The sequence below is a fragment of the Chelativorans alearensis genome (assembly GCF_010993735.1).
GTDB lineage: Bacteria > Pseudomonadota > Alphaproteobacteria > Rhizobiales > Rhizobiaceae > Chelativorans > Chelativorans alearense.
On sequence record NZ_WQNI01000021.1, the window covers coordinates 1 to 57,671 of the forward strand.

The 57,671-nt window shown below is 61.3% G+C and carries 49 protein-coding genes and 2 pseudogenes (1 of these 51 running past the window's edge); 27 read left to right on the forward strand and 24 right to left on the reverse strand.

The annotated features are described in order from the left end of the window. The first annotated feature begins 390 nt into the window (after positions 1–390). On the forward strand, positions 391–1,659 hold the full coding sequence (glyA, locus tag GPJ75_RS24875) for a serine hydroxymethyltransferase (RefSeq protein WP_163272586.1): 1,269 nt from the start codon (positions 391–393) through the stop codon (positions 1,657–1,659). Positions 1,660–1,664: 5 nt separating this feature from the next. Beyond that, the gene (locus GPJ75_RS24880; protein WP_163272488.1) at positions 1,665–3,074 is read left to right on the forward strand and encodes an L-serine ammonia-lyase; all 1,410 of its coding nucleotides are present in this window, start codon (positions 1,665–1,667) and stop codon (positions 3,072–3,074) included. 102 nt (positions 3,075–3,176) lie between these two features. Here GPJ75_RS24880 and GPJ75_RS24885 read toward each other — a convergent pair whose 3' ends face one another. The 6 genes from GPJ75_RS24885 to GPJ75_RS24910 form a co-directional block, all read right to left on the reverse strand. Then, a complete protein-coding gene (locus GPJ75_RS24885) occupies positions 3,177–4,235 on the reverse strand; it encodes a quaternary amine ABC transporter ATP-binding protein (protein ID WP_163272490.1) in 1,059 nt (352 codons plus the stop codon). Next, positions 4,228–6,210 (reverse strand): ABC transporter permease, encoded by a 1,983-nt coding sequence (locus GPJ75_RS24890; protein ID WP_163272492.1) that lies wholly within the window; start codon positions 6,208–6,210, stop codon positions 4,228–4,230. Before GPJ75_RS24890 ends, GPJ75_RS24885 begins: the two co-directional genes overlap by 8 nt. A gap of 48 nt (positions 6,211–6,258) precedes the next feature. Next, positions 6,259–7,215 carry an ABC transporter substrate-binding protein gene (locus GPJ75_RS24895; RefSeq protein WP_163272494.1) on the reverse strand — a complete coding sequence of 319 codons (957 nt, stop codon included), beginning with the start codon at positions 7,213–7,215 and terminating at the stop codon, positions 6,259–6,261. A 56-nt stretch (positions 7,216–7,271) separates the two neighbouring features. Then, positions 7,272–8,078, reverse strand: a complete 807-nt coding sequence (locus GPJ75_RS24900) for an SDR family NAD(P)-dependent oxidoreductase (protein ID WP_163272588.1) — start codon at positions 8,076–8,078, stop codon at positions 7,272–7,274. Positions 8,079–8,183: 105 nt separating this feature from the next. Beyond that, the gene (locus GPJ75_RS24905; RefSeq protein WP_163272496.1) at positions 8,184–8,888 is read right to left on the reverse strand and encodes a FadR/GntR family transcriptional regulator; all 705 of its coding nucleotides are present in this window, start codon (positions 8,886–8,888) and stop codon (positions 8,184–8,186) included. A gap of 3 nt (positions 8,889–8,891) precedes the next feature. Next, positions 8,892–9,656 carry an SDR family NAD(P)-dependent oxidoreductase gene (locus GPJ75_RS24910; RefSeq protein ID WP_163272498.1) on the reverse strand — a complete coding sequence of 255 codons (765 nt, stop codon included), beginning with the start codon at positions 9,654–9,656 and terminating at the stop codon, positions 8,892–8,894. Between the two features lie 74 nt (positions 9,657–9,730). Between GPJ75_RS24910 and GPJ75_RS24915 the strand changes: the two genes are divergently transcribed. The 9 genes from GPJ75_RS24915 to GPJ75_RS24955 all read left to right on the forward strand — a co-directional run bounded on the left by GPJ75_RS24915 (position 9,731) and on the right by GPJ75_RS24955 (position 19,122). Further along, positions 9,731–9,949 carry a hypothetical protein gene (locus tag GPJ75_RS24915; RefSeq protein WP_163272500.1) on the forward strand — a complete coding sequence of 73 codons (219 nt, stop codon included), beginning with the start codon at positions 9,731–9,733 and terminating at the stop codon, positions 9,947–9,949. Positions 9,950–10,347: 398 nt separating this feature from the next. Beyond that, positions 10,348–11,358 (forward strand): TRAP transporter substrate-binding protein DctP, encoded by a 1,011-nt coding sequence (gene dctP, locus GPJ75_RS24920; RefSeq protein ID WP_205602638.1) that lies wholly within the window; start codon positions 10,348–10,350, stop codon positions 11,356–11,358. Between the two features lie 235 nt (positions 11,359–11,593). Continuing rightward, positions 11,594–12,103 carry a TRAP transporter small permease gene (locus tag GPJ75_RS24925; protein ID WP_163272502.1) on the forward strand — a complete coding sequence of 170 codons (510 nt, stop codon included), beginning with the start codon at positions 11,594–11,596 and terminating at the stop codon, positions 12,101–12,103. Between the two features lie 6 nt (positions 12,104–12,109). Beyond that, positions 12,110–13,408 (forward strand): TRAP transporter large permease, encoded by a 1,299-nt coding sequence (locus tag GPJ75_RS24930; protein ID WP_163272503.1) that lies wholly within the window; start codon positions 12,110–12,112, stop codon positions 13,406–13,408. A gap of 108 nt (positions 13,409–13,516) precedes the next feature. Continuing rightward, entirely contained in the window at positions 13,517–14,434 is a 918-nt protein-coding gene (locus GPJ75_RS24935) for a dihydrodipicolinate synthase family protein (protein WP_163272505.1), read from the forward strand. 3 nt (positions 14,435–14,437) lie between these two features. Then, positions 14,438–15,946, forward strand: coding sequence for an aldehyde dehydrogenase (locus tag GPJ75_RS24940; RefSeq protein ID WP_163272507.1), 1,509 nt, complete (start codon positions 14,438–14,440; stop codon positions 15,944–15,946). Next, positions 15,946–16,719, forward strand: a complete 774-nt coding sequence (locus GPJ75_RS24945) for an NAD(P)-binding domain-containing protein (RefSeq protein ID WP_163272509.1) — start codon at positions 15,946–15,948, stop codon at positions 16,717–16,719. Before GPJ75_RS24940 ends, GPJ75_RS24945 begins: the two co-directional genes overlap by 1 nt. Further along, complete coding sequence (locus tag GPJ75_RS24950) at positions 16,719–18,065, forward strand: NAD(P)/FAD-dependent oxidoreductase (protein ID WP_163272510.1); 1,347 nt, start codon at positions 16,719–16,721, stop codon at positions 18,063–18,065. Before GPJ75_RS24945 ends, GPJ75_RS24950 begins: the two co-directional genes overlap by 1 nt. A 79-nt stretch (positions 18,066–18,144) precedes the next feature. Next, complete coding sequence (locus GPJ75_RS24955; RefSeq protein WP_163272513.1) at positions 18,145–19,122, forward strand: LysR family transcriptional regulator; 978 nt, start codon at positions 18,145–18,147, stop codon at positions 19,120–19,122. Between the two features lie 215 nt (positions 19,123–19,337). Here GPJ75_RS24955 and GPJ75_RS24960 read toward each other — a convergent pair whose 3' ends face one another. Then, positions 19,338–20,378 carry a trans-3-hydroxy-L-proline dehydratase gene (locus GPJ75_RS24960; RefSeq protein WP_163272515.1) on the reverse strand — a complete coding sequence of 347 codons (1,041 nt, stop codon included), beginning with the start codon at positions 20,376–20,378 and terminating at the stop codon, positions 19,338–19,340. A 537-nt stretch (positions 20,379–20,915) separates the two neighbouring features. On the opposite strand from GPJ75_RS24960, the gene GPJ75_RS27490 reads away from it, so the two are divergent. The 7 genes from GPJ75_RS27490 to GPJ75_RS25005 all read left to right on the forward strand — a co-directional run bounded on the left by GPJ75_RS27490 (position 20,916) and on the right by GPJ75_RS25005 (position 29,894). Next, the gene (locus GPJ75_RS27490) at positions 20,916–21,986 is read left to right on the forward strand and encodes an alpha/beta fold hydrolase (RefSeq protein WP_246249259.1); all 1,071 of its coding nucleotides are present in this window, start codon (positions 20,916–20,918) and stop codon (positions 21,984–21,986) included. Between the two features lie 3 nt (positions 21,987–21,989). After that, positions 21,990–22,832 (forward strand): class III extradiol dioxygenase family protein, encoded by an 843-nt coding sequence (locus GPJ75_RS24975; RefSeq protein WP_163272517.1) that lies wholly within the window; start codon positions 21,990–21,992, stop codon positions 22,830–22,832. 429 nt (positions 22,833–23,261) lie between these two features. Beyond that, complete coding sequence (locus GPJ75_RS24985; protein ID WP_163272521.1) at positions 23,262–24,167, forward strand: LysR substrate-binding domain-containing protein; 906 nt, start codon at positions 23,262–23,264, stop codon at positions 24,165–24,167. Between the two features lie 151 nt (positions 24,168–24,318). Next, on the forward strand, positions 24,319–25,260 hold the full coding sequence (locus GPJ75_RS24990; RefSeq protein WP_163272523.1) for a TAXI family TRAP transporter solute-binding subunit: 942 nt from the start codon (positions 24,319–24,321) through the stop codon (positions 25,258–25,260). Beyond that, a complete protein-coding gene (locus GPJ75_RS24995; protein WP_205602639.1) occupies positions 25,202–27,367 on the forward strand; it encodes a TRAP transporter permease in 2,166 nt (721 codons plus the stop codon). The genes GPJ75_RS24990 and GPJ75_RS24995 overlap by 59 nt, the downstream gene beginning before the upstream one ends. Continuing rightward, the gene (locus tag GPJ75_RS25000) at positions 27,360–28,940 is read left to right on the forward strand and encodes a sulfatase family protein (RefSeq protein WP_163272527.1); all 1,581 of its coding nucleotides are present in this window, start codon (positions 27,360–27,362) and stop codon (positions 28,938–28,940) included. The genes GPJ75_RS24995 and GPJ75_RS25000 overlap by 8 nt, the downstream gene beginning before the upstream one ends. A 72-nt stretch (positions 28,941–29,012) precedes the next feature. Then, entirely contained in the window at positions 29,013–29,894 is an 882-nt protein-coding gene (locus GPJ75_RS25005) for an alpha/beta fold hydrolase (RefSeq protein ID WP_163272529.1), read from the forward strand. A 25-nt stretch (positions 29,895–29,919) separates the two neighbouring features. On the opposite strand, the gene GPJ75_RS25010 is transcribed toward GPJ75_RS25005, so the two are convergent. The 3 genes and pseudogenes from GPJ75_RS25010 to GPJ75_RS25020 all read right to left on the reverse strand — a co-directional run bounded on the left by GPJ75_RS25010 (position 29,920) and on the right by GPJ75_RS25020 (position 33,070). Then, entirely contained in the window at positions 29,920–30,726 is an 807-nt protein-coding gene (locus GPJ75_RS25010) for a methylenetetrahydrofolate reductase (RefSeq protein WP_343036394.1), read from the reverse strand. Positions 30,727–30,824: 98 nt separating this feature from the next. Next, positions 30,825–31,669: pseudogene (purU, locus tag GPJ75_RS25015) on the reverse strand (formyltetrahydrofolate deformylase). 195 nt (positions 31,670–31,864) lie between these two features. Continuing rightward, positions 31,865–33,070, reverse strand: a complete 1,206-nt coding sequence (locus GPJ75_RS25020; protein ID WP_205602640.1) for a LysR family transcriptional regulator — start codon at positions 33,068–33,070, stop codon at positions 31,865–31,867. A gap of 114 nt (positions 33,071–33,184) precedes the next feature. Between GPJ75_RS25020 and GPJ75_RS25025 the strand changes: the two genes are divergently transcribed. Next, positions 33,185–34,558, forward strand: coding sequence for an aminomethyl transferase family protein (locus GPJ75_RS25025; protein WP_163272535.1), 1,374 nt, complete (start codon positions 33,185–33,187; stop codon positions 34,556–34,558). A gap of 334 nt (positions 34,559–34,892) precedes the next feature. Here the strand turns inward: GPJ75_RS25025 and GPJ75_RS25030 are convergent, their stop codons facing one another. Genes GPJ75_RS25030 through GPJ75_RS25040 form a run of 3 tightly spaced genes read right to left on the reverse strand, consistent with a single transcriptional unit; the run spans position 34,893 to position 37,923 of the window. Further along, positions 34,893–37,454, reverse strand: coding sequence for a heavy metal translocating P-type ATPase (locus GPJ75_RS25030; protein ID WP_163272537.1), 2,562 nt, complete (start codon positions 37,452–37,454; stop codon positions 34,893–34,895). Further along, complete coding sequence (locus GPJ75_RS25035; protein WP_163272539.1) at positions 37,451–37,684, reverse strand: hypothetical protein; 234 nt, start codon at positions 37,682–37,684, stop codon at positions 37,451–37,453. Before GPJ75_RS25035 ends, GPJ75_RS25030 begins: the two co-directional genes overlap by 4 nt. A 14-nt stretch (positions 37,685–37,698) precedes the next feature. After that, entirely contained in the window at positions 37,699–37,923 is a 225-nt protein-coding gene (locus tag GPJ75_RS25040) for a hypothetical protein (protein WP_246249260.1), read from the reverse strand. A gap of 249 nt (positions 37,924–38,172) precedes the next feature. Between GPJ75_RS25040 and ftsH the strand changes: the two genes are divergently transcribed. From ftsH to GPJ75_RS25065, 5 genes are all read left to right on the forward strand, one after another. Beyond that, positions 38,173–40,032 (forward strand): ATP-dependent zinc metalloprotease FtsH, encoded by a 1,860-nt coding sequence (gene ftsH / locus GPJ75_RS25045; RefSeq protein ID WP_163272543.1) that lies wholly within the window; start codon positions 38,173–38,175, stop codon positions 40,030–40,032. Positions 40,033–40,142: 110 nt separating this feature from the next. Then, positions 40,143–42,506 carry an ABC transporter permease gene (locus tag GPJ75_RS25050; protein ID WP_163272545.1) on the forward strand — a complete coding sequence of 788 codons (2,364 nt, stop codon included), beginning with the start codon at positions 40,143–40,145 and terminating at the stop codon, positions 42,504–42,506. Between the two features lie 228 nt (positions 42,507–42,734). Then, on the forward strand, positions 42,735–43,721 hold the full coding sequence (locus tag GPJ75_RS25055) for an efflux RND transporter periplasmic adaptor subunit (protein ID WP_246249262.1): 987 nt from the start codon (positions 42,735–42,737) through the stop codon (positions 43,719–43,721). 229 nt (positions 43,722–43,950) lie between these two features. Then, positions 43,951–44,412: a CBS domain-containing protein gene (locus tag GPJ75_RS25060; RefSeq protein WP_246249263.1), complete on the forward strand. Its 462-nt coding sequence runs from the start codon at positions 43,951–43,953 to the stop codon at positions 44,410–44,412. 234 nt (positions 44,413–44,646) lie between these two features. Continuing rightward, positions 44,647–45,069: a cytochrome b gene (locus tag GPJ75_RS25065; RefSeq protein ID WP_246249265.1), complete on the forward strand. Its 423-nt coding sequence runs from the start codon at positions 44,647–44,649 to the stop codon at positions 45,067–45,069. A gap of 55 nt (positions 45,070–45,124) precedes the next feature. Here the strand turns inward: GPJ75_RS25065 and GPJ75_RS25070 are convergent, their stop codons facing one another. The 7 genes from GPJ75_RS25070 to GPJ75_RS25100 all read right to left on the reverse strand — a co-directional run bounded on the left by GPJ75_RS25070 (position 45,125) and on the right by GPJ75_RS25100 (position 53,470). Then, positions 45,125–46,009: a ribose-phosphate pyrophosphokinase gene (locus tag GPJ75_RS25070; protein WP_246249266.1), complete on the reverse strand. Its 885-nt coding sequence runs from the start codon at positions 46,007–46,009 to the stop codon at positions 45,125–45,127. 81 nt (positions 46,010–46,090) lie between these two features. Continuing rightward, on the reverse strand, positions 46,091–47,626 hold the full coding sequence (locus GPJ75_RS25075) for a thymidine phosphorylase family protein (protein WP_163272548.1): 1,536 nt from the start codon (positions 47,624–47,626) through the stop codon (positions 46,091–46,093). Continuing rightward, positions 47,623–48,987, reverse strand: coding sequence for an MBL fold metallo-hydrolase RNA specificity domain-containing protein (locus GPJ75_RS25080; protein WP_163272550.1), 1,365 nt, complete (start codon positions 48,985–48,987; stop codon positions 47,623–47,625). Before GPJ75_RS25080 ends, GPJ75_RS25075 begins: the two co-directional genes overlap by 4 nt. An 87-nt stretch (positions 48,988–49,074) precedes the next feature. Continuing rightward, positions 49,075–49,668, reverse strand: a complete 594-nt coding sequence (locus GPJ75_RS25085; protein WP_163272552.1) for a Spy/CpxP family protein refolding chaperone — start codon at positions 49,666–49,668, stop codon at positions 49,075–49,077. 62 nt (positions 49,669–49,730) lie between these two features. After that, positions 49,731–51,149, reverse strand: a complete 1,419-nt coding sequence (locus GPJ75_RS25090) for a multicopper oxidase domain-containing protein (RefSeq protein WP_163272554.1) — start codon at positions 51,147–51,149, stop codon at positions 49,731–49,733. Positions 51,150–51,989: 840 nt separating this feature from the next. Beyond that, entirely contained in the window at positions 51,990–52,175 is a 186-nt protein-coding gene (locus GPJ75_RS25095; protein WP_163272556.1) for a hypothetical protein, read from the reverse strand. A 305-nt stretch (positions 52,176–52,480) separates the two neighbouring features. Further along, the gene (locus GPJ75_RS25100) at positions 52,481–53,470 is read right to left on the reverse strand and encodes an alpha/beta fold hydrolase (protein ID WP_163272558.1); all 990 of its coding nucleotides are present in this window, start codon (positions 53,468–53,470) and stop codon (positions 52,481–52,483) included. Positions 53,471–53,705: 235 nt separating this feature from the next. On the opposite strand from GPJ75_RS25100, the gene GPJ75_RS25105 reads away from it, so the two are divergent. The 3 genes from GPJ75_RS25105 to GPJ75_RS25115 are packed head-to-tail and all read left to right on the forward strand — an operon-like array spanning position 53,706 to position 55,987. Continuing rightward, positions 53,706–54,500, forward strand: coding sequence for a CPBP family glutamic-type intramembrane protease (locus GPJ75_RS25105; RefSeq protein ID WP_163272560.1), 795 nt, complete (start codon positions 53,706–53,708; stop codon positions 54,498–54,500). A 33-nt stretch (positions 54,501–54,533) separates the two neighbouring features. Further along, positions 54,534–55,613, forward strand: coding sequence for an Acg family FMN-binding oxidoreductase (locus GPJ75_RS25110; protein ID WP_246249267.1), 1,080 nt, complete (start codon positions 54,534–54,536; stop codon positions 55,611–55,613). Beyond that, the gene (locus GPJ75_RS25115; protein ID WP_163272562.1) at positions 55,610–55,987 is read left to right on the forward strand and encodes a hypothetical protein; all 378 of its coding nucleotides are present in this window, start codon (positions 55,610–55,612) and stop codon (positions 55,985–55,987) included. Before GPJ75_RS25110 ends, GPJ75_RS25115 begins: the two co-directional genes overlap by 4 nt. A 59-nt stretch (positions 55,988–56,046) precedes the next feature. Here the strand turns inward: GPJ75_RS25115 and GPJ75_RS25120 are convergent, their stop codons facing one another. From GPJ75_RS25120 to napA, 4 genes and pseudogenes are all read right to left on the reverse strand, one after another. Beyond that, positions 56,047–56,256 (reverse strand): nitrate reductase, encoded by a 210-nt coding sequence (locus GPJ75_RS25120; protein WP_163272564.1) that lies wholly within the window; start codon positions 56,254–56,256, stop codon positions 56,047–56,049. Between the two features lie 37 nt (positions 56,257–56,293). Continuing rightward, positions 56,294–56,998 (reverse strand): cytochrome c3 family protein, encoded by a 705-nt coding sequence (locus GPJ75_RS25125; protein ID WP_163272566.1) that lies wholly within the window; start codon positions 56,996–56,998, stop codon positions 56,294–56,296. Positions 56,999–57,001: 3 nt separating this feature from the next. After that, entirely contained in the window at positions 57,002–57,493 is a 492-nt protein-coding gene (locus GPJ75_RS25130) for a nitrate reductase cytochrome c-type subunit (protein WP_163272568.1), read from the reverse strand. Further along, a pseudogene (gene napA / locus GPJ75_RS25135) lies at positions 57,463–57,671 on the reverse strand (periplasmic nitrate reductase subunit alpha); it runs 2,296 nt beyond the window's last position. The gene GPJ75_RS25130 and the pseudogene napA overlap by 31 nt, the downstream one beginning before the upstream one ends.

Consider the following 57,671-nt stretch of genomic DNA (forward strand, 5'->3'; position numbering starts at 1 on the left):
CTCTTGAAAAACGCCCTCACGGGCCACAGGAGCTGGACGCCGCAATGGCCCGAAAGTCAACCGAAAGCCGAATACGACGTCGTCATCGCCGGCGCCGGCGAGCTCGGCTTCGAGGTGAATGTGCCGGTCCGCCATGGCCGCACGCTGTGGGAAAGCTCTGGGCGGCCGGGCAGCAATATGACTTGCGCCTACGGCACCGAGACCATGCACGTGCTCAGGGTCCGGCGACCCTCACTTCGCCCAGGCGGTCGATATCGCGCGGGCGGCCGAGCGTCAGCAGTTCGGCCTCGATATGTGGCGCTCCTTCACGCCGCATATGATCGCGCTCCTTAAAACCGGCTGCGCCGAACTGGCCGCAGAATGAACCGACCACGCGAACAGGAACTCAAGATGCTCAACACTATGGCCAGTGCTCCGATCTCCGACACCGCCATCGCCGAAGCGATGGCTCACGAACTCGATCGCCAGCGGAACCAGATCGAGCTGATCGCCTCGGAGAACATCGTTTCGAGCGATGTTCTGGCGGCACAGGGTTCGGTTCTGACCAACAAATATGCCGAAGGGTACCCCGGTCGCCGTTACTATGGCGGCTGCGAGCATGTGGATGTTGTCGAAGCGATCGCGATTGACCGGCTCAAACAACTCTTCGGCGCCGAATATGCCAACGTTCAGCCGCATTCGGGTGCGCAGGCTAATCAGGCCGTCTTTCTGGCACTGCTGCAGCCGGGCGACCGGATCATGGGCATGTCGCTTGCCCATGGCGGGCACCTGACCCATGGATCTCCGGTCACAATGTCGGGCAAGTGGTTCGATGTGGTCTCATACGAAGTAGACGAGAAAACCCACCTCATCGACATGGAACAGGTGCGCAAGGTTGCAGTGGAGAACAAGCCGAAGCTGATCGTCGCCGGAGCCTCGGCCTATCCGCGCCGGATCGACTTTGCGGCCTTCCGCGCGATCGCCGACGAGGTCGGGGCGTATCTGATGGTCGATATGGCGCATTATGCCGGGCTGGTCGCGGCCGGCGAATATCCCAACCCGGTGCCACACGCCCATGTCGTGACCTCGACCACGCACAAGACCCTGCGCGGACCCCGTGGCGGATTCATCCTGACCAATGACGAGGCGCTGGCGAAGAAGCTCAACTCTGCGGTGTTCCCGGGCAACCAGGGTGGCCCGCTCATGCACGTGATCGCAGCCAAGGCGGTGGCCTTCGGCGAGGCGCTTCAGCCCGCGTTCAAGGACTATGCGAAGCAGGTCGTGGAGAATGCGCGTGCGCTTTCGGAGGCCCTCCAGAAAGGGGGTGTCGGTATCGTCTCTGGTGGAACCGACTGCCACATGGTTCTGGTCGACCTGCGACCCAAGGGCGTGACCGGCAAGGCCGCCGAAGCAGCATTGGAGCGGGTGGGCCTGACCTGCAACAAGAATGCGATTCCCTTTGACCCGGAAAAGCCCTTTATCACCTCGGGCATCCGTCTCGGCACCTCTGCGGGCACGACACGCGGCTTCGGGCAGGCCGAATTCCGCAGGATCGGTGAGCTGATCCTGAAAGTGATCGACGCGCTTGCGGCAGATGCCGGCGACAATACCTGGATAGAGGCCGAAGTCCGGGCAGAGGTGCGCGCGCTCTGTGCCGCGCATCCCATCTACGCTTCCTGATATCCATGTTCCTGTCGGTCTTCGACATCTTCAAAATCGGCATCGGGCCCTCGTCGTCACATACGATGGGCCCGATGACGGCGGCGGCGCGCTTTCTCGACGATCTGCGCGGCGCGGCCGACAAGAGTCCCGGTGCAGGGAGGTTGGCCCGCGTGACGGCAACGCTCCACGGTTCATTAGCGTTCACCGGCAAGGGGCATGCCACCGACCGCGCAGTGATCCTCGGGCTTTGTGGGCTGCTGCCCGACACACTCGACCCCGACAGGGCAGAGTCGCTGGAGGCCGAGGTTCGGCGAACACGCCAGATCACGCCCGAGGGGCTGGGCGTCTTGAAGTTCGATCCCGAAACCGATCTCGTTTTCGACTACGGTCCACCACTCGAAGGCCATGCGAACGGGCTTGTGTTGCGAGCGTTCGATACCAGGGACAATCCCTATCACACCGAGACCTACTATTCGGTCGGGGGTGGCTTCGTGCTGACCGAAGGCGAACTGCGCCGCAAGAACGAGAACGCGGCTTCGCTTCACGACGAAAAGCAGGGGCGCGATTATCCCTATCCGTTCGGGACGGCCAGGGAGATGCTGGCCATGGGCGCTACTTCGGGCAAGACGATCGCCCAAATGAAACGCGCCAACGAGATGATCGCGCATGGCGCCGATCTCGATGCGAAGATCGACCGCATTTGGCAGGCGATGGACGACTGCATCGAGCGCGGCCTGGCGCAGGAGGGTATCCTGCCGGGTGGGCTCAAGGTGCGACGCCGGGCAAAGGCGATTCATGAAAAACTGTTGGCTGAGCGGGGCCATAACTCGGCCCAGCCGCATCAGGCGAACGATTGGCTGAGTGTCTATGCCATGGCTGTGAACGAGGAAAATGCGGCCGGCGGGCGTGTCGTGACCTCGCCGACGAATGGCGCTGCCGGGGTTGTGCCGGCGGTGCTGCGCTACTACCGGGATCACTGTGTCGGGGGCGGGGCGCATGGCATCGGCGACTTCCTTTTGGTTGCAGCCGCCATTGGCGGTCTCATCAAGCATAACGCGTCCATTTCGGGCGCGGAGGTGGGATGTCAGGGCGAGGTTGGTTCCGCCTCAGCGATGGCGGCTGCGGGGCTGTGCGCGGCGCTTGGCGGCAGCAACGAACAGGTCGAAAACGCGGCCGAAATCGCGTTGGAACATCACCTGGGCATGACCTGCGATCCGGCGGCAGGCCTGGTACAGGTTCCCTGTATCGAACGAAACGCCCTTGGTGCGATCAAGGCCGTCTCGGCAGCCAGCCTGGCGCTGCGCGGCGACGGCCAGCACTTCATGCCGCTCGACAACTGCGTGCGCGTGATGCTTGAGACCGGGCGCGACATGAGCCTGAAATACAAGGAAACCTCGACCGGGGGGATTGCAGTCAATCTGCCCGAGTGCTGATCGCTCTAGTCGAATTTTGAACCGCCTCGACCGGCGGCGTATGAGGAAGACAGCACTTCGGTTATGGGACAGGCAAGTGGGCGCCTTGAAGGCGAAGCCCGTTCAGGCGCCCGCGGCAAGCGTTTCGAGTGCACGCATCCGGTTGAGCGCGCCGATGGGCCGGCCGTTCTCCGCCGAAACGGGGATCATCTCGGGGCCGGAGATGAGCAACCGCGCAATTTCGGAAATCGTTGCATTTGCCGATACGCCTGCACCGCCAGTCGCATCTACGGACGATTCCATCAAGGAGGAAACCCGCACCACCCGTGCGGGCGATACCTTGGCGACAAAGCGCTTCACATAGTCGGTGGCCGGCTGCATCACCAGTTCTTCCGGGGTGCCGATCTGGACGATGCGCCCGCCCTCCATGATCGCGATGCGATCCGCCAGGCGGATCGCTTCGTCAAGGTCATGGGTGACAAAGACCACGGTGCGAGTCTGGGTCTTCTGCAAGCGCAACACCTCTGTCTGCAGATCGGCGCGGATCAGCGGGTCCAGCGCTGAGAACGGCTCATCCAGGAACCAGAACTCCGGATCCGTGGCCAACGAGCGGGCGATGCCGACCCGCTGTTGCTGGCCGCCCGACAGCTCTGCCGGGAACCGTGCCTCGCGACCGCTCAAGCCCACGGTCTCGACGAGCTCCAATGCGCGGGCTTTGGCCTTGTCGCGTGCCACGCCCTGCACTTCCAGTGGAAAGGCAATATTGCTCAGTACCGTCCGATTCGGCAGCAGCGCGAAATGCTGGAACACCATTCCCATCCGCGTGCGCCTAAGCTTCACCAGCTCCTTGTCCGCAAGCGTCATAATATCGCGATCACCGTAGAAAACGCGGCCTTCAGTGGACTCGGTCAGTCGTGTCAGACAACGCAGAAGCGTTGACTTCCCCGATCCGGAAAGCCCCATGATTACGAAGACCTCGCCTTGAGCGATCTGAAATGTGGCGTCCTGAACGGCGCCCACGAGGCCGTCTTTGGCCAATGCCTCGGGGCTGCGTGCAGAGAGCGGTCGCCGGGCGAAAAGCGTTTTCTGTTGACCAAACACTTTCCATACGCCCTCGGCGCTGAGCGCGATTGGGCGGGTCAGCGCGCTGTCACCGGATGCCGCGGCTTTAGCGTCAAGCATGGATGTCTCCTTCGTGTCGCGCGGCGCGGGCCGCGGCGGATTTCAAGAGCGTATCGGCAATCAGCGCGATGCAGGCCACGCAAAGGCCGGCCACGATCCCCGGCCCGACCTCGCCACGGGTCAGTGAGGTATACACCTCCTGTCCCAGCTCTCGGGTGCCGACCAGCGCCGCGATCACCAACATCGACAAGGCCATCATCACCGTCTGGTTCACCCCCAGAAGCAGGGTGGGCATGGCTGACGGCAACCGGACGAAACGGAACGTTTGCCAAGGCGTGCAGCCGGACATGGCCGCCGCCTCGACCCGTTCCGAAGGAACATGCTTCATGCCGGCCATGCCGTACCGCACTGCGGGAGCAACGGCATAGGACACGACGGCGATCAGTGCCGAAAAATCCCCGTTGCGGAACAGCATGACAGCCGGCAGCAGATAGACCAGCGTTGGCAGCGTCTGCAACGTATCCAACACCAGTTGCACGGGCTGATGGAATCGCGGGCGGGACGATACCCAGATCCCGAACGGCAGCCCGATTGCCAGGGCGATCGCCACCGCCAGAGTGGTCAGATAGACCGACACCATCGCCGGCTCCCAATAGCCGGTCAGCGCGATGAACAGAAGCAGTGCCATCACTGTCAGTGCCGCGCGCTTTCCGCCAAGCGCGTAGCCCGCGAAGCAGACCAGGAGCCCGATCAAGGTCCAGGGTGTCGCCAGAAGCAGGTCGCGGAACGGGTTCATCACCTTCAGCAGCATCGCCGTGCGGATCGCGTCGAGCGGATCATAGAACTCCCGGTTGATGAAGCTTACGGCCCCGTTCCAGAACGGGGCCGTCGTCAACGTCAGGTCCTTCGGCCACAATCCCAGCGACGGGATGACGAAACTGAACAGCGTGAAGATGATCAGCAATGCGAGCGCCAGTACGGTATCCCGACGCCGCCAAAGCCCCACGGCTTGGGTCGATTGGTTGTGCGCCGCCGCCTGCGTCAGCCGATCCAGAACGACCGCCAGTGCAACGATGCCCATACCGGCCTCGAAGCCAGCGCCGAAATCCAGACGGCGCAGCGCCCGAAGGACATCGTAGCCGAGACCGCCGGCGCCGATCATCGAGGCGATGATGACCATGTTCAGCGTCATCATGACGACCTGGTTCAACCCGATGGCGAGCCGCGGAACGGCGACGGGCAACTCAACCTTCCACAGGGTTTGCGCGCGGCTGCAGCCGGTCATCCGGGCGAGTTCGAGCGTTTCCTGCGGAACAGAGCGAAGAGCGAGAACGGTCGCGTGCACCATGGGGGGCAGCGCGTAGACCACCGTGGCGAAGAGGGCGGCGCTGGGCCCGTACCCGAACAGCAGGAGCGTCGGCAGCAGGTAGGAAAAGATCGGCACGGTCTGCATGACGTTCATGACCGCCCGGACGAATGCTTCAGTCCGCGGTGAACGATAGGCCCGAATGCCGATGGCAAGCCCCAGGACGAGCGCCGTCACGACGCAGAGCAGAACCGAGGCCAAGGTGGTCATGGCTAAAACCCAAAGACCGAATAAAGCCAGATAAAGCCCCGACACCAGCGTCAGAAGCATCAGTCCGCGACCGGACAGGCGCAGGGCCACCAGCGCGACTGCAAGCGTCACCCCCAGCCAACTGAGTGGCGGTGCCGCCTGCACCTTGTTGAAACCGGCCCCCGTCACCCAGCCTTCGGCGAGCACGATCTTGAGCCAGTCGATCGGCGCCTCCGCTGCCGCGGCCAGAGCGCGCGTGACATCCGCAAATGTCACCCCGCCGACCCCGGCATCGCGCGCCAGCCAGTTCAGCCCCTCGCCAACCCAGTCCGAAACGGGCAGAATCGCCCAGTTTGGCACGCTGGTGAGGACTGCCGGGAAGAAGGGTGCAGCGAATATAACGGCAATCAGGACTGGAAGTGCGATCCAGTCGCCGATTGAACGCGCCCGCACCTGTTCCTTGAGAAAAGTATCAGCCATTGCGGCGCTCCGGCCGGGACCGTCATTGACGATCCCGGCGCGTTCAGGTCACTTTTCAGCGCAGGCCGCCCAGCCGCGCCACTTGGCTTCGTTTTCCTTTGCCCATTCCATGGCGACCTCCTCTACGCCGCGGCCTTCGACATCGACCTCGTAGACCAGCGCTCCAACCTCATCGCCATCCATGGTGAAGTTGCGCACGATGTCATAGGCACACGGCCAGATCTCTTCGCCTTCCGCCCAAGCCATTTTCTTGATCCAGCCCTCGGGCTTGCCGCAATCGTATTTGGCGTCGGGGTTCACGCCCCAGGACGCGTCCTCGTAGCAAGCGGGCTCATATTTCGGGAAATCCACGAATTTGCCGTCATAGACCGACGGAGCCCAATGCGGCTTATAGACCCACAGTATGATTGGCGCTTTGCGCTCATATGCGGCCCGAAGCTCGGCAAACATCGCCGCGTCGGTGCCCGAATGGACCACCTCGAACGGCAGACCCAACGCCTCGACCCGCTCCTCATCGAAGCCGCCCCAACTGACGGGGCCGCTCAGGTACCGCCCCTTCGGCGCGGTTTCCGGCGCGGCGAAGGCCTCGGCACACTCCCTGAGGGCCTTCCAGTCGGGCAGGCCGGGGCATTGCTCTTCCATATAGGAAGGATACCACCAGTCCTCCTTGGCCTGCGGCCCCAACTCGCCCATATCCAGCACCTTGCCGGTCGCGACCGAGGCAGTGAAGGCGGCATCCTGGGTGGTCTGCCACGTTTCCAACGCAATGGTCAGATCCCCGGATTCGAATCCGGGGTACCGGGCACTGTCATCAGCGATGACTTTCTCGACATCATACCCGTATGTGGACAGGATGATGTTCAGGATTTCGGTATTGATGAGCATCGATGACCAATCGGCCATCATCAGCTTGATCGTCTGGTCCGATTCCGGTTCGAAAGCGCTCGCGGGGGTGACTATCCCGACGCTCAGAGCGGCAACTGCGGTGATGAGTGTTTTCTTCATGTTCGCCTCTGTGTTGAAGGTTGGCCTTTTCAGCCTTTGTTATTGGGCTGGCTTTTTCAGCCTTTCGCGTACCAGCCATTGTCGACGTAGAGTGCTGCCCCGTTGACAAAGCTGGCCTCATCCGAGGCCAACCACAGTGCTGCCGCAGCGACCTCCTCCGGCTCGCAGAGCCGGCCTTGCACGGCGTTCAAATCGGCCTCGTTCCAGTTCTGGCCAAGCCCGTCCAGCTCATCGATCTCGCGCAGACCATGCGCAGTCTTGACGAAACCCGGACAAACCGCATTGGCGCGAATGCCGTGATCCCGGTATTCGATTGCGATGGAGCGGGCCAGTTGCAGCACCGCGCCCTTGGTCATGCAGTAGAGGCTTTCCAGACCGAAGCCCTTCTCCCCACCGATCGACGACGTGATGACCACCGAGCCGCCACCATGTTTCAACATATGCGAAACAACTTCACGGCAAACGACAAAGGCTGAACGCACGTTGATGTTCATCAACCGATCGTAGTCTTCGTCGCTACTTTCGTGCAGGGGTTTTACGATGATCGTGCCGGCATGGCTGAACAGCGTGTCGACGCGCCCCCAAGCGCGCACGATTTTGTCCAAGGCATCACAGACCGAACCGGTGTCAGACACGTCGGTCTCGAAGAACAGCGCCTGTCCACCCGCTGTCTCGATCTCGTCGGCCACCTCGCGGCCGCTGTCGGCCTGGATGTCGAGGACCGCGACCCGAGCGCCCGCTTCTGCGAACAGGCACGCAGCAGCACGACCGATGCCGCCTGCTCCACCGGTGATTATCGCGGTGCGGCCCTCAAGGCGCCCAGCGACAATGGGCTTTCTCGAGACACGCTGAGCAACATTCATCGGGTTCCCCAAAATCGCATTGGTATAATGGTCTAGTTTGAAGACCATTACATCGCCGCGAATTTGTCAAGGCCCATCTGCTTCAGAGCAGCAACAGCGTGCAGATCAGGCTGCGGCTTTACCCATTCGACGGACGGCGTCCCATAGAAGCCTATGCAGATCAGCCATCGCCGCCTCTGCTTCGTCCACGTCCTCGGAATTCAGCGCAGCAAGTAGACGCTCGAACTCGCCCAAAGCGACGGTCCCTGTTTTCGACGTCGACGGTGTGTCGTAGGGCAGGAAAAGCTCGGCCAACCCGTCCTCGATTGCCCGTGCAAGCAACGGGTTTTGGGTGGCATCCCCCAACGCGAGCAGGAACAGAGCTTCAGCCTGCTTCCGGTGCGGCGCGGTTCGCGCGGCGTGCATCATGGCGACGGCCTCGCGCATCCGCTTCATCTCGGCCGGACCGCGCCGCGTGCATGCAAGTCGGGCCGCCGCCATCTGGTTCACGGTCAGAAACTCGACGACCCGCATCGTCTTAGCGGGGGCCCGCAACATCCGGCGGCGCGCCAATTCGCACAGCCGGTCTTCGTCAGTGACAAAAGCCCCGCCCTGCGCGCCGCGCCGCACAGTTATATACTCATCCGTCTCAAGAACACGCAGCGCCTCGCGGAGGGTGACGCGGCTGATCCCGAACCGATCGGACAGCTGCCGTTCGGCTGGCAATTTCTCGGCGGGCAGCAGCAGACCGGCGTGGATCTGGCGGCGCAACAAGTCAACCGCAAGCCCATAAGCCGCCCGCGGCTCTACCGGGCGCAAGCCCCACAGCATTGGTCAAACCGCCGTAAAAGTGTTGTCCACGAAGATCTCGGCTCCGTTCACGAAGCTGGATGCATCGGAGGCGAGGAACAGTGCAACCTCCGCAATCTCCTCGGGCTCGCAGATCCGCCCCTGCATGACGTTGACGTCGTTTTCAGAGGCGAAGACGCCGTAGCGGCGTAGCTGCTCGATCTCATGCTCACCGTGCTGTGTCCGCACAAAGCTGGGACAGATCAGGTTCGACCGGATGCCTTGATCGCGATATTCCACCGCAAGCGCACGCGCCAGTTGATGCATCGCCGATTTCGATGCGCAATAGAGCGTCTCCAGATGGGTGGCGGCACGCACCCCGGTGGTGGAGGTGAACACCAGCACTCCTTTCCCGCGCTCCAGCATCTCTGGCAGGACGAGCCGGCACATGAGAAAGGCCGATTTGGCATTGTTGTCCATCATCTCATCCCACTCCTCCAGCGTGAATTCGAGGAATGGTTTCACGATGATGATGCCGGCATGGTTGAACAGCACATCGACCCTGCCAAAGGCATCCACCGTTGCCCTATAGGCCCTTTCTGCCTGGTCCGGTAGGGAGACATCCGAGCATACAAAACGCACGTCCAAGCTTCGCTCGGTCAGTGCCTGCACCAGCGCCTCGCCAGATTCGGGATCACGATCTGCTATCATAACTTGCGCGCCCTCTTCGGCGAAAAGAGCGGCGCTGGCGGCGCCGGCGCCTTTAGCGCCGCCAGTAACCAGAACAGTGCGTCCAAGGAGTCTCTTCATGGATCAAAATCTATACCATTGGATTCCCAAAATCCAGTGCTGCAACTGCGGAGGCATGGCCGCGACTTTGCCGCGTGTCTGCTGGCGAACGGCACAACATCCGCATCATTCCGGTGATTACCCCGGCACTGCGCGATGATGGCCGGCGGTGGGGGCAAGTGATGTCTAAAATCTGCGCCACCAACCTGAAAGACAAAGAAATATCGATCGGTGGGATCGCAATGTATCTGCCCGAATGCCGATCGCCTCAACGGCACGGCTTGGGCGGTGCGATTGACTTCGGAGCCGTCTGAGTCCTTACCCTTGCCCACAGTTTGGCTTGGTCAACAATGAGTGCGACTAGAAGGTGCTCGAATTCACTCTTCAGGGTTTCGATCCGGGGCTTTCGCGTCGAAGATTTTACTGGGAAAGTACTTGTTATGAAGTTGCTTTCTGAACCAAGTGAAATTTTTCGGTACTCGACAATCTATGACTGAACAACGCAACCGAATGCATGATCGTATGTGTTCGGGCTTCAAGGTCGACGATACGATCACTTCCGTCTCCAGCGGCGGCGCCTAGGAGCGCATAAGCTTCACCTTATGCCCGAATGATGAATATTCTCGTTTGTGTGCCAGCCGTCTTGCCCCAATGATTGCGGTATTGGGCAGCCTAGACTGCCCCAATAATATTCAGATCAAAGAGGGAACTCATGGTGAAGCTGTCCAACATTTGCGCATTCTCACTTGCTGCCGCGATGCTTGTCCCGTTGCCGGCGTATGCCAGCGATAAGGAATACAAGCTCGTACTGACCAGTGAGGCTGGTGATCGCGACTCCGTTCTTGGCAAGGCTATGCAGAACTGGGCCTCAATGATCGAGGAGAACTCTGACGGGCGCATCAAGGTCAATGTATTTTATCAGGGCGAGTTGGGTGGCCAGCAAGAGCTGTTCGACCAGCTCGTCAAGGGCAACGTCCACATGATGATCACATGGCCGCAGACGTCCTACGACCAGCGGATCGGTGTGAACTACATCCCGTATCTCGTTCTGGGATGGGAGGACGCGACGGAAGCGTTCGGCCAGGACGGCTGGGTGCGCGAGGTGCTCGATCCGATCTATCAGGATATTGGCCTCAAGTATTTCGGCCCGTTCCCGGAAGGCTTCGGTGGTATCGCCACCAAGGGCCGCTACGCCACCAGCTTTGAAGAGGCGCAGGGCCTGAAGGTGCGGTCGCAACCGATCTTCCCTCTGCCGCAGACCGTTCAGGCGATGGGTTTCCAGGCAGTGCCGATCGACTGGGCTGAAGTGTATACGTCGATCCAGACCGGCGTCGTGGATGGCGATTCATCGAACGTCATCTACTGGGACTACGAGTATTTCCGCGACCAGCTCGACTATTTCGTTCAGTCGTCGCACAATTTCTCGTCCTACTCACTTCTGATGAACAGTGCGACCTGGGAAGAGATGGACGAAGAAGACCGCGGAATCATCGAATCCGCTGCCGTCGCCGTGATGGACCAACAGTTCAAGGACGCCAAGGCGGAAGACGACAAATGGATCGCCGCGGCACAGGAAGCCGGCATGGAATACATCGTTCCGACCCCCGAGCAGAAGGCTGCCTGGGTTGAGCGTGTCCGTGCCGAAGTCTGGCCGCAGGCGGAGGAGGCCCTCGGCAAGGAAATCATGGACGTGGTGCGCGCCAACGCATCGGTCCCTGAATAAGTCCGCGAAAAACTGACTTGTCGGGCCGCGTTCTGCGCGGCTCGCCTCAGGCCGCCGGAACGACTCCGGTGGCCCCGGCGAGTGCTCGGCACTCTTGGAAAGCCCCTGATTCAAAGGCAGAAGAACCGCGATCGACCCCGGTTGATCTCACCGGCTGTCAAAAATCGAGGCGGCGATCATTCTGGGACAGGTTGTGCCTAGCGCGGCCCGTCTTTGAAGCAGGGAGGCTTCAGAAATGCTGAAAACAGTCGATGCGCTACTTGTGCGCATAATCCATCCGATCTTGATCGTGATCGGGCTGGCCGTCGCGCTTATGCTGGTCGTCGGCATCCTTACGCGGATGATCGGGGCACCTCTTTTCGGTCTCGAAGAGATCATGCTGCTAGCCGTCATGTGGTTCTACATGCTGGGCGCAGCGCTGGCATCGCGTGAACGCTCGCACCTGTCAGCCGACTTTGTGCGCGTTATTTCGAAAAACCCGAAAGTCTGGCGCGTTGCGGCCTTGTTTTCCACCGCGGTTTCGCTGGGTATCGCGGTGCTGTTCAGCACCTGGGCGTGGGCTCTGTTCTCCTTTGGTCTGGAGCGTGGCCAGTCCACGCCGGTCTTCGGGATTCCCTGGTGGATCTCGCAGTCCAGTCTCTTCTTCGCTTCGGTGCTGTTCATCATCTATCTAGTGCGGGACCTGCTCCACGAGATCCGCGGCGAAGAATGGCAGTCGGGCGATCCTGCGGCAGAAGTGGAGTAATCTGAAATGGGTGCACTTATCGCAATTGTCGCTGTCGTGGTCCTGATGATGATCGGGGTTCCGGTCGTATTTTCCTTCGCCGCCATGACGCTCATCCTGTCGATCGCCTATGACGTCGACATCTCGTCGCTGATGACCACGGGCTTCTGGTCGGTGAACTCGGTGATTCTGGTCGCACTGCCACTTTTCGTGATGACCGGCTACCTGATGCAATCCGGCGGGATCGCCCGGCGCCTGGTAGAATTCGTCGAGGCACTGGTCGGGCGTTCGCGTGTCGGCATGGGCACCTCAATGGTCGTGACCTGCGGCATATTCGGTGCCATCTCAGGTACCGCCTCGGCCGCTGTGGCTTCCGTCGGGTCCATCATGATCGGCCCGATGGAGAAACACGGCTATGCGCGGGGGTATACGAGCGCACTTTTGGGTGTTTCCTCGCTCCTGGGTCTGTTGATCCCGCCTTCGATCACCATGATCCTCTATGCGGTCGTGACCCGACAATCGGTCGCAGCCTGCTTTCTGGCGACCGTCGGTCCGGGCATCTTGCTGATGATCGCGCTTGCGTTGTTCAACCGGCTGCATGTCAACCGGAAGCTGGGTGGGGATACCAAAAAAGCTCCGTGGGGGCAGCGCCTTTCTGAAACCGCTTCGACCGGCTGGCGGGCTATACCCGCACTAATGCTGCCGGTTGTTATCCTGGGCGGGATCTATGGGGGGTATGCCACGCCGACCGAGGCGGCGGCCATTTCCGTGGCGCTCGCTATCCCGATCGGTTTGTTTATCTACCGGGAACAGACCTTGCGAGGGATCGGCGAAGCGGTGATCCATGCCGCGACCACCACCGGGGTCATCATGATCATCCTGGTCTTCTCGTTCGTCGCCAGCCGGATTCTCACCCTCGAGCGCGTACCTCAGGAACTGACCGATCTCCTGCTTAGTACCTTTTCGAGCCCGATCCTCATTCTGTTGGTGGTGAACATCTTTCTGGTCGCCATGGGCATGATCATGGACGATGTCAGCGTGATCGCCATCATCAGCCCTCTGATGGTGCCGGTCATGGCCGAGATTGGCGTCGACCCGATCCACTTTGCAGCGATCATCGGGACCAGCATTGTGATCGGGGCGAACAGCCCCCCGATGGCCCCAATCCTGTTCATGGCCTGTCGTGTCGGCAGGGTCGGGATGTCGGAAGTGATCACGCCCGCGTTCTATTTCATGGCCTTGGCGGCATTTCCCGTAATGCTTGTCACGACCTATTGGTCGCCGCTGGCGCTGTTCCTGCCGCGGCTCCTTGGGTTCATGCCGTAGAGGCAAGTTCAATAGCGCGCGCCCGCGGCGCGGGCGCGCGCAGCTATCACCGGGAGGCTCTGAGCGCGCTTCCGGGCTCCGACACAACATGGCGAATGGAAGTACGCAATGGCATTCAGGTTCACGCTTGAAGGGATCTACACACCTGTCGTAACGCCGTTCGACAACGACGGCGCCTTCGATCTCGACGCGCTGGCCGATGTGGTCGATCATCTGGTCGAGAAGGGCGTCCACGGGATAATCTCCGGCGGATCGACGGCTGAGAATTACACCCAGACCGTCGATGAACGGCTTGAACTGGCGCGGTTCATCAAGGACCGCCTGAATGGTCGCTTGCCGTTGATCGTGGGCACGGGCGCCATGCGGACGCCGGATTCCGTCGCACTGGCCAAAGGTGCGCGCGACATGGGCGCCGACGCCATCTTGCTGGGCACGCCGCCTTATTCGGTTCCGACCGAACGCGAGAATGCGCTGAATGCGCTCGCCATCGACCGCGCCGCCGACCTGCCGATCATCCTTTACAACTATCCCGGTCGCATGGGCGTGCATATGGGTGAGGAGTTTCTCGATCGCGTCTGCCGCTCGCGCAACGTCATCGGGATTAAGGAAAGCTCGGGCGATATCAACCGGGTTCACCTGCTGGCCCGCGATTATCCGCATATCCAGATGTCCTGCGGGATGGACGATCAGGCACTGGAATTCTTCGCCTGGGGCGCGCGCAGCTGGATCTGCGCAGGCTCCAACTTCCTGCCTGAGGAGCATGTCCTTCTTTACGAGACCTGTGCCGTGCATGGCGATTTCGCCAAAGGGCGCCGGATCATGTCGGCAATGATGCCGCTGATGCGCGTCCTCGAACAGGGCGGCAAGTTCATTCAGTGTGTAAAGCACGGAACGGAAATGGCAGGCTTGCGGGCCGGGCCGATGCGCCCGCCGCTGCGCGGTCTCAACAAGGATGACAAGCGGGAGCTTGAGCAGGTCGTCCGGACCCTCAAAACCACGATTGCGGCCATCAAGGCGGAGAACTGATCCATGAGCGAGCTTCTGACGCGCGAAGAATACGAGGCTATCGCAGCCAACCTGACCCTGCCGGTGAACGCGTTCATCGATGGCAGCTTCCGCCCGGCAAAATCCGGCAAGACCTTCGAGACGGTGAACCCGGCGACCGGCGTGAAGCTTGCGGATGTGGCGGCCTGCGATGCGCAGGACGTGGATTTCGCCGTTTCCAAGGCGCGCGAAGCGTTTGACGATGGCCGTTGGTCGAAACTGCATCCCGCAGAGCGCAAGGAGGTGCTGATCCGGCTTTGCAAGCTGATGACCCGCAACCGCCATGAATTGGCGGTGATGGAAAGCCTGGACAGCGGCAAGACCATCTACGACTGCGAGACCGTGGACGTGCCCGAGACGATCCACTGCATCAAGTGGCATGCGGAACTGATCGACAAGATCTATGACCAGGTGGCCCCCGCTTCGGACAATCATATCGCGATGGTCGTGCGCGAACCCGTCGGCGTCGTCGGGCTTGTCCTGCCGTGGAACTTCCCGCTTTTGATGATGGCCTGGAAGATCGGCCCTGCGCTGGCCGCGGGCTGTTCGCTGGTGATCAAGCCCGCGGGGGAAACCAGTCTGACCGCCCTGCGGATTGCCGAACTGGCCCATGAAGCGGGCGTCCCAGCGGGCGTGCTGAACATCGTGACCGGCAGCGGCTCTGCCGTGGGCGAGCCTCTGGGCAAGCACCCGGATGTGGACATGGTGTCCTTCACCGGTTCGACGGCAACGGGGCGGCGGTTCCTGCACTATTCGGCGGACAGCAATCTCAAGGAAGTCGTGCTGGAAATGGGGGGCAAGAATCCCTGCATCGTGATGGACGATGCGGAGTACCTCGACTCCGTGGCCGAGCACGTGGTCAACGGCGCCTTCTGGAACATGGGCGAAAACTGCTCTGCCGCCGCGCGCCTGATCGTTCACGAGGACATTAAGGACGATCTTCTGGAACGTGTGAAAGCCGCCGCCCGGCAATGGAATGTCGGTTCGCCGCTGGATCCCTCCGTGCGGGTCGGCGCCCTGGTTTCCAAGTCGCATTTCGACAAGGTCTGCAGCTATCTTGGGCTGGCCAAAAAAAGCCAGATCATCCTGGGTGGCAAGGATATCGACGGTGCCTTCGTCGAGCCCACGATCGTCGACGTGGGCAGCAACGACGATACGCTGGCCCGTGAAGAGATCTTCGGCCCGATCCTGTCGGTCATCACCGTGTCGAGCTTTGACGAAGCCATCGCGGTGGCCAATGACACGGAATACGGTCTGGCGGCCTCGATCTTTACCGCCAACGCGCGTCGTGCGATCCGTGGGGCACGCGCGCTTCGCGCCGGAACGGTGACGGTCAACAGCTTTGGCGAAGGTGATATCTCTACGCCCTTCGGTGGCTACAAGCAGTCCGGCTTTGGCGGGCGCGATAATTCGATCCACGCTCACGACCAATACACCCAACTCAAGACCATCTGGATCGACCTTGGCGATCCATCGGATTCCAAGGTGGAGTGATGGCGCGGATCGGTTTCCTTGGAACCGGAGAGATCGCTTCGGCGATGATTCAAACCATCGCCGGGGCAGGGCACGACATCGTCGTCTCTTTCCGCAACGAGCGTGTTTCGGCGGAACTGCAGGCGAGGTATCCCGGGCTCCGCCGGGCGGCGAACCAGACTGTCGTGGACGAAAGCGATATCGTGGTGCTCTGCCTGCTGGCCGACACCGCCCGCAAGGAACTGTCAAACCTGGCGTTCGGCGAAGGCAAGACGGTCATTTCCGTCATGGCTGGAGTGCCAATCGCCGAGCTTGAGCGGCTTTGCGCGCCGGTCACCGAAATCTGCGTTGCCATTCCGCTACCACCGATGCCCTTGGGCGGCACGCCATTGGCCGTGTTTCCGGATAATGCTCGTCTCAACGAGGTATTCGGCCCTCATGTGAGCATCCACGCTTGCGCCTCGGAAGTCGTGCTTAGTGCGCATTTTGCGGCGACGGGCGTGCTGCTGCCCTTGCTTGATCAGATGGAGGTCGCTGCAAATTGGCTGTCGGCCTTCACCGGTGATCGTGCCGAAGCCGCGAACTATTTGGCAGGGCTGATCGGCGCCTATTGCAAGTTGCTGACGCAAGGGACCGGAACCGATCTTGCACAACTGCGCGCCGGACTGGGCACCGAGGGTGGTTTGAACCAGGCCTTGAGCAGGGCACTGGCGGATAACGGGACGCTTGCCGCCCTCGAGGCTGGTCTCGACAGCCTTCGGGAAAGACTTCGACTGCCCTCGAAAGAACAATAATGCAGCGCGAATACGTGGCGAAGAGGCTGCCTAAACTTGCCGGCCGTGCTGCCTGGAGCGCAATTCTTGGCGCACTGCCCGCGGCGCGACCATTGCAAGGAAATGTAACGGCCGACTTTACGGTAATCGGAGCGGGCTTTGCAGGACTATCTGCGGCGCGGCGACTCGTTCAGTTGAACCCGGGGGCGAAGGTTGTCGTCCTCGATGCTGCTCGCGTCGGCGAGGGGGGCACCGGGCGCAATTCCGGGTTCATGATCGACCTGCCGCACAACCTGGCTTCGCAAAATTATGCCGGTGCGAATGAAGGTCTGGATAGAAGCCTTATCTCCCTGAATCGGATGGCGATCGAGTTCGCTCGTGAGGCGGTGCAGGATTATGGAATAGATGCCAATTATTTCGATCCGGCAGGCAAGATCAACGGCGCCGCGACGGAGAGCAGCCAGGCGCAGAATAAGTCTTATGGTGCTCATTTGCAGAGGCTGGGCGAGCGCTATGAGGTGCTGGACGAACAGGCGATGTTGGAGGTGACCGGCAGCCGATACTATTTGTCGGGACTCTATACGCCAGGGACCGTCATGCTCCAACCTGCCGGTTACGTTCGAGGTTGGGCCCAGGGCCTGTCCCGTGAGGTGGCTATCCATGAAGAGAGCCCGGTTACTGCCTTTTGCCGGCAGGGGGCAAGCTGGCGTGTCGAAACTTCCGGTGGAGCTGTTTCGACCGACAAGATAATCCTTGCCAACAACGGCCACATCGAGAGTTTCGGCATTTCGCGCGGCCGCCTCATGCACATTTTCCTCTTTGCCAGTATGACCGAGGAACTGAGTGAAGACGCGCTGCGCCGCCTCGGCGGGCAACCGAGATGGGGCATCACTCCGTCAGACCCGATGGGAGCTACGATCCGTCGGACCGACACGGGTCAAGGCGGCAATCGAATTGCCATCCGGACATGCGCCGAATTCCGCCCCGACATGGAAAGCACCGAGTACAAAATGCGTCGCGCCGCGAAGATCATGCGCAGAAAATTCGATGAACGTTTCCCCCAAATCCGTGACGTCAGAATGGAATACGCCTGGTCGGGTCAGTTGTGCCTGTCTCGGAACGACGTATCCGTGACGGGTGAGATCGACAGCAGCGTCTACGCTGCCTGTTGCCAGAACGGCCTGGGAACGACCCGCGGGACGCTGACTGGCATCGCCGCGGCGGAGTGCGCCAGCGGCAAAAGTTCCGTCATCACCGAGTTCTTTGCTGGACAAGCGAAACCGTCACTTCTCCCCCCTGCGCCATTGGCGAAATTGGGCGCGACGGCGTATCTCAACTGGAAGGGATGGCGGGCAAGAAGGGAATGATGCGCATAGGCGCGTTAATTTGACCAACCGCCGGTTCGGACGCGCTTGTTGCATTCAGCAAGAATGTTTAACTTGAGCCATGCTGCCCAAACGTCGATATCTTCCATCACTCGGATCGTTCGCCACTTTTGAAGTGGCGGCGAAGCATCTGAGCTTTACCATGGCGGGTGCTGAACTCAATGTCACGCAGGCGGCAATCAGCCAACAGATCCGCGGTCTTGAAAAGGCTCTTGGCGCCAGCCTGTTCGTACGGAAGCACAACAGTCTCGAACTGACGCCCGCGGGCGAAGGCCTGCTGAGAGCCGTCAGTCAGGGGCTCGACAATATCTGCGACGGCATTGAGGCGATCTTGGCGCCGTCCGATGTCGCAGTGATTACCTGCTCAGGCACCAACGCGGCCGTCGCCTGCTGGCTGAAGCCCTTTGTTGACCGGTTTCGAGTTGACAATCCAGACGTGAGGTTCGTGCTGTTGGCTTCGGACGAGGACGATGCGTTGCGGAACTTCGACGAAGTTGACGTATCCTTGATCTGCGGCAATGAGCGCTGCGATGTGGGCGAAAGGCTTTATTATCTCTTCCCGGAAACGGTCGAGCCGATGTGCAGTCCTGAATATTTGAAGAAGCATGGCCCTTTCGATGATCCGAACAGCCTTGGGTATGCACATCTTCTTGAATTGCACCGCACACATTGGACCGCCAACGCAATTGGCTGGCAAGCAGCCACCTGGGAGGACTGGTTTCGTGCGATGGGTATCGCAATTCCGCCCTTCCTGCCTTCCCTGGTCAGCAACAATTATCCGCTGCTGCTGGACGCTGCTGTAAAAGGCGAGGGGGTCATTCTCGGCTGGCATCATCTTGTCGCAGCGGAACTTGAGGCGGGGAGGCTATGCCGCCTCTTTGAAAACCCGCTTCAGGTGGATCGCGGCTATTACCTCAAGCTGAACTCTGCATCGCAGGGCAAGCCCCATGTCCTTCAGTTTATCGAATTCGTCTTGTCTGGTCTTGTGGGCGCTAGTCAAGCCCCGCCCCAGCGCTCGCTCACGGGGAAAGTGGCGTAGTCCGATAACCTACGGGTCGGATCGTGTTGCCGATCCGGTCGGATTTTGTGGAGCTCTTAATTGGCTCAAAGGTTACGACACATGCGGGGAGATTTCCGAGAACTGCACCGTGATATTCGCAGGTTTTCGAGTCTATTATGGTCGCGAAGGTGCGCATGATCTTGCGGGTAAGTTCCTTTTTTCTCTGAAGAGCTAGGAAACAACTCGATGGGCATTCAGCCCCCCTTCCGTTTCATTGGCCAGGTATCGGCCACGCGATAACCGCCCGGCCACGGGTCACTCGGGTCCAGCATATGTTGATGTGTGCCGGTGACCCAGGCACGACCGCTGATCTGCGGGCGGATGGCGGCAAGGTCGCCGACCTTCGCGGTGCCAAGGATCTTGCCGTGGAACTCCGATCCGATGATGGAGACGCCGGTGAAACGGTCGCCGACCGCCATTTCCCCTCTGGCATGGAGAAGCGCCATGCGCGCCGACACTGCCGTCCCGGTCGGGGACCGGTCGAGCTTGCCGGGCTGAATCGACACGACCGATTTCGCCTTCAGGCCATTGTCATCACGTTCGATCGCGCCGGCAAAGAGGCAGAACGAATGGTGCCGCCAGTCGGGGCGATCGGGGTGAAAGAATGCCAGTTGTTCATTGGCAGCATTGGTAATGCGTACCCCAAGCACGGCAAGCTCGCGCGCCTCGTCGGTTTGCAGCCCAAGCCCGAGGGAGGGCGCATCGACCACGACGAAGCTGTCGCCGCCGTAGGCCGTGTCCACCGTGATCGTACCTAGGCCCTCGACCTCAAGCGGAACGCTGGTCTTGCTGGCGAATGCGGGCACGTTCTCTACCGTAATACGTTCCGCTTTCCCGCCCGCACAGTCGGCTCGCACGCGCACCAGGCCACCGGGCGCCTCCAGCACCATTTCGGTCACCGGTTCCTGCATGGGTATGATGCCGGTATCGAGCAGCACCGTTGAGACGCAAATCGAATTTGAGCCGGACATCGGCGGTGTATCTTCCGGCTCCATGATGATCCAGGCGGCCTGTGCCTCTGGGTGCTTGGGCGGAACTAGGAGGTTGACGTGGCGGAAAACGCCACCGCGCGGTTCATTGAGTACGAAATTGCGAAGAGTTTGGTCCTCCGCGATCCATTTGCGCTGCTCCCAGACCGAATCGCCCGGCGGGGGCGCGACGCCACCCACGATCACATCACCGACTTCACCTTCCGCATGGCAGGAGACGACATGGATTACCTTGGTTGTGCGCATTCAGCTGCCTTGGCGTACGTTGGAGGGGTAGGGGATCGTGCCTCGCGAGATTCTGGATGCCTGCCGAAACGGTGACGCGGAACGCGCCGGGTCTATGATCATATCATGAATGCCTGTCAATCGCTGCATAAGCCCCAGCAGCGCGAACAATCGTAGATGATGGGCTTAATAAATACACAGACCCGATCTGTTCCCGATGGCGGAGTTCGAGTGATGCGCATGGCCGGCAGCCAGGCGCCATATTTTGCGGGATGCGCTGTATGACACGCAAACATGCGGACTTTGGCAAGGTCGGCCAGAACGCCTGGTTTCATTTCTGTAGTCAATCGGCTGAACTGATCATAATATAGCATTATTGCTATTAACAAGGGCGGAATTAGCAATTTACATGTTGTTTCTCTCTTGCCATTGGTCGTGCCACCGCCGATCCACGTGTGGCTTTGTCGGCTCTGCAAGAGATAGCCACGGTCCGTGAGATGGATTGCTGACAGATTCCAGGGTCATATCAGTCCTGAAACTAGCTTGGAGGCAGAGCAAATGAGCCAGCCTACGCTCGTCTTGGTTCCTGGCCTCTTGTGCGACAGCTTCGCTTGGCACAAGCAAGCCGAAGTTTTTGACAAGGACATGCCAGTCAGCATTGCCGACGTCAGCGCCGGCCTTTCCATTACGGGCATGGCCGAAGACATTTTGTTCAGGCATCCTGGTGCGCTGTGGGTGGCGGGGCATTCCATGGGTGCACGCATCGCGCTCGAAATGGTGAGATTGTCGCCTGAACGCGTTGCGAAGCTCGCCCTGATCGATACTGGCATTCATCCCCGCCGCAAGGGCGAGGAGATTAAGCGGCAGGAAATGGTCGATCTCGCCCACAGTGAGGGCATGTCGGCACTGGCGGTGCGCTGGCTCCCGCCCATGGTGGACGAGGCCCACCATGGCGACCAAGTGCTGATGGGCGGGCTGACGGAGATGGTGCTGCGCGCTAATCCCGAACAGCACGAGCGCCAGATTGAGGCATTGCTCGGGCGGCCGGACGCCGCGGCCTATCTGGGTACAATCACCTGCCCCGTGCTGCTGGCGGTGGGGCGTTACGACAAGTGGAGCCCGGTCGCGCAACACGAGGAAATGCTGGCGCTTCTGCCCGATGCGCGTCTGGTGATCATTGAAGACGCCGGCCATTTCGCGCCGCTGGAACAGCCTGAGGCGGTGACCGCGGCCATGGGCATGTGGATGGCAGGCTGGCAAAAGGAGGACAAGATGCCGGATACGTCGGAGGTCGACAAGCAGGCTCTGCCCGAGACGCCCTTGTTCGATCGCGAGGCTAACCTCAGGGGCTACCGCATGAACAAGATGGCGATGGATCTTGGCCGTGCGGAGAACCGCGAAGCCTTCAAGGCCGACGAGGACGCCTATCTCGGCCGCTATGGTCTTTCTGACGAGGAAAAGGCCGCCGTAAAGGCGCGCGACTGGCACGAAATGGTGCGCCTCGGCGGCAATCTGTTCTTCATCCTGAAAATCTCGGCCATCGACCCGACGCCCATGTCTCGTATTGGCGCGGCACAGGCCGGCATGGACCACGACGCCTTCTTGGCGCAGCGTTTGGGAAAGGTCTGACAAATGGCCAAGATCATCGGCGGCGTTGGCACGAGCCACGTCCCCTCCATCGGCGTCGCGCTCGACAGGGGCATGGCGGACACGCCGGACTGGAAGCCGTTTTTTGACGGCTATATTCCTGGCCAAGAGTGGATGAAGCAAGCCAAGCCGGACATCGCGGTGGTGGTCTTCAACGACCACGGCAATTCTTTCTTCCTCGACCGGGTTCCGACCTTTGCCGTCGGCGTGGCCGAAAGCTACAGGCCCGTCGACGAGGGGTGGGGCCCGCGTTCCATTCCCGAATTTGCGGGCGCAGCGGACCTCTCTTGGCATTTCGTTGACAAGCTGGTCGAGAGACACTTTGATCCGCTCGTTTGCCGCGAGATCGAGGTCGACCATGGCCTACAGGTCCCGATAGAGTTGTTCTTCGGCCGCCCGGACAAGTGGCCGGTCAAGGTCGTGCCGATCTGGGTGAACACCATCCAGTACCCGATCCCGACGCCGCTGCGCTGCTGGGAAATGGGCAAGGTGCTGCGCGAGGCGATCGAGTGCTTCCCGGGCGACGAGCGTGTGGTAATAATGGGTACTGGCGGTCTGTCCCACCAATTGCAGGGTAGCCGCGCGGGCTTCATCAACCGTGCAGCAGATGAGGCTTGGCTCGAAGGTATCGCCAACGACTACGAGAAATACCGCGACATGTCGCGGGAGGACTATGTCGAGCAGTTCGGCTCGGAAGGTGCGGAGTTGATCATGTGGCTCGTCATGCGCGCGGCCATGGATCCGAAGGTCGATTTGAAACACAAGCATTACTATGCGCCGGCTTCGTTGACCGGTGCCGGCATGGTGGTGCTGGAGAATCGAGCCTAGGAACGACGGTGTATTTCCTGATGATCTGCCGGCACAATCCGGGCTCCCAGGCGGAGAAGAAAGCGCAGCAAGAACACAGCACCGAGCCTATGTGGCATCGGGCGGCAACAGTGCGGCCAGGGTCCTGACCGGTAGCGCCCTGACCGAGGCGGACGGGGAAACCGATATCGGCAATTTCGGCATTTTCGAAGCGGCGGGCGAAGCCGAGCTGCGAGCCGTCCTCCATGCCGATCCGTTTACTATGGCCGACATTGTCGACAGTGTCGATATCGTCCGCTTGCCCGACCGTTTCAGGCGCACCGTATCCAGCCACTGTCAAGCTGAAGGGAGCGATACGAGCTGCTGCCCAGTCTGTGCTTATCGCAGTTTGCCCGACATGAGACGTACCCATAGAATGCACGCTCCGGAAGTGGGGCAAGCAGGGTGATTGTGAAGAACCGTGTCAGGATCAGACAGCTGCGCGTTTTCCTTGAAGTTGCGCGGCAGGGGGGCGTTGTACGAGCGGCCGAAACATTGCATTTGACGCAGTCGGCAGTCTCCAGAACAATTGGTGAACTGGAGCGAGTTGTTGGGTTGCCGCTGTTCGACCGCAGCCAACGCGGTTCCAAGCTAACGGAGGCCGGGCAGCTTCTGCAGCGGCATGTCACTTCGGGTTTGGCGCAGATTGATATGGGCGTTGCGATGGCCGGCAACCGCTCCAACTCCACCGAAATTGTGAAGGCAGGAGCTCTGCCGACTGTTGCGGGAGCGACTTTCGCCCGTGTGGTGCGCGATTTTAAACAGCGTTTCCCCCAGACCACTGTGCACGTTGCAAGTGGGACCAACGCGGAACTGCTCTCGAAACTACGGCGTGGAGATGTGCATTTCGTGTACGGCCGCCTCGCTGCGGCAGAAGCCATGAGGGGGCTGGCGTTCGAGCACTTGTATTCCGAGGAAATCGCCTTTGTTGCCGCCCCTGGCCACGCGCTTTTTGAACTGGAACATGTCGAACTGGCTGACCTGGGTGACCACAGCGTGGTCTTGCATCAGGCGGATACGATCATCCGGAATGAAATCGACCGTTTTCTACTTGAACATGGGATTACCGGGTTTGGTGATGTCGTTGAAACCAATCTTATCGAACTCGCGCGTGCTCTTGTGGTCGAAAACGGTTTTGTCTGGATCGTGCCGGTGGGTGTCATCAGATCGGATCTCGAACGCGGAGACCTGCGGCGCCTGAATATTTTTGCCCCTGAGCTTCAGGGGCCAATAGGAATCAGTACCGATCCCGCTATTCCGCGAAGCGCGGCATGCGAGACGTTGATCAACGATATCCGTGTGGCGGCAAAGGCATAGGCTAGTGCCCGTCAGCCAGTCCGGCCCCGTTCGGGCGGAGCGACGTCGGCAAAATATAGCAATTTTGCTATGTTTTGCCGCAAGTTTAGCAATTTACATATCAAGAATTCTCCTGTCAGTTTCTCGTTTAAATCATCAAAGGGAGGAGAAGATGATTTCTCGTTTTCTGGCTGTGGCGGCCATCACAGTGGGGCTGTCTGGTGCCGCTTCCGCACAGACGATCTCGATCGGGACAAACCCGCAAGGCTCTCTGGCCTATGCGACAGGCGCGGCGGTGTCCAAGGTTGCCATCGAGGAGGGCGGCATTCGGATGCGCGTTGTGCCGCAGGGCGGGCCGAACGTGGTCGTTCCGCTGGTGAACAATGGAGAACTGGAGTTCTCCATTGCCAATGGTGTTGCCGCCGCCTTTGCATACACAGGCCAGGGTGAGTTCAGCAGCCCAAACGAAAACATCCGGATGGTCGCGGTATTGTTCGATCTTTACAGCGGCTTCATCGTGCCCAAGGACAGTGACATCCACACCTTGCAGGACCTTCAGGGCAAGCGGGTTGCGTCCGATTTTCTCACGCAGGTGGCAGTTCAGATCAACGCCGAGGCTACGCTGAACACCGTCGGCATGAGTTATGACGACGTACAAAGGGTGCCTGTGCCGGACGGTGTGCGTGGCGTCGAGGACCTGGAGGCGGGCAATGTGGATGCCACGTTCTTCTCCTTGTCATCCGGACGTACCAAGCAGGCGGATGCGGCTTTGGGTGGCATTCGCATCCTGCCGGTAGAAAAGTCGGAGGAGGCAAACGCCAAGATCGAGGACATATCGCCGGGAGCATGGGTTGCCGAGGTCAAACCTGGCCCGAATTTTCCCGGCATAACTGAGCCGCAGGGTGCGTACACCACGCCTTTCGTCATTCTCGCCGGCGCAGATGTGCCGGAGGAGGTGGTCTACAATCTGGTCAAGGCGCTTCACGCCAACAAAAAAGCTCTGGTGGCCGCGAACGGGGCATTCAACGGGTTCGATCCGGGTGCGATGCACACCGATGTCGGGGTTCCTTTCCACCCCGGCGCAGAACAATTCTACACCGAAGCCGACCTGTGAAACGTTCGGCGTCTGCCGGATAAGAAAACTTCGCGCATCGGCCCGAAAACTGGCATCTGTTTTCGGAAAGCACGATGCGCAGATTCAAAAGTTTCAGCGTCCTTTGTCCGCCCTGTTGGGAAGCACGGCGCTGCAAGAATGCATTCCAGGGAGGAATGACATGTCCAGGCTCGAAGCTTCAACGGCGGACAGCACAGAACATATCGAGCAAGACAACCCAAAAATTGTTCTGGCCGGCAAGATCATCGGCTCGGCTCTGGTGCTGCTCTCGCTGGCGAATGCACTCGATCTTTATCGCGCCTTTGGGCTCGTGTTGATCAACGAGCAGTTGCTGGCCGTCATCCTTGGTCTGGGGCTTGCGACAGTCTTCATCCTGCAGCCATTCAAGCAGCACACGGCGAAGACGCGTTTGCCCTGGTATGACATCGTGGCGGCGATACTGGCGTTCGGCGCCTGCACCTATGTGGCGGTGAATTATGTCGGCATTGTCGCGACCCTGTTTGACAAGCCGTTTAGCTCCGTGGCTGCTGCCACCATCATCGTGGTTTCGGTCGCCGAATGCTTGCGGCGCACCGCGGGAACTATGCTCTTTGGCTTCGTTCTGCTCTTCCTGGTCTTCGGCCTCGTTGGGCACCTTGTCCCTGGGCACTTTCAGGGGCGCCAGGTCGCCATGGACCGGCTGCTGATCTATCTCGGCATGGACTCAAACGGGATTATCGGATTGCCGATCGGCGTAGTGGTATCGATCGTCGTGCCCTTCATCTTCTTTGGCAACCTGCTCAACGCATCGGGCGGCGCTAACTTCTTCACCGAGATTTCGGCGGCGCTGATGGGCAAATATCGCGGTGGGTCCGCCAAGATCGCTATTGTCGCGTCATCTCTGTTCGGCTCGATCTCGGGCAGCGCGGTAGCCAATGTCGTCTCGACCGGCGTGATTACCATTCCAATGATGAAAAGGAGCGGCTATCCGCCGGAGCGGGCAGCGGCTATCGAGGCTGTGGCCTCTACGGGTGGCCAACTCATGCCACCGATGATGGGCGCGGCTGCCTTCCTGATGGCCGAATTCCTGCAGGTGCCGTACACGGATATCATTCTCGCGGCTCTCATCCCGGCGATCCTTTACTACGTGTCGCTGTTTATCCAGGCGGACCTATACGCGGCCAAGGAAGACATACGTTCGGTTGACGAGATGAAATACAATGCGCTCGAGGTGCTCTCAAAGGGCTGGCTCTATATTTCGCCCTTCGTGGTGATCATTGCCGGACTGTTCACCTTGAACCTGCAGCCGCAGACCGCTGCAATGTATGCGATAGGTTTGATCATACCGATTGCGCTGGTATTCGGCTATCGCGGCGTGCGTATGCCCTGGACACGGCTTGTCGAGGCGGTTGGCGATACCGGCGTTGCCGTCACCCAGTTGCTCATGGTCTCAGCCATGGCGGGCGTGGTGATCGGCGTGCTCAATATCACTGGTCTCGGCTTTGCGTTGACCCAGGCGATCATCGAGCTCTCCGGGGGTAACCTCACGGTCATTCTGCTGCTTTCCGGTGCCATCTCGATCGTATTGGGCATGGGTATGCCCACGGTGGGTGTGTATCTGCTGCTCGCGACACTTGTTGCGCCTTCGATGGTGGAAGCAGGCGTACCCCCCATCGCAGCGCATATGTTCGCGTTCTATTTCGGCATCCTGTCGATGATTACTCCTCCCGTTGCCGCCGCGGCATTTGCCGGTGCAACGATAGCAAAGGCGGATTTCGTCAAAACCGGATTTGCTGCGGTGGTCTTCGGGTGGCCGGCCTATGTGGTGCCTTTCATCTTCGCCTTGTCGCCCGAGATGCTCTGGCAAGGTACGCCACTGGAGATCGCCAGGATTTTCGTACTCTCTGTTGCCGGCGTGTGGCTCGTTTCGGCAGGCTGGATCGGCTTCTTTGGCGGAACGCTGAGCGCCGTATGGCGCTTGGCATTCATTCTGGCGGGTGCCGGTTGCTTTGTACCAGGATCTGCCATTCCCGGCGGTCATCTCATCGACTCGGCCGGCATCGCAACCGGCATTGCGCTCGTTGCCGCGCGCCTTGTTCTCAGCCGTACAAAGGTGGTCAATGCTTAAGCGTCCGAATTTCATCCTTTTCATTACCGATCAGCACCGGGCTGATTTTCTGGGATGTTATGGCCACCCGGTGCTCAAAACCCCGAATATCGACAGGCTGGCGGACACCGGTATCAGGTTCGATAAGTTCTATGTGACGAGCCCGGTCTGCATGCCAAACAGGGCTAGCCTTATGACCTGCCGCATGCCTTCAAGCCATGGCGTAAGGGCCAACGGCATTCCTCTGGAACGGCGCAATGTAACCTTCGTCGAGGTGCTCAAGGCTGCCGGATACGAGACCGTGCTGATCGGCAAGAGCCATTTGCAGAACTTCAGCGGCAGGCCATCGATGATCGAGCCACCGGTGACACGGCCGGATCATTTCCGGGCCGACAGGCCGCTCGATCAGTCGGTGCGCACTGAGTATCAGGACCCGTTCTTTCGTGTGGAAGAGCCTGACTTTTGGGATGGACCACAGCCAAAGGTTCCAACGCCATTCTATGGTTTCGACCATGTGGAGTTGGTGACCGGTCACGGGGATGCGGCAGGCGGCGACTATGTGCAGTGGCTGGCGGAGCGCGATGCGGATGCGGCATCGAAGATCGGCGTCAAGAACCAGCTGCCGCACGACTATTCCTGCCCGCAGGCCGTGCGCACGGCGGTGGCGCCGGAGCACTACTCGACCACTTACATCGCCGAGCGGGCGGCAAAATGGATCGAAGATCGCAAGGACAGCGACAAGCCCTTCTTTCTGATGGTGTCCTGGCCAGACCCGCACCATCCGTTCAATCCGCCGGGTAAATACTGGGACATGTACAAGCCCGAGGAAATGGCGTTACCCGCGGCCTTTGCCGCCAATGATTGGACGCCGCCCTTCCACGTGGCGGCGGCGATCCGGGAGCGCGAGGAAGGGCGGGCAAACCTTGCGGGCATGAGTACGGTCGCATGCTCGGCGCGCGAGGCGTTGGAGGCCCGCGCATTGACTTGCGGCTTGATCGCAATGATTGACGACGCTCTGGGCACGGTTGTCTCCAGTCTCGACCGGACGGGCAGGGCGGACGATACGGTGAAGATATTCACCTCCGACCATGGCGATCATCTGGGCGACCACAGGCTGCTTTTCAAAGGTGCAGAGCAGTACGAACAGATCACCAGGGTTCCATTTATCTGGTCGGATCCGGAGGGGAAGGCGGGCGAGCAAACCGGTGCCATTGGCCAGACACTCGACATCGGCACGACGATACTCGAGCGCGCCATGGTTGAGGCACCGGTCGGCATGCAAGGCATCAAGCTGCCAGTTGCGGGCGGGGAGGGACGCCGGGCCGCACTTATTCAATATGACCACCAGAAGACCGACCCCGCTTTCGGACCACAGCCGAGAGTCCATACCCTCCATGACGGCCGTTGGCGGCTTTCGCTCTATCACGGATCCGATTTTGGGGAGCTCTACGACCTCGAGGCGGACCCGGAGGAGCTAAGCAATCTGTTCGATAACCCTGCCGCCACCTGCGAGAAGGTTCGGCTGATGGAAATGCTGGCGCGAGCGGAGATCGCAGTGGTTGACCGGGCGCCGGGGCCGACCGGACAGGCCTAGCAAACCGACCAGATATCGAAAGCAGGTCTTCTGTGAAGAAAGGCGCATGACAGTTCGAGGGAGGAGAGTTACATGTCTATCAATCGCAAGTCCTACGCCAAAGGCCGCGCAGGTAGCGGAGCTTCATTGAAAGCGGTCCCAAGACTGTCGCGGCGCTTGGTTTTGACCGGGGCCTCGACGATTGCGGCGGCCACCCTGACGTCCGGCCTGGCAGCTCCTGCCGTCGCCCAGACAAGCCGGAAGACGTTCGTTCTGGTGCATGGTGCCTGGCATGGGGGCTGGTGCTGGAAATACGTTCGCGACATCCTCGAGGCGAAGGGACACCGCGTGTACACGCCGACAATGACGGGCCTTGCGGAGTATTCGCATATGCTCAGTGCGGACGTCGACATGGATACGCACATCCAGGATATCACCAACCTGTTCTGGTGGGAGGACCTCAACGACGTCACCCTCGTTGCCCATTCTTATGCCGGTTGGGTCTGTTCGGGCGCCCTTGAGAACGTTGAAAAGCAGGTATCCTCGCTGGTCATGGTAGACGCATTTCTTCCGGTGGATGGGACAAGCGCCTATGACACCAACATACCCCAGCAACAAGCGAAGCTTGACGAGTTGCGTGCAGCAGGCCTCATAGCGAGGCCTCCAATTCCGGCGGAAGCCTTCAGGGTAAAAACGCAAGCGAATATCGATTGGGTCAACGCCAAGATGACTCCTCAGCCAATGAATGCTGTTTTCACAAAGATCCAACTTACCGGCGCGCGCGAGCGGATAGGTAAGAAGTTGTTTGTACGGGCTCTCGGCTTTCCGCAGCCTGCGTTCGCCAAGAACTACGAAGACACCAAGGCCGATCCGACCTGGAATACCTATGGGGTGCCGGAGGATCAGTCTGGACACGACATTATGGTTGATGCACCTGAACTGCTCTCTAAATTGGTCGAGCAGGCGGCTGCCTAATCGCGACTAAGGAGGGTGGTGCGCATCACGCACCGCCCCCACGCTTGTCATCCCACGTACCCCGCTCGATCAGCCATGCCGCCGTGCCCTTTATCCCGCCGAATGGAAAGACATGAAGCTGCTGGATCGCCGAAGCGGGATTGGAGCGCGCATAGGCCTCAATAGGCTCTACCACCTCGTCGGGCGAGAAGCCACCCATAAGCGTAGCAAGGGAGCCGCTGCGCTTTTTGAGGAAGGATACAGAGTTCCCCACGCCGCATATTGCAGCATACTTGACCATTGTCGTCAGTTTGGCCGGACCAGCGACCCCGATATGGACGGGCAAATCGATGCCATGCGCCGACAGGCCACCCGCCCATTCGGCGAACTTTCTCCCATCGAAGCCAAACTGTGTCACGATACGCATTCGCGCGCCGGTGCGCTCGCCAAAATCCCGCTTGAGTTTGAGTATATCGATGGCTTCTGCCTCGGAGAAATCCGGGCTGCCCTCTGGATGGCCTGCAATGGCGATGTCGCTGATGCCGTATTTGTCGAACATTCCCGTTTCGAGCAAATCTATCGACCCGGCAAACGGCCCGGCGGGCTTGTCAACTCCCCCGCCTACAATGAGAACGTCGCGCACACCGGCCTCCTCGGCCATTGTCCTGACGTGGTTCTCGAAGGCCACGGGATCGAAAATGCGGCGGACGGCGATGTGCGGGACAGGCTTATAGCCCAGATCGCGCACCCTTCTGGTCGCCATGACCTGCGTAAAACGCTCGTTCTTGCCAATATCGGTGACATAGACCCGGACACCTGGCGGGAACAGGCCCGGCAGGTCGGCGAACTCCACGGCTTGTCGGGGCGACATCTCAATGGAGGCTGCGAGCCTGGTCGATCCCGCGTCCCGGTCGACAGTCGGTGTGGCAGCGTTGGACAGAGAGAATAATGTCATGAGAACACCACCGTCTTGCGCCCGTTGATCAGGACGCGATCTTCAAGGTGCAGCGCCACGGCGCGCGCGAGAACGCGACGTTCGATATCCCGTCTCTTTCGGACGAGATCGTCGGCCTATCGGCGTGGGTGACGTGTTCGACGTCCTGCGCGATGATCGGTCCCTCGTCGAGGTCTGCGGTGACGTAATGTGCCGTCGCGCCGATGGTCTTGACCCCGCGTTCGTGAGCTTGGTGATAGGGCTTCGCACCCTTGAAACCGGGCAGGAACGAATGGTGGATGTTGATGCAGCGGCCTGAAAGATAGGCCGAAAACTCATCGGACAGAATTTGCATGTACCGGGCCAGAACGATCAGTTCGGCCCCGGTTTCCTCGATCACTGCTTTGACCTGACTTTCCTGCTCAAACTTCGTTTCTTTGGTGATTGCGAGGTGATGATATGGAATCGCCATATGCATGGTGACACGGAGCGCAGAACTGGGATGGTTGGAGACGATGCCGACGCATTCCATGTTCAATTCGCCAATGCGCGTCCGGTAAAGCAGATCGCCCATGCAGTGATCGAATTTGGATACAAGGATCAGAACTGCGCGCTTGCGGCGACTTGGCCGCAATGCCCACTCCAGACCGAAATTGGACACTTCGTTCAAGAAACCGGCCTGGAAGGCGTCGACGCCCTGGTTCATCGTAAAGGCGACGCGCATGAAGAAGTTTCCGGTTTCCCGGTCGTCGAATTGCTGCGCCTCGTAAATATCCCCGCCATTCTCTGCAAGGCGGCCGGCTACGGCGGCGACGATGCCCGCCCGGTTCCTGCACTTCAGGGTCAGAATATATTGCGACATGACTCCCTTCCTCCCACGAAACGTCGTGATACTTCCGTCCTCCCACCCAGATCGGTACGAGGCGCAAGAAGCTGACGCCGGCGCGGGTATTTCAGGATCGGCTGAGCATCCCGTATCACGGTGGATAAGGGTGCCGCTTATGCTTGATCCGAAAATTCTGAACTAAAATGATTATATCAATGGGGCCGAACCGGCCTATATTTTCTCCCCGGGGGCTGAGGACAGAGAATCGCGCAAAATGCCCGTAAATATTTCTAGGATCTCGCTTGAACTTTCCGTTCGCTTCAGCGTGAGCCCGATCGGGATTTCGGAGTCGGGCAGATCGACATTGATCTTCTTGAGACTTGGCGGAAGGTTCGCGATATGCTGATCACTGTAGCTCAGGAGCCCGATCGAGTTGCTGTTGATGATGACTTGCTCCGCGTTGCTGAACGACAGGATTTCACACGTCTGGGCGGGAGGGACCGCGCCCACGGACTCGAACAGCCTCCCGAAGTAGGATCGTACCGGTGTACCGTGGGGCGCCACGATCCACTTTTCATTCTGCAGGTCGGAAATTGTCAGCAGGCGCGCGTGGCAGGGGTGAGCTTGCCGAGCAACGAGCGTGAAGCGCTCGTTGTAAAGGAAGATTTCCTCGAGTTCGGGGAAGGGGGTGGGAGAGCGCAGTATCCCGATCATACAATCGAGCTCGCCCCGCCGAAGGGCCTCAGTCAGCATGTTGTAGCTTCCCGGCACCGCGATCAGGCGCAGATGCGGGTAGCGGTTGGTAAGGTAACCAAAAGCCCGTGCCACCAGATCCTGCCCCGAGAATGGCAGCATGCCGACCGCCAGCCTTCCGATCAGACCGCGCCTGGGCTCCAAATTGATAGTGTTCAGGGACAGCTCCTGCAATAACTCGCCCCGAAGTGTGGCGAGCCTCCGCGCCTGAGGGCTCGCTTGCAACCCGCTGCGCCGTCGCTCGAACAACGGCTGCCGGCAATAATCCGAGATGGCCGAGAGTGACCGACTGATGGCTGGTTGGGTCATTCCCAGATGGACTGAGGCTGCCGATGCGCTCCCGAAACGTATCACCGCCGAAACGGCGTCGAGATGATGCCAGCGCAGGAAGTGCGTCAGATTTGGCCTTGAATTGCTAATAGCCTCGATGTCCGCTTCTGCCCTCGCAATGAGCTTGAGAGCGGCAGAACATCGCGGCAGGATCGTATCGCCCCAAACGGTCGGCTCGGTACCGCTCCAGCCCCTTTGAAAGAGCGTTACGCCAAGCAGGTTCTCGGCCGATGCAACCGTCCGAGAGACCACGGGCTGACTCATGTTGAGGACGCGTGAAGCTTCATCGAACCCTTGCGCTATTGCTACCGCCTCGATCACTCTGGCTTGCTTGAGGCTAAGTCGGCCCTGCATGTTCATGTTCTTGGTATAATCAAAATGGCTTAGATTATTCAATAACTACATAAGCGATGACGGCCGCCCAATGTTAAGTGAGGAGGAACACGACCAACAGGGAGGACGGGCGGAATGGCCGACAAGAACCTGCAAGAGAAAATCGATCGGATTGGCAATCCATCACATATGTTGCAGAATTCGCCGGTGGGGCCGTACGTGTTTCCCATTGCGCCGCAATATACAAACTGGATGGAGGAGGTGCGCGCATGGCGCCATGGCGCAGTACTGCTTAATCAATCCTATCACATGACCGATTTGTACGTGCGGGGCCCAGATGCCATCAAGTTCATGTCCTATGTCGGCGTCAACAGCTTCGCTAATTTCGGCCGCGATAAAGCCAAGCAGTTGGTCTGCGTCAACCATGACGGTTACGTCATAGGCGACGGCATCATATTCGGTCTCGAAGATGATGAAATCCTCTATGTCGGGCGCCCGCCTCTCGCGCACTGGATGAAGTTTCAAGCCGAGATCGGCGACTTTGATGTCGAGACCGAGCTGGACATCCGGTCAGTCGAAAACCCCGACAAGCCCCGCAGGCTCTACCGCTACGAGGTGCAGGGGCCACTTGCGCTCGACATCCTCAACGAGGTCAATGAGGGCGGTCCGCTGACCACCAAGTTTTTCAACATGGGAGAAATCACCATAGCGGGCTGCAAGGCGCGGACACTGAGTCACGGCATGGGTGGCGCGAAAGGTCTGGAACTGTGGGGGCCATACGAAGACGGAACGAAGGTTTATGACCGCCTGCTCGAAGTCGGGGAAAAGTATGGCCTGCTTCGTGCCGGCGCGCGGTCCTATTCGTGCGCGGCCATGGAATCTGGATGGATTCCATCTCCATTGCCGGCCATCTATTCGGGCGAAAAGATGCGTCCCTACCGCGAATGGTTGCCGGCCAACGGTTTTGAAGCCACCTGCTCGGTCGGAGGAAGTTTCCAGCCCGATAATGTCGAGGACTTCTACCTCACGCCATGGGATCTCGACTACGGGCGGGTGGTGAAGTTCGACCACGACTTCATCGGGCGCGAGGCGCTTGAGAAGATGGAAGGCGAAGTGCATCGCACCAAGGTGACGCTTGTTTGGAGCAAGGAAGATGTCCTCAAGATTTTTGCCGGCATGATGGAGGAGTTTCCCGGTCCCAAGCTGATGGAACTGCCTGCTGGCCACTATGCGGCGCATCCTTATGATCAGGTCTTGTTGGACAACGAACTGGTGGGTTTGTCGACCTACCCGGTGTATTCGGCCAACGAGCGGGCGTGGATCTCCCTCGCCATGGTGCGCGGCGCTCTGGCCGAACGGGGAACGAGACTTTCCGTCCTTTGGGGTGAGGCTGATGGCGGCACGAAGAAGCCGCATGTCGAAAGGCACTGTCAGATGGAGGTGGGGGCCGAGGTATACCCGTGGCCGATTCATGAGGCTGCACGGGTCGAATATCGGGCGCAGCGCTGAGGGGCGGGCCGGTTTACCGCCTCGCTTTCGCGACTGAAGCGCCCTCGATCTGCGCCCCGCTTTCGGCGTCGAACATGGCCACTATCACATGCCGAACCGGGCGCCCGGTGGAGCGCCCTCGTGCATCTTAGCCTCCGAATGATAACGCGGATGGTCGCGCCACACCAAAGCAGCCGGCACCACTCCGAGGTAAACCTCGAGGCCCGCCGTTCTCTTATGGTTTCATGCATCCACGGCGTCAGCGCTGCCTGGGCCGAACGCGATCTCGACGGCGGCCGCCGCAAGAACGGCCAGAAGCTGTTTCGCCGAGTTTATGGCGACCTTCCCGCCTCCTTCATTGTCTCACCGTGAGCTTTGCGCGTCTGAGCAGCAGCGAGTTGCCGACGACCGACAGCGAACTGGTGGTCATGGCGATCACGCCGATCATGGGATGCAGCAGTCCAAGCGCAGCGATGGGGATGGCGGCGACGTTGTAGAACCAGGCCCAGAACAGGTTCTGCAGGATCTTGCGGAAGGTCGCCTTGGAGAGGCGGATCGCTTCCACGGCCTTGGTGAGCTCGCCGCTGACCAGCGTAACATCCGCCGCCTCGATTGCGACGTCCGCGCCGGCGCCGATGGCGATGCCCACATTCGCTTGCTTGAGTGCCGGCGCATCGTTGATGCCGTCGCCCACCATGGCGACCCGTTCGCCATACCGCGCCTGCAGGCGGCGTATCTCGTCGACCTTGCCCTCTGGCAGCACGCCGGCCAGAACCTCGTCGATGCCCACTTGGGCGGCCACGTATCTAGCGGTGCGCTCGTTGTCGCCGGTGATCATCACCGTGCGGATGCCGAGGGCGTGGAACGCGGCGATTGCGGCCTTCGAATCCTCCTTGATGGTGTCGGCCACGGCGACGATGCCGGCGGCCCGCTTGCCGATGGCGACCAGCATGGCCGTCTTGCCCTCGCTTTCGAGCGCGGTCAGCCGGGCATCCAATTCGTCAAGGGAAATGCCGTTCTCGGCAAGGAGCCGGCGGCTTCCGACCCGAATGCGCTCGCCCTCGACCATGCCTTCGACGCCGCGGGCGGTGATCGCCGTGAAGCGTTCGACCTTCGGCACCTCCTGCCCGCGATCGCCCGCGCCGGCCACGATAGCCTGTCCAAGCGGATGTTCGGAGCCGGCCTCGACCGCCGCGGCAGCCAAAAGCACGTGCTCCTCTGCAAAGCCGTCGGCCGCCACCACGTCGGTGAGCGCCGGCTTGCCGGCGGTGATGGTACCCGTCTTGTCGAGCACGACCGCTCTGATGTTCTTCAGCGTCTGGATCGCCTCGCCGGAGCGGATGAGGATGCCGTGTTCGGCGCCCAGCCCGGAACTCACCATGATTGCCGTGGGCGTAGCCAGACCAAGCGCGCAGGGGCAGGCGATGACCAGGACGGCGACGGCGGCAAGGATGCCGGCCATCAGCGGCGTCAGGTCGGGATTGACCCACGGCAGGAATGCCGCACCCCAGGACAGGATCGGCCGCAACTCTTCCCCGAACAAAAGCCACATGAGGAAGCTTGCAAGGCTGACCAGGATCACAGCGGGCACAAACTTGCCGGTCAGCCAATCGGCGAACTCCTGGATCGGCACCTTGGAGCCCTGCGCTTGTTCGACGAGGCGGATGACCTGCGAAAGAAAGGTCTCGGCGCCGACGCGGGTGGCGCGCACCCTGAGGAGACCCTCCTTGTTGATGGTGGCGCCGATGACGAATTCGCCGGGGCTGCGCTCCACCGGCATCGATTCACCGGTGGCGATCGACTCGTCAAGATGGCTTACTCCCTCGACGATCTCGCCGTCGGTCGGTACCTTGGCGCCGGGGCGCACCACCATGATATCGCCCACCTCGAGCTCTGCGACGGGCACCTCGACCTCCCGGCCGTCGCGCATCACGCTCGCCGTCTTGGCGCCCAATTTGACAAGCCGCTTGATCGCCTGGCTGGCGCGGCCTTTGGCGCGGGTCTCCAGATAGCGGCCGATCAGGTGGAAGGTCATGATGGTGGAGGCCATCTCGATGAAGGAGGTCATCGGATAGAAGAAGCCGACGAGCCCGATCAGGTAGGGCGGCAGGCTGCCCATCGAGATCAGCACGTCCATGTTGGCGGTGCGGTTGGTGAGCGAGCGCCAAGCGGACCGATGGGTCATGAAGCCGCCATAGAGGAACACCACCGGGAAGGCGAGGATCGCGACGAAGGCCAGGTAGCCCGGCACCGGCGCGAAGAACATGTGCACCGCCATCAGCACCATGATGAGCGTCGTGGGCACTGCGGCGATCCAGAGCCGTTTCCAGGCTTGGGCGAGGTAGCGGCCCTCGATGTCCTCTTCTGCCGCGCGCTCCCTGGCCGAGGGCCTTGCCTCTTCGGTTGCCGCAACGTCGTAGCCGCTGCGCGCGACCGCGCTTTTGATCTGCCCGACATCGACCGCGCGGGGGTCGAAGCGCACTGCCACGCGATGGTTGGCGATGTTCGTGTCGACCTCCACAATTCCCGGCAGGCGCTTGATGGAAGTCGAGACGATGCCGGCGCAATGGTCGCTGCCCATGCCAGGCACGACGAGCGTGGCTTCCCGTTGTGTAGCGGCTTCCGGCTCCGAAATGCCGGCCACGTCGTAGCCGGCATGCTCGATGGTGGCTTTCAGGGCGGCGATGTTCGTGGACTCGGCATCGAAATGCACCGTCACCTTATGTCCGGCCAGGTTTGTTTCCACGGACCGGACGGCCTTTATGCGCTTCAGAGATGTGGAGATGATGCCTGCGCAGTGATCGCTACTCATTCCGGGTACCGTGAACCCCACAAGCTGCTCGCCTTCCCAACTCGGCGTCGTGCCGGCAGAGTGCCGGGCTTCCTTTGTGGGGATATTCTCGATCAACGCGTTCATCGGCCAAGCCCTCCCAGCAAAGCCCAGGCCATCACCACGGGGCAGCCGATCACGAGAGCGGCGATCAAGGCCGTCCACCACGTGAGTCCGAACAGCCAGATGAGCGCGGCGATGGCGATCAGGCCCACGGCCAGACAGAGCCAGAACAAGCTGAAGCGAGGACCTTGTTCGCGACTGTACTCGTTACCGGGTAGGGTACGGGGTTCAGACGGATGTGAAACATCGAGCATGAGAGGAGCCTCCTTCAAAGATCATCCTGTCGCCTGTTCAAGCGGGCGGCGAAATAGTTGAACAGGGGAACGAAGACGAGCGCTGCGTACCAGCCGTAGAAGAAGCTCCACGCAAGACCGAGCAGGAAGCTCGGGCAGTTGAGCCACGTGAAGCCCGGCAGAAGCATCGGTAGTAACTGGTGCATGTCCGCGTCGGATACGACAACGCCGCAGAGCACGCAGAGTGTGTAGGTGGTCACGATGACGAATCCCAGACTCATCCCGAGGGCGGGCAGGGGGAGCCTGGGAGAAATTGGCCTGGCAATACTTTCCACGGTCGAGAGCAGCATCGCGAACCTCGAACTGCGCTGTGGCGAGAATTTAACTCGTGCAAGGTCGCGCGGACTTTGATCTCTCTCAATTCCACCGGGGTCCGATGCGCCTAAGCTTCCATTTGATCTTTCATTCGCAGCGGCCAGGACGGGTAACCCATCCCAGGTAGGGAACGCATGGACAAGCAGACGCGCTTCAATCTCTGGTATATTTTGGCGGCGTTCCTGATCTTTACCGTCCTTCAGCTGCTGTGGTCGCAAGCCAGCCATGTGACCACCGTTCCCTACAGCGAATTCGAGTCCCTTCTGAAGGACGGCCGGATCAGCGAGGTGGTCATCACCTCCCAGCAAGTCCAGGGCGCATTGAAGGACGCACCGGAAGGCCAGCCGCAGCACGTGGTCGCGACCCGGGTTGATCCGGCCTTGGCCTCGCGCCTTGATCAGTACGGCGTGCCGTTTTCCGCTGCTATCGAGTCAACGTTCCTGCGTGATCTCCTCTCCTGGATGATCCCTATTGCCCTGTTCTTTGGCATCTGGATGTTCGTCTTTCGCCGCATCGCCGAAAGGCAGGGGCTCGGCGGCATGATGTCGATCGGCAAGAGCAAGGCGAAGGTTTATGTCGAGACGGACATAAAGGTGAGCTTCAACGACGTCGCCGGTGTGGATGAAGCCAAGGGCGAGTTGCAGGAGATCGTCGACTTTCTGAAGGATCCCCCTCGCCACAGCCGGCTCGGCGCGCGCATGCCCAAGGGTATCCTGCTCGTCGGGCCGCCGGGAACGGGCAAAACCCTGCTTGCACGCGCCGTGGCAGGGGAGGCGGGTGTGCCGTTTTTTTCCATCGGGGGCTCGGAATTCGTCGAGTTGTTCGTCGGTGTGGGAGCCGCTCGGGTGCGCGACCTCTTCGAGCAGGCGCGCAAGGCTGCGCCGGCCATCATCTTCATCGACGAGCTTGATGCTCTCGGCAGGGCGCGTGGTGCCTTTCCATGGGGCGGCGGCCATGACGAGAAGGAGCAGACGCTCAATCAGCTGCTCTCGGAGATGGACGGCTTCGATCCACGGGAGGGCGTGATCCTGCTTGCCGCGACGAACCGCCCGGAAATCCTGGATCCCGCGCTGCTGCGTGCCGGGCGCTTCGACCGGCAGGTCCTGGTCGACCGCCCCGACAAGATCGGACGGGCGCAAATCCTGCGTGTGCACGCGAACAAGATCAGCCTGGCGCCGGACGCCGACCTCGATCAGATCGCCGCGATGACCCCAGGATTCAGCGGCGCCGACCTCGCCAATCTCGTCAACGAAGCGACGCTGCTGGCGACGCGGAGGGGAGGCGAGTCGGTCACGATGGCCGACTTTACGCGTGCGATCGAGCGCATCGTCGCTGGGCTGGAGAAGAAGAGCAGGATTCTCAATCCGCACGAACGCGAGGTCGTCGCCTATCATGAACTCGGCCATGCCTTCGTCGCCATGGCTCTGCCCGGCAGCGACGCGGTACACAAGGTGTCGATCATACCGCGCGGCGTTGGTGCGCTGGGCTACACGATCCAGAGGCCGACCGAGGATCGCTATCTGATGACGCGGAAGGAACTGGAAGACAGGATGGCGGTATTGCTCGGCGGCCGGGCCGCCGAGAACATCGTGTTCGGCGAGGTATCCACCGGTGCTGCCGATGATCTGGTAAAGGCGACGGACATCGCCCGGAGCATGGTGACCCGTTTCGGCATGGCCGAAGGTCTCGGCCCGATCGCCTATGAGGATGAGCCCAACCGTTTTCTGGGCACCGCCCCGATGCCGGGAATGCTCGAGCGGCGATACAGCGAGAGCACCACCCAGCGGATCGACGATGCCGTGCGTGACCTTGTTAACGCGGCGTTGGAAAGAGCAGCCTCGCTCCTGAAAGAGCGGCGGGAACTGCTGGACAAAGTGGCGAAGGCTCTGCTGGCCCGCGAGACGTTGACCGGTGAGGAACTGAAGGCGTTCTTCAGCGATGCGGAAGACGGTGCTGGGAGATCAGCGGTGAGCAGTACCCAAAGCGCGGCATGATCCGCATTGCCCGGGCTTTTGGCTCACCGTGTGATTTGCCGGGCGGATGGCCGCGCGTCCGGCTGCATGAAGAGATGCTACTCGCCGCAAGTGACGTGAGTTGGTGAGTCATGCGTATGCTCGACCGCAAGCTCTTGCGTGATATCAGGCGGCTGTGGGCACAGGCGCTGGCGATCTCGCTTGTCATCGCTGGCGGGGTCACTGCTGTCCTCATGGCGGTGGGCTCCTACCAATCACTCGACGAGACCCGTCGAGCCTATTACGAGCGCTATCAATTCGCCGACGTCTTCGCCTCCGTCCGCCGCGCGCCGAAGTCGCTTGTCGGACGCATTGCCGAGATTCCCGGCGTGGTCGCGGTGGAGGCGCGTATCGCCAAGCTGGCGCTGCTCGATGTTCCCGGTATGCGCGAGCCGGCCACCGGCCAGTTCATCTCCTTGCCCGAGAACCGCGAGCCGCTCCTGAACAGGCTTTACCTGCGGCTCGGCCGGATGCCGGAACCCGACAGAGCCGAGGAGGTGGTCGTCAGCGAGAGCTTCGCCAAGGCTCACGACTTTGCGCTCGGTTCGCGCTTCTCGGCAATCCTGAATGGCCGCAAGCGTCCCCTGACGGTTGTCGGCATCGCCTTGTCGCCCGAGTTCGTCTACACGATCGGGCCCGGAGACATCATGCCCGACGACCGCCGCTTCGGCATCATCTGGATGTCGGAACGGGCGCTTGCCAGCGTCTACGACCTGGAAGGTGCCTTCTCCTCGGTCACCCTCAAGCTGCTGCCGTATGCCTCGGAGCCGGAAGTCATCGACCGTCTCGACGCTATTCTTGACCGCTATGGCGGAACGGGAGCGCACGGGCGCAGGGACCAGACCTCGCACGCCTTTCTCGACCACTCGCTCGACATGCTGGGCAACATGAGCCGCACCCTGCCACCCGTGTTCCTTCTCGTCGCGGCCTTCCTCGTCAACCTCACGCTCAGCCGCCTGGTTGCGCTCGAGCGCGAGCAGGTGGGGCTCCTGAAAGCGGTGGGCTACGACAATCCGGCCATCACGGGCCACTATTTGAAGTTCGTCATCGCGATCAGCCTAGTCGGTATCGCTATCGGCAGTGCCGCCGGAACCTGGCTCGGGGGTTATGTGACGAGTCTTCTCGCGGAGTATTACCGTTTTCCGTTCCTCCTCTTCATCAGGAGTCCCGATCTCTACGCCCTGGCCGCGGGCCTGAGCTTTGTTGCGGCGATGCTTGGCGCCGTGCGCGCCCTGCGAGAGATCATCGGCTTATCGCCTGCCGTCGCCATGCAACCACCGGCTCCGCCGCGGTTCCGCCGCCTGCTGCCGCGCGGCTTTGCCCTTAAAGGCATGCTGCCTCAGCCGGTCGTGATGACGCTGCGCAACATCACTCGCCATCCGGTACGCTCCGCCATGACGACGCTCGGCATGGCGCTGGCCACGGGCATCCTCATCGTATCGCTTTTCCTCAACGGTGCGATGGAGCAGCTTGTCGACGTGACGTATTTCATGGCCGACCGCCAAGACGCGACAGTGAGCTTCGTGGAGAAGCGGCCGCAGAAAGCCGTCTTCGACATGGCACGCCTGCCGGGCATTCTGGCCGTCGAGCCCTATCGGGGGGTGCCGATCCGTATCCGCAATGGGCATGTGGAACGCCGGGTGATGCTCAGCGGGCGGCCACGCGACGCCGATCTCAGCCGCATCATCGACGTCGACCTGCGCCCCGTCGTGCTGCCGGAAGTTGGCCTGGCGATCTCCGATTGGCTTGCCGGCATTCTCGATGCGGGTGTGGGCGATCTGGTCGAGATCGATCTGCTTGAAGGGAGCCGCAGGACCGTGTCTCTTCCCGTCGCGGCGCGGGTCGAGGACTATTTCGGTATCAACGCCATGATGGACGCCGAGGCGCTCGCGCGGCTGATACGCGAGGCACCCGCTGTCAGTAGTGTTCATATCAGTTTTGACGAGAGCATGCTCGATGCTCTCTACGACGTGCTCAGGCGCATGCCGAGCGTCAGCGGTATGGCGCTGCAACGCGTCTCTCTGGCCAACTTCCGCGAAGCCTTGGCCGTCATCGTCACGACAATGGCCAGCATCTATATCGGCCTTGCCTCGATCATTGCGTTCGGCGTCGTCTACAATAGCGCGCGGATTTCACTATCGGAGCGGGCACGCGAACTCGCCAGTCTGCGGGTGCTCGGCTTCCACCGTGCTGAGGTCTTCCGACTGCTGTTTTTCGAACTCGCGCTCCTCACCCTGATTGCCCAGCTTCCGGGCTGGGTCATCGGCTACGGCTTGGCTTGGCTCATCAACACCGAAATGTCCGGCGAATTGATGCGCACGCCACTGATCGTTGAGCCTTTGAGCTACGTGCTTGCCAGCGCAATCGTTATCGCCGCCGCCGTGCTGTCCGCGCTCGTCGTCCGCGAGCGTATCAACCGGCTCGACCTTGTCGCTGTCCTCAAAACGAGGGACTGAACCATGCGCCGCATCTGGATGAGACGAACGGCAGGACTCCTGATAGCCGCGGCAGCTGTTGCCGGTGCTGTTTGGTTCGCCTGGCCCCAACCCATACTGGTCGACCTTGCGCCTATCGTCAGAGCTCCGATGGAAGTAACGATCGAGGGCGAAGGCAGAACGCGTGTGCGTGAGGTCTACACCGTTTCCGCTCCCATTGCGGGGAAGGTTCTGAGGACGCCCCGTCATGTGGGCGACGAGGCCGTCGCGGATGAAACGGTCGTCGCCGTGATGCAAGCGACGGCGCCAGGATTTCTCGACATGCGCTCGCGTGAGGAGCTTCGGGCCGCGCTCGCCGCTGCCGAGTCAGCTGTAGAGTTGGCCGAACATGAGATGCATAGGATCGAAAGGGGTCTCGAATTCGCACGGGATGAGCTTCAAAGGGCCGAGGCGCTTGCGCGTCGCAATGTTGTTTCCACCCAGGCAATGGAGAAGGCGCAAGTCGATGTCGAGACGACCGAGCACGCCCTCGCCAGCGCCAAGGCCCAACTTGCGGTGCGACGCAGCGAAAGGGCGAGCCTCGCGGCACGGTTGATCGAGCCCGGAAGCAAAACGGTTTCTCGGGACACGGCGTGGGGGATCCAGCTTCGCGCGCCCGTATCTGGTCGCGTCCTTACCATCCGCCAGGAGAGCGAGGCCGTTGTCCAGCCGGGTACACCGTTGATCGACATTGGCGATCCGCGCGATCTCGAGGTCGTGGTCGACTTGCTCTCGAGCGAGGCCGCTCGGATCGAGCCCGGTTCGGCTGCGCGCATCGACGGCTGGGGCGGAGCGCCGCTCCAGGGCAAGGTCAGACGCGTCGACCCGGCAGGCTTCACCAAGGTCTCCGCCCTCGGCATCGAGGAACAGCGGGTAAGCAGTATCATCGACCTGATCGATCCGCCGGAAGCGTGGGCGCGGCTCGGGCACGATTTCCGGGTGATCGTCAATATCACCGTCTGGAGTTCCGAGAATGCGCTCACCGTGCCCATGGCTGCTCTCTTCCGCCGTGGAGACGTCTGGGCGGTGTACGTCGTCCGAGATGGGCGCGCGCGAAGCACCACTGTTGAGATCGGACGACGCGCCGATCGAATGGCGGAGGTTCTCGCCGGCCTGTCGCCCGGTGAACAGGTGATCCTGCATCCAAGTGATCGAATTGCCGACGGTGCGGCCGTGGCCGCGCGCAGGATCCAGTGAACGCTGCGGGCAATGGTTTTGTGCCGTCGGGCGCGGTGTCGGAGCATTCCGGGCGAGGAGTGACCGCCAAGGAAGATCTGCTTTAGCGGGGGCGACAGCCAGAGGCAGAACAGAGTTGGTCCCTGCAGGGAATTGATTCTTGTCAATGAAATCCTGTGCCAAACGCGCTCTGATACCAAGACCGGGCACAAGAGTTCGATCGATCTGCCGGATTCCAACCTGCGGGGTGATGGCGGTTTTTGAGAAGATCGAGGTAGCTTTCATGGCAACGGTTCGACAAATCCTTGACATCAAAGGCCACGACGTCTTCGCCGTCCATCCCGACGACACCGTGTTCGACGCGTTGCGACTTATGGACAAGAAGAACATCGGCGCGGTTGTGGTGAAGGATGGCGACGATCTTGCCGGTGTGTTCACCGAACGGCATTACGCGCGAAAGGTGTTTTTGAAAGGCAGGTCTTCGCCCCAAACGCCCATTCGTGATGTGATGGAAACCAAAGTAATCCATGTGGGGCCGAACGAGACCGCAGAGGCCTGCTTGGCGCTGATGAGCAGGAAGAAAATAAGACATCTGCCCGTGCTGCATGATGGTCAGGTCGTAGGGGTTATCTCGATCGGCGATCTCATGCGGAGCATCATCGCCGAGCACAAATTCGACATCGACCAACTGGTAGGGTACGTCCGGGGCTGACGCTGGCCCGTGTTCTGGTTGTGATCCACCAGGCCCTCGGAGCGAGTTTTTGCGCACATTTGAGGCGCACACGAAACTCGGGGCACGGCATGGGATATCGGCTGCAGTCCCGCATCTTTGGACTTGCGCGCACCCGGCCAAGAGGCGACAACGGATCGATCATGTCATCGGTCCCATCAGACAATCAGGAAACCCGCTACACACGATTGCAGATCGCGTTGCATTGGGTTGTGGGTGCTCCTGGTCATCGAGCAATGGTACACCTCGGCGGCAATACCGCGGACGCACAATCCGCTTCTGCCGCCTTCCACCTCCGACTTGTTTCTGCACACCGTTCACAACTATGGCGGGCTCTTGATCGCAGCGCTGGTTTTGATACGGATCGGCCTTCGATGGCTGAAACCTCGCCCGCCTGAAACGCCGGGTTGGCGAGAACGGGTCTCGCACCTTGTCCACTGGGTGCTTTATCTTTCACTGCTTGGTCAGGCGACGGCGGGGTTTGCAGCAGCCTACATTTGGGCACCGGCAGGCCGGATCCACATCCTGTTCTGGAACGTCACCCTCGTGCCGGTCGGCATCCACATCACAGCTGCTGCTTATCATATGTTTCGTCGTGACGGGATCGCGGGGCGCATGATCGTCTGGCCTGGTCGATGAACCTCACGGCCACCTTCGGGGTTTACCAGCGCGACCGCATCGCCCTTGGCAGGCGCTATCTGAGACTTCGGAGCGCCTTAACGATGAGCCCTGTCACATCGATCCCGTTGGAAGAGTGGGGCACGCTATTGGTGGTCACGACGGTGGATGCCGTCGCATTCAGTTCCTGAAACGCCGCCTCCGAGAAAAGCGCGTGCACAGCGATGCAGACGGGCGCGCACAGTCCTTGCCCAGCCAAGCGGTGTGCCGTCTCGACCATCGTGCGCCCGGTCGAGACGATGTCGTCGATCAGCACGGGCGTGCGGTCGGAGAAGCTGCGCAGATCAGGGACCTCGATATCGACGTTACGGTCTCCTCGGCGCGTCTTCCTGAGCACCTGATGCGGTGCGCCGACCGATGTTGCGACTTCCGAGACCCATTGCTCACTTTCGACGTCGGGGCCAATCAGGAGAGGGTCCCGCACATGGGTTCTGATCCAGCCGGCAAGCAGCGGTGCGGCATGAAGGCTGTATGCCGGGATCGTGTAGATCTCGCCGAGACTCTGATACCGGTGCAAATGAGGATCGACGGTCACCAGCCAGTCGATGAGGGGTGAGAGAATCCGGGCAAATGTCGCAGATGTGAGAGCCTCGCCGGGAGCAAACCGGCGGTCCTGGCGCATGTAGGAGAGATAAGGCGCAACCAGGCCCACGCTCGAGGCGTCCATTTGTTTGATCGTTTCGGCCGCAAAGGCAAGTCGGAGGAACTTGTCGTCGGGACGATGCAGCGTGCAGATCAGCGCGACGGATCGCCCCGCCGGGTTGCTGGCGATACGGAGATAGGTTTCGCCGTCGGGGAATGAACGCGTTTCCATAAGGCCCAGTTCGGCGTCCAGTGCCCTCGCGAGACTTTCGGCCATCGCCTCATTTCCGGGAAGAGCAAAGACCATGGCGGGCATCATAAGAACACCCCCAGCAGAGGGTTGTTGTGGCATTGCCACCCTTGCACGGAGCTCATGGCATCCTCCTTCTTGGCGATGAACTCAATTTTCAATCGCAAAGATCTGTCCGAGTTCGGCCGCGTATTCCAAGGCGTATTGGAGCTCCCCGCGCGTCTCCGCGTGGACCGTGCAAAGCGGCTGGCCCACAGACACCTGCTCACCCACGCCGATCTGCAACTCCACGCCCGAGGCCTTCGATTCCGGTGCACCGGCGAGCTTGGCCAACCTTGCGATCCGGCGATTGTCGATCGACCGCAAGACGCCCGACGCGCGGGCCAGAAGTGGAGCGTGGTGTCGGGCTTCCGGTGGCGTTCGCATCCCGCCTTGCGCCTCGCAGATACGCTGGAATTTCGCCCAGGCGTGGCCTTTGGCGATAGTCTGGACGGCAAGGGAAAAGCCTTCTCCAGCCGGTGCCTTGCCGCCCAACTCAAGCAGCGCGCCGGCGAGCCTGCAGGCGCGCTGGGAAAGGTCGGCGGGAGCCTTGCGGGACTGCTGCAGCACCGCAAGCACGTCGCGGGCTTCGAGTGCCGGTCCGATACCGCGCCCGACTGGTTGGGTCCCATCCGTGAAGACAATTCTCGTCTCAAGGCCGAAAGCTCGGGCGACGGCGGCCAGCCGGCCGGCAAGGGCTTCCGCCGCTTCCTGGCTGCGGACCTTCGCCGTCGGTCCGACCGGCAGGTCCAACACCAGATGCGAGGAACCCGCCGCAACCTTTTTGGACATCACCGACGCCACAAGCTGGCCTTCGGAATCGAGATCGAGAGCCCGCTCCACGCGGATCAGCACATCGTCCGCCGGGCTGAGGCGGACCGCGCCGCCCCAGACGATGCAACCCGATTCCAGCTCCACGACCCGGCGGATTTCCTGCACGCTAAGATTGACCGGGGCCAGCGTTTCCATCGTATCGGCCGTGCCTGCCGGGGATGTGATGGCGCGGGACGAGGTCTTGGGTATCGTCAGGCCGTGCGCCGCCACGATCGCCACCACGATGGGCGTGGTGCGGTTTCCAGGCAGGCCGCCGACGCAGTGCTTGTCGAGAATGAGGTCCTTCGCCCATTCCAGCCTGTCGCCGATTTCGACCATGGATCGGGTCAGCGCGATCGTCTCCCTCTCGTCGAGCGGAAAGGCCGAAACGCCCGCGATGAAGGCCGAAAGCTGGATGTCGGAATACCGCCTCCCAGCGATGTCCGACAGGACGGCGCTGAAGTCACTGTCTTTCAGGCGGTTGCCGAAGAGCCTCCCCCGGACGCGGCCGAAGGATTCGACCGGCTCCGGGTGATGCAGCGTTACCGCAGCACCGTCGACCGCGCCGAGCCGCTCCCAGGCGGGCTCCGACAGCCCCACTTCATCCATCTCCAGGAGGTCGGAGGACACCTGGTACAGTGTGGCCATGACTTCTCGATCACCAGACCGCACAAGCACCCTTGAATGGGCGGACAACCCCTCCGACCGGCACACATCGCAGTCTGTGCGCATGAAGACGATCGCCTCGTCATGCGTATAGATGCCTATGCGGCGAGCCCTCAGGAGCGCAGGCACGGGACGAGGCGAATTGACGACCGAGTGCTCTTCCGTCATGCCAACTCCACCTTCTCCAGATGCTCTGGAACGTGACACGACCATCCGAGCTCTTCCTCGATCCGCTTGCGAAGCTCGTCGGAGGCGATCGGTTCGCCGTGGGAGATAAACGTTGTGCGCGGTGGCTTCTCAAACTTCTTGAGCCACGCCATGATCTCGTCAGCGTCGGCATGGGCCGACAGCATTGCCAGGTTCCCCACTTCCGCACGCACGGGGAAATATTCACCGTGGATCTTGATTTTGTCGACTCCCGCCGTCATCGCAGCGCCCCGTGTGCCTGCGGCTTGAAATCCGCTGAACAGGATCGCGTTGCGCGGGTCCGGAGCATAGCGTTTGAGGTGATGAAGAACGCGGCCACCCGTCGCCATTCCGCTCGCCGAGATGATCACTTTCGGCGTCGGGTTCGCGGTGAGCGCCTTCGAAGCTTCGACGTCGCGCACATATTCGGCGATGTCGCAGGCGCCCCGGCACTCGCCGGCCGAAAGCCGGTGATCGTCGAGATGGCTGCACAGGAGACCGCTGGCGTTTATCGCCATGGGGCTGTCGAGGAAGACCGGGACCTTCGGCAGGCGGCCCGACGAGATCAACTGCTCCAGATGATAGAGAAGAGTCTGTGCGCGGCCCACAGCAAAGGCAGGGATGATAACGGTGCCGCCCCTGCCGATCGTGTGGCTGACAATTTCCGCCAACGCCTCCTGAACATCCTGTCTGTCGTGCAGCCTGTTGCCGTAGGTTGACTCCACCACCAGATAGTCCGCCTCGGGGACTGGCTCCGGATCGACCATCATCGGGTCGTTCAACCGGCCCAGGTCACCGGAGAAGACCACCTTCTTTCCAGCCCAGCCGCACTCGATCGACGCGGCGCCGAGGATGTGCCCGGCGCGCCTCAGCCGCACGGACAGGCCGGCTTGCAGCACGAGGTTCTGATGGAAGGGCACCGGATCGATGTGCGGCAGCACGGCTTCGGCGTCTTTTGCAGTGTAGAGAGGCAGCGCCGGCTTGTGTTTGGAAAATCGATGGCGGTTGGCGAACTCGGCATCCTTCTCCTGCAGGAAGCCACTGTCCGGCAGCAGGATTCGACACAGCTCCATGGTCGCATGGGAGGTGTGGATCCTGCCGCTGAAGCCGTCCCGCACCAGGGCCGGAAGGTATCCGGAATGATCGATATGGGCGTGGGTCAGAAGCACGGCCTCGATGGAGGCGGGTTCGACCGGAAAGTGCGCCCAGTTGCGCAGGCGCAGCTGCTTGAGTCCCTGGAAGAGGCCACAGTCGACGAGAATCCGCCGGCCTTGATGCTCGAGGAGGAAGCGCGAGCCGGTAACCGTGCTGACGCCGCCGAGGAAAGAAAGCGACAGACTCATGATGACCTCCTTGCAGTTGCCCCACCCGGCAGGGCACTGCCGTACGATCCGTGCTGTTTCAAGCGCCTCCGCGCGTTCGCCGCCGCGCTACATCATCCCCATCGGCGCTGGGGCAAGCAGTCGGTCAGCCTTCTGTTTCTGTCCTTCGTCCAGCGTTGCGTAGAAGGGCTTGAGAGCGGCCTTGATCTGCCGCAGTGCCTGGAGGCGGGCGGAAAGCGCCTTCTCGTGGATCTCGATCCGCTCCAGAGCAGTCACGCCTGCTGCGCCAGCGCCCATCATCCCGCCCTGCATGCTTGGCATCATGTCCTTCATGCTGTCGGCACCCGCCCGAATGGTTTCCGCCAACGGCTCCCACAGCGGCTGCTGATCGTCGGTCACCTTCAGCTCCGCCTTGAGGAAGGCGATCCGTCCTTCGACGTGATCGGGGGACATCATCGGGCCTGTCTGTCCCATCTGCCCCATCATGGGCCCGTTGCCGGCCGACATCACGCCCATCATCATCTGCATCATGTCGGGAGACATCATTCCCGGCATCATGCCGCCGGGCATGGCCTGCTGCTGGGCAGGCAGTGGGGCGGGCGCGGGTGCCGCCTCGTCAGGATGATGCGCTTCCTCGGCAAAGGAGATCGGCACCGCAAGCAGAAGGGCGCCGGCGAGGATTGCGGTTCTAATCCGTTTCATTTCGGTTCTCCTGTATCGAGCCCGGCGGCGGGCGGCGCCGCGGCGCCGGGCGGCTCCTACTTTCAGCCGATGTAGCGGACGGATGTCATCATGCCGGCCGCCATGTGGTAAAGGTGGTGGCAGTGGAATGCCCACTCGCCGGGGTTGGTGGCTTCGAAAGCGATGGTCAGCGCCCGCCGCGGTGGCAGCCAGACCGTGTCACGCACGGCGCCATCAAGCCTGCGGCCGTCGATCTCGACGACTTGGAAGTGATGTCCGTGAAGATGCATCGGGTGACCCATCATGCTGTCGTTGCGCATGGCGATCTCGACGCGCTCGCCGGTGCCCACCTCGAGGACGTCGTGTGACCCCCAGGTGCGACCGTTCAGCGTCCAGCTGTAACCTTCCATGGTGCCGCCGAGGACCACCTCCTTGCGCCGGGCCGCCTCTGCCGGGGTGAGGGGCGCGGCAGCACGCAGGCCCGTCTCGAACGCGAGATCGAGCGCGTCGGCGGCCGCATCCCCGGTTGGGGCGATGCGCTTCACCGTGCCCTCAGCCGTTACCAGCATGAACCCGGTGCGTTCGGCCGCGCCTTCGCGCAGGGCAAGGATCGGCCATGCCCCGCCCTCGCGCGGGATGCGCAGGCGAATGTCGATCCTCTGTCCCATCCCGAGCGGGAAGCGGCGGCCCATCACGGGAGAAACCGGATTGCCGTCGACGGCGATCGCCTCGCCCTCCAGTTCCCCGGTGTCGATCCAGAAGGCCGTCGCCGTCGCACCGTTGATCAGCCGCAGCCGGACCGTGCCATTGCGCTCGACGCGGAAGACCTCCGGATCGTCGAGGGTGCGGTCGTTGGCGAGATAGGCGTCATACTCGACATCGTTCACATCCATCGCCATTCCATGGCCGCTCATGCTGCCGTGGCCGCCATGCCCGCCGCCCATGCCGGTATTCCCGGTGAGACCGGCAAGCAGTTCCTCCGGTGACCTGAAGCTGAAATCGTGGAACAGAACGACGACCGGCTGCTCGTCGAGCGAGGCCTCGGCGGGATCGTGGACGATCAGCGGCGCCGCAAGAAGTTGCTGTTCCTGCAGCGTGTGGGCATGCATCCAGTGCGTTCCGGGCGTGGTGAGCGGGAAGCGGTAGTCATAGGCCTCGCCAGACGCGAGCAGCGGCTGCGGCAGGTCGGGCACACCGTCCTGGCCGTAAGGCGGCGTCAGCCCATGCCAGTGGATGAGGGTCGGCTGATCGAGGGCGTTCTCCAGGCGGGCGGCGAAATCTCCTCCGGCTTCGACGGTGACGCCATGGGTGCCGTCCGGCTGCATAAGCCCCATGACGGTCGCGGCACGCCCGCCCACCTCGATCACGCGGCTCTGCGCGCGGAGAAGGATGGGGCTTGACGCAACGGCGCGCCCCTGGCCCGGAAGCGGCGAGGGGAAGGTGCCGGCGGCAAGGGCCGCAGCTGTGGACGCCAGGAACTGGCGGCGTGAGATCATGTGCATGTGATGGCTCTCTGGTTCGATGCGCGGCCGCTCGGGCCGCCGATGCGACGAAGCGCGAACCGGACAAGGCACGCGCTCAAGCGTGCGCGGAGAGCCTAGGAGGGCGAAGCTGTCGCTCCAGCATGGATGCTGTGAGCGTGTGCGCTGGATCGCTACGGCGTTCAGGCGAAGCGTCAGTCATCGGAAGAGTGTAGCCCGGCACGAGAACACAGATCGTGCAGGTCGCCGACGAGGGACAGCAGATATCGCAATCCGTTTTCGCGCCTTCACCGTTACATGGTACGATGTCCATCTGGCTGGCAATTGTTGTTTGGCTATGCGGTTGCATGTCGGCATGACGGTGAACGCTGGCAAACGACAACGCGGAAATCGCCATTAGCAGCACAAGCAGCAGCGTAAGCCAACGAGCGGCGGCGCTGCGTTCCAACCTGGCGCATCTGCGCGCCGATCGTGCTGATGGCTGCAATGTCAGCATCCTTTCAAACTGCAAAATATATACGGCAGCTATGACAATCGTCCTTTGTCCTGGATCAAGAATCTCATGGAAATAGCCAAGGCGTGTCGATTTTTCGGGTTTCTGCAACTTGCACCGTAGTGGGCGCGAATGCGGATGGCTGAGACAGATCGACTTGAGCCGTTCATTGCGCACCAGATCAATGATACTATTGGCGCTACTTTGATGTCCACTTCCTGAGTTGGAGGTAGTGTCTCAGTTTGTTTGCTCGCTACAAGAAAAGGCGTTCTGCCCTCCGAATCTTCCCGGTCGATGAAAAATCTTAGAAGCCCCCATTCGACGGCCGTCGCCACGGCGAAGGCGGAGCAGCCGGCGCGTGAATAGTCTCAGCTCGGAGCCGAAGGCGGTGCAAGCGAGGCCATATCGACGCCGAGAAAATATGGCCACACAAGGATCGCGACAATGCCCTGCCAGAACGAAAGGTCGCTGTAACCGATCGTGAACAGCCATCCGCCAATCCACAGCAGTCCGATCCCACCGTGCTGCTCGATTTTGATCTTCTCATCGGCCATTCCAGTAATCCTCCTTGCCTCGCCCGTCTCTGTCTCAAGCCGGCTGCCCCATCAATATACCTGGTCACCGCAGAGACTGTCCCTCCTGCCATTGGCGATTGCGGAGAACAGCGCCGCTGCAATGCCGCATGCGCGAGAAGTCGGATACTCTCTCGGAGAGTGGGAGATCATCATTCGTCTCGTTCAAATGAACAGGCGGGGGATCATCTAGAAGCACCTGTCACCTTGTATCCGAGATCGGCCGGTGAAGCTTCCGGGCCACCAAGGTCCGATTGCGCTCCGGTCGGCAGACAGGCTCGTCCCAGTCATGAGGGCTCCCCGCTTGCGACATTCTCGCCAGCCAACGTCTCCATAATAAAGGATGCGATAGCCTGCCAGACCTCTTCGTCGTGATCGACAAGGAGATGGCCGCCTTGGGGATACAGGAGCAACCTGCCGTCGGGGACGCTCGCCGCCACATGGCGTGCAGAGGCTGCGGTGCCGTAAAGGTCGTCCTCGGCGCTGACGGCCAGCACGGGACAGGCGATTTTGTCCAATTCCATCGGCGGTGGATCGCCGGCCGTGCGCGAGTCGAACAATAAACCCTCGGCCCGGCGGCTCACCGGCAGGATGTGGTTGAGGACATCGCGAACGCGCGCCTGCTCCTTTTGGCCGGCGGCGTGAACCAGCGCCGGTTCCGTGGCGAGGACGAGCCGGGTCATTGCATCCGGAGAAAGCTGGATGGCGCTCCAGAAAAGGAAGTCGGAGCGCAACGCGGTCATCATGATGGTTTCCGCGAAACGGCTTTCGGCCGCCGACTCGTTCGGCCGCCGGTCGGGCGCATAGGACGCGGGCACGAGAAGCACCAGCGCTAGGCAGCGCTCGGGATGCCGGATCGCGAATTGCATTGCCGACAGCGCGCCTGCCGAGCCACCGAAAACGACTACTCTCTCAATATCCAGATGGTCCAGCAGATCGACATAGGCATCCGCCTGCTGCACTAGCGTAAAGCCCTCGGGAGCCGGCGTGCGCAGGTAGCCGAAGCGCGACGGAGCGATCAACCGGAAGCCGTGGTCGGCGAGGGGGCCAACAAACTCCAGCCCCTGATCGAAACCGCCGCCGCTGCCGTGGATAGCAAGGACCGGATAGCCGCTACCGACGGAGCCGTATTCCATGGCCCCGAAACGCGTCTCGACCATCTGGCTTCGCCCCTCCAGGCGGGCCTCGAGCTCTTTCATGTCCCAAGCGAACAGGAACCAGACCGCTGCGGTGGACGCCGCCAGAACAATCATGAGGATTAGGAGCAAGCCGCGCATAACGTGTGACCCTTACGGAAAAACGGCCTGTGGCTGCTCGCCTGAACGTCCATGGCATGCTCCCAAGGTTTGGCTGCTACATCCTACGTCTCCGCTCGCCGAGTCCATTGATCTGGCTCAAGCTCGACGCGAAGCCGGGCCGACATGCGTCTGTGAAGCCTTGATGGAAATCAACGTAAGACCGCGGAACCATTGATACGCACAGGTGGCAGTTGTTCTGCCAAGGGAGGCGCAGATGCCCGCCAAGGTTCGAAACGCCGCCATCGGAGCGTTTGCCCTCTATATCGTCTGGACTGCCGCAACGTGGTTTCTCGAGGGGCGCATCCATACACTGCTGAGGCCGGAGGCCGTGGTCGATCGGCTCGTCTATGTCGTGGTCGCCAATCTTGCGATCGGCGTTGTAGGCGCGCTTCTCGTACTGAGGTTCGTTATCTCCTCCGGCGGCGCGAACCGGGAGCATACGGGTTTCGGTCGGCGCTCGCCCTCGATTTCGTGGATCGTGGCAGGTATGGCCCTTGGGCTCGCCCTCTACTTCGTCCAGGGAGCGCCTTCCATGAACCCGATCGTGATCCTCAATGCCTATGCCCAGGTGTTGGCCGTTTCCGCCGCCGAGGTGATCGTGTGCTGGGCATTGGTGGGCGGTGTCCTCAAGGGCGCTTTTGGAAGCTCCCGCTGGGTCTCAGCGGCAGGTGCTGCGGTGGTGGCAAGCCTGCTCTTCGGCCTTTACCACTTCGCCCACAGTCCTCCGTTCGACACGATCGGCATGGTCGTGCTGCTGACCGTTGTGGGCCTCCTGACGAGCGCTTTCTTCTTCGCCTCGCGAGACGTCTACGCCACCATAATCTTCCACAATTTCCTGGGTGTCTATGGGGTTGTCCAGGCGCTTGCCGCCGCCGACAAGCTCGTCGGTTTTGCAGCACCGCAGGTGCCACTTCTTGCCACCGCAGGCGTCGCGCTCCTGATCCTGGTCGCCGCCGACATGCTGATTGTCCGCCGGCCGCGACTGCCGCAGGCTGGCGCTCTTCAGTGAGGGGCCGGTCAATCATTGCCGAAAGGAGGCTCCGTGATTTCGCGCCGATCCGCCCTGATAGCCATGGGAACGGTCGCCCTTGCCGGAGGAGGCGCTCTCATGCTGGGCCGGGGACCTGATTACGAAGACCTTACCGTCGCACTTTGGTCCCACCGGGATCCGGCCGCGTTTATGGGCTTGGTTCACTACGCCACGCTCGCCGCCAACAGCCACAATGCTCAGGCCTGGCGATTCCGGCAGACCGCCGAGGGAGTAGCGATCCTGCCCGATATGGGGCGTGCCCTGCCGGCGGCCGATTCCGATCACCACCACCTTTACGCCTCACTGGGTTGCGCGGCCGAGAACCTGATGTTGGCGGCGGGCGCTACGGGGCGATCCTCCGCGATGGAATTTGCCACCGACGGTGATGGACGCATCGAGATCGCGCTTGGACAAACTGGAAGCCGCGACGTGCTGTTCGACGCGATCCTTGAACGCCAGTGCACACGGTCGGACTATGACGGCCGCCCGGTGCCCGGCTCCGACCTCGGCGCAATGCAAGCCGCCGCGCGCGTTCCGGGGTGCGAGGTGGTCCTGATCGAAGACCGCGTGAAGATCGAACAGATCCTGGAGCTTGTCCTGGCCGCAAACACGGCCCAGGTGTCGGATCCCGCCTTTGTTGCGGAGCTGAAATCTTGGTTGCGCTTCAATGCCCGCGCGGCGATTGAGACTGGCGACGGGCTCTATTCCGGCTGCTCGGGAAGCCCGTCGCTGCCCACCTTCCTTGGCCGTATCATGTTCGGTGCCTTCTTCAAACCCGATGCGGAGAACGACCGTTATGCAAGACAGGTGCGGTCGAGCAGCGGGATTGCAGTGATCGTTTCGGAGCACGACGACCGGGCGCACTGGGTCCAAGCGGGGCGCGGCTACCAGCGATTTGCTCTTAAGGCAGCCGCGCTCGGCATCAGGCACGCGCATGTGAACCAGCCCGTCGAGGTGCCTTCCGTCCGCCGGGAGCTGCAGTCCCTTCTCGGGCTGGGAGACCGCCGGCCCGACCTCGTGCTGCGGTTCGGCCATGCCGAGCCTATGCCGCGCTCGCTGCGACGTCCCGTCCGGACGGTGATCGCGGCATGAGGGCGATCCGTCTCGGCGCGTTTTACTTCGCGGCTGTTTTTGCCGTCGGCTTTGCTCTCGGCACGATCCGCTCGCTGGCTTTGGTTCCGCGGCTAGGTGAACTCGGCGCCGTGGCGGTCGAGTTGCCGGTGATCCTTATCGCCGCATGGATCATCTGCGGTTGGCTGATCGGCGGCCAGAGGCTATCGCCATCCGAAGCTGCAGGCACGGGCGGCGTGGCCTTCGTGCTGCTGATGCTGGCCGAAGCCGCGGTCTCGGTGGGGCTCTCGGGCCGTGCGGTCACCGCGCATCTGGCGCTCTATGCAGAGCCCGCCCATCTGCTCGGCCTTGCCGGGCAGATCGCTTTTGCATCTTTTCCCTTGATACGCCACTGACTGTCCGTCGTCCATGCGACGGCCTCGGGCGCGCACCCGAGAACGTCCGTTGTTGTACACTACAACGGATTTTGCCGCTTCCAGAGGAACAACGCCATAAGGGCGAGGCAGGTGAAGCCGGTTATCAGGCCGAATCCGAGCACATAATTGTAAAGGTACCCGATCTCGAAAGCACCGTAGTCGAGCGTTCCCCAGATTGCGCCGATCACTGCGCCGAGAAGTGCGCCGAGCACGAAGGCGGCAATGAGGCGGCGCGGTTTCGAAGACATGCCAGGCTCCTTCCTTTCGCTCCCGCTTCCGATCCCCTCACTCCATGACTGTCACGGCATGGGCTTCCACCTTGGACCATTTCTCCAGCACGTCGATGGCGGATGCCTGCGGCAGCGCCTCGCCCTGCAGTTCGGGCGGGACAAGCCAGCCCGGATCGACGCCCTCCATATTGGGCAGCTCGTGAGCGATTCCCTTGTGGCAGTCGATGCAGGTGGCCTCGCCGGACAAGAGATAGCGCGTGTGGATCTCGGCCGCGCGCGGTGTCTGGCGGGAAAGGTCCATCGCCACCTCGGAATGGCAGTTGCGGCATTCCAGGCTGTCGTTCGCCTTCAGCCTCGCCCATTCGTGCTGGGCGAGCTCCAGTCGCTTGTCTAGGAACTTGCGACGTGTGTTGATGGTGCCGAAGATCTTGCCCCACACCTCCTTGGAGGCCTGCATCTTGCGGGCGATCTTGTCGGTCCATTCGTGTGGCACGTGGCAGTCGGGACAAGAGGCGCGCACGCCGGAGCGGTTCGAGAAATGCACCGTGCGCGTCAGCTCCTCGTAGACGTTCGCTTCCATCTCGTGGCAGGAGATGCAGAACTCCTCCGTATTGGTGGCCTCGAGCGCGGTGTTGAAGGCGCCCCAGAAGATCACCCCGCCGAGGAAACCGCCGAGCGTCAGGAAGCCGAGACTCAATGTGGCAGCGGGCCGGCTTATCTGCGTCCATGCCCAGGGAACGAGCCGCCTGATCCTCTCCATCGCCTATTCGTCCCCCGCATGCTCGACACCGGGCTCGCTCATGTCGGTGAAGGTATTGTCGATGAGCGGGGGCGTGTTGGCCTGGGGCACGTGGCAGGCGGTGCAGAAATAGCGTCGCGGCGAGACGTCGGCCAGCATCTGGCCCTGCCGGTTCATATAATGGGTGATGCTGATCATCGGCGCGCCGGAGCCCTGCACGAACTCCCGCTTGTGGCAGGAGAGGCAGCGGTTGGCGTTGACCGAGAGCTGATAGCCTTCGATGGAATGCGGGATGACCGGCGGCTGCTCCGGATAGGCGCGCATCTGGCGGATGTCGTCGACCACCCAACGCGGGATGGGATCGGCCGGCACGTTCTCCATGGGCGGGGTGGGGCCGGTCAACTCCGCCGCCATCTGGGCGAGTGCGGCCGTGCCCGTGACGAGGAGCAAGGCGAGGGCGGTCGGCGCGAGCCTGCGCCGCGCTGTCAGGCGATGGGTTCGATTTTCACGGCGCATTTCTTGAAATCCGTCTGCTTGGAGATGGGATCGGTGGCGTCGAGCGTGACCTTGTTGATGAGCTGGCTGGCGTCGAACCAGGGCACGAAGACCACGCCGCGCGGCATGCGGTTGCGCCCGCGCGTCTCCAGCCGGCTTCTGATCTCGCCGCGCCTGGAGATCACGCGGATTTCCATGC

Excerpts from the sequence above, each read along its gene's own strand:
- GPJ75_RS24945 (WP_163272509.1), top strand. The coding sequence starts at position 15,946 with ATGGCGCGGATCGGTTTCCTTGGAACCGGAGAGATCGCTTCGGCGATG.
- glyA (WP_163272586.1), top strand. The coding sequence starts at position 391 with ATGCTCAACACTATGGCCAGTGCTCCGATCTCCGACACCGCCATCGCC.
- GPJ75_RS27490 (WP_246249259.1), top strand. The coding sequence starts at position 20,916 with ATGAGCCAGCCTACGCTCGTCTTGGTTCCTGGCCTCTTGTGCGACAGC.
- GPJ75_RS24975 (WP_163272517.1), top strand. The coding sequence starts at position 21,990 with ATGGCCAAGATCATCGGCGGCGTTGGCACGAGCCACGTCCCCTCCATC.
- GPJ75_RS24900 (WP_163272588.1), bottom strand. The coding sequence starts at position 8,078 with ATGAATGTTGCTCAGCGTGTCTCGAGAAAGCCCATTGTCGCTGGGCGC.
- GPJ75_RS25000 (WP_163272527.1), top strand. The coding sequence starts at position 27,360 with ATGCTTAAGCGTCCGAATTTCATCCTTTTCATTACCGATCAGCACCGG.
- GPJ75_RS24925 (WP_163272502.1), top strand. The coding sequence starts at position 11,594 with ATGCTGAAAACAGTCGATGCGCTACTTGTGCGCATAATCCATCCGATC.
- GPJ75_RS25005 (WP_163272529.1), top strand. The coding sequence starts at position 29,013 with ATGTCTATCAATCGCAAGTCCTACGCCAAAGGCCGCGCAGGTAGCGGA.
- GPJ75_RS25020 (WP_205602640.1), bottom strand. The coding sequence starts at position 33,070 with ATGCAGGGCCGACTTAGCCTCAAGCAAGCCAGAGTGATCGAGGCGGTA.
- GPJ75_RS24955 (WP_163272513.1), top strand. The coding sequence starts at position 18,145 with ATGCTGCCCAAACGTCGATATCTTCCATCACTCGGATCGTTCGCCACT.
- GPJ75_RS25025 (WP_163272535.1), top strand. The coding sequence starts at position 33,185 with ATGGCCGACAAGAACCTGCAAGAGAAAATCGATCGGATTGGCAATCCA.
- GPJ75_RS25070 (WP_246249266.1), bottom strand. The coding sequence starts at position 46,009 with ATGATGCCCGCCATGGTCTTTGCTCTTCCCGGAAATGAGGCGATGGCC.
- GPJ75_RS25120 (WP_163272564.1), bottom strand. The coding sequence starts at position 56,256 with ATGTCTTCGAAACCGCGCCGCCTCATTGCCGCCTTCGTGCTCGGCGCA.
- GPJ75_RS25075 (WP_163272548.1), bottom strand. The coding sequence starts at position 47,626 with ATGACGGAAGAGCACTCGGTCGTCAATTCGCCTCGTCCCGTGCCTGCG.
- GPJ75_RS24950 (WP_163272510.1), top strand. The coding sequence starts at position 16,719 with ATGCAGCGCGAATACGTGGCGAAGAGGCTGCCTAAACTTGCCGGCCGT.
- GPJ75_RS25095 (WP_163272556.1), bottom strand. The coding sequence starts at position 52,175 with ATGGCCGATGAGAAGATCAAAATCGAGCAGCACGGTGGGATCGGACTG.
- GPJ75_RS24885 (WP_163272490.1), bottom strand. The coding sequence starts at position 4,235 with ATGCTTGACGCTAAAGCCGCGGCATCCGGTGACAGCGCGCTGACCCGC.
- GPJ75_RS25100 (WP_163272558.1), bottom strand. The coding sequence starts at position 53,470 with ATGCGCGGCTTGCTCCTAATCCTCATGATTGTTCTGGCGGCGTCCACC.
- GPJ75_RS24940 (WP_163272507.1), top strand. The coding sequence starts at position 14,438 with ATGAGCGAGCTTCTGACGCGCGAAGAATACGAGGCTATCGCAGCCAAC.
- GPJ75_RS25060 (WP_246249263.1), top strand. The coding sequence starts at position 43,951 with ATGGCGGTTTTTGAGAAGATCGAGGTAGCTTTCATGGCAACGGTTCGA.
- GPJ75_RS25105 (WP_163272560.1), top strand. The coding sequence starts at position 53,706 with ATGCCCGCCAAGGTTCGAAACGCCGCCATCGGAGCGTTTGCCCTCTAT.
- GPJ75_RS24935 (WP_163272505.1), top strand. The coding sequence starts at position 13,517 with ATGGCATTCAGGTTCACGCTTGAAGGGATCTACACACCTGTCGTAACG.
- GPJ75_RS25080 (WP_163272550.1), bottom strand. The coding sequence starts at position 48,987 with ATGAGTCTGTCGCTTTCTTTCCTCGGCGGCGTCAGCACGGTTACCGGC.
- GPJ75_RS24990 (WP_163272523.1), top strand. The coding sequence starts at position 24,319 with ATGATTTCTCGTTTTCTGGCTGTGGCGGCCATCACAGTGGGGCTGTCT.
- GPJ75_RS24890 (WP_163272492.1), bottom strand. The coding sequence starts at position 6,210 with ATGGCTGATACTTTTCTCAAGGAACAGGTGCGGGCGCGTTCAATCGGC.
- GPJ75_RS25030 (WP_163272537.1), bottom strand. The coding sequence starts at position 37,454 with ATGAACGCGTTGATCGAGAATATCCCCACAAAGGAAGCCCGGCACTCT.
- GPJ75_RS25130 (WP_163272568.1), bottom strand. The coding sequence starts at position 57,493 with ATGCGCCGTGAAAATCGAACCCATCGCCTGACAGCGCGGCGCAGGCTC.
- GPJ75_RS25125 (WP_163272566.1), bottom strand. The coding sequence starts at position 56,998 with ATGGAGAGGATCAGGCGGCTCGTTCCCTGGGCATGGACGCAGATAAGC.
- GPJ75_RS25050 (WP_163272545.1), top strand. The coding sequence starts at position 40,143 with ATGCGTATGCTCGACCGCAAGCTCTTGCGTGATATCAGGCGGCTGTGG.
- GPJ75_RS25115 (WP_163272562.1), top strand. The coding sequence starts at position 55,610 with ATGAGGGCGATCCGTCTCGGCGCGTTTTACTTCGCGGCTGTTTTTGCC.
- GPJ75_RS24905 (WP_163272496.1), bottom strand. The coding sequence starts at position 8,888 with ATGCTGTGGGGCTTGCGCCCGGTAGAGCCGCGGGCGGCTTATGGGCTT.
- ftsH (WP_163272543.1), top strand. The coding sequence starts at position 38,173 with ATGGACAAGCAGACGCGCTTCAATCTCTGGTATATTTTGGCGGCGTTC.
- GPJ75_RS25085 (WP_163272552.1), bottom strand. The coding sequence starts at position 49,668 with ATGAAACGGATTAGAACCGCAATCCTCGCCGGCGCCCTTCTGCTTGCG.
- GPJ75_RS24895 (WP_163272494.1), bottom strand. The coding sequence starts at position 7,215 with ATGAAGAAAACACTCATCACCGCAGTTGCCGCTCTGAGCGTCGGGATA.
- GPJ75_RS24930 (WP_163272503.1), top strand. The coding sequence starts at position 12,110 with ATGGGTGCACTTATCGCAATTGTCGCTGTCGTGGTCCTGATGATGATC.
- GPJ75_RS25090 (WP_163272554.1), bottom strand. The coding sequence starts at position 51,149 with ATGCACATGATCTCACGCCGCCAGTTCCTGGCGTCCACAGCTGCGGCC.
- GPJ75_RS24960 (WP_163272515.1), bottom strand. The coding sequence starts at position 20,378 with ATGCGCACAACCAAGGTAATCCATGTCGTCTCCTGCCATGCGGAAGGT.
- GPJ75_RS25035 (WP_163272539.1), bottom strand. The coding sequence starts at position 37,684 with ATGCTCGATGTTTCACATCCGTCTGAACCCCGTACCCTACCCGGTAAC.
- GPJ75_RS24880 (WP_163272488.1), top strand. The coding sequence starts at position 1,665 with ATGTTCCTGTCGGTCTTCGACATCTTCAAAATCGGCATCGGGCCCTCG.
- dctP (WP_205602638.1), top strand. The coding sequence starts at position 10,348 with ATGGTGAAGCTGTCCAACATTTGCGCATTCTCACTTGCTGCCGCGATG.
- GPJ75_RS24995 (WP_205602639.1), top strand. The coding sequence starts at position 25,202 with ATGTCGGGGTTCCTTTCCACCCCGGCGCAGAACAATTCTACACCGAAG.
- GPJ75_RS24910 (WP_163272498.1), bottom strand. The coding sequence starts at position 9,656 with ATGAAGAGACTCCTTGGACGCACTGTTCTGGTTACTGGCGGCGCTAAA.